A 55413-nucleotide genomic window follows, 5' to 3' on the forward strand; every position below is an offset into this window, starting at 1 on the left:
GTGAAGTGCGCACCCTGGCGCAGCGCTCCGCCGCCGCCGCCAAGGAGATCAAGACGCTGATCAACGACTCGGTGGACAAGGTCGAGAGCGGCAACAGCCTGGTCGCCCAGGCCGGCCAGACCATGAGCGACATCGTGGTGGCGATCAAGCGCGTCACCGACATCATGGCCGAGATCGCCGCCGCTTCCGCCGAGCAGAGCAGCGGCATCGAGGAAGTGAACGGCGCCGTGTCGCAGATGGACGAGATGACCCAGCAGAACGCCGCGCTGGTGGAAGAAGCCGCCGCCTCGGCCGAGGCCCTGCAGGAGCAGGCCGGCATGCTCAACCAGCAGGTCGGGGTGTTCAAGCTCGAATCCATCGCCGCCACCGTAGTGCCGCTGGCTTCCGCCCGCCCGACCCGCACCGAGCCAGCCGCGCACACCTCGCGCGCCGCCCGCGGCGTGGCCAAGGCGGTGCGCGCCAAGGGTAAAGAGGACGACTGGGAAGAGTTCTGATCGGGCGGGGCTGAGGGATGGCGGCGGCCGGAGCAATGGGAGGGTCGGCCGCCGCGCGCGGACCAGGGATGGTCTGGGATGGGCTCTGAGCCATGCAAAGCCCCTCTCCCTAACCCTCTCCCTGAAGGGAGAGGGGACTGTATGGCATCAAGCGGAGCACCGCAGATCCCGGCAACGCCGAACGGCTCCCTCTCCCTTCAGGGAGAGGGCGGGGGAGAGGGTAAAACCCCGCGCAGAAGGTTCCCGAACCACCCAATGATGTAGGGCGCATAACGCCACAGGCGTTATCCGCCAACGCGGCGGATAACCCGTGCCGGGTTATGCGCCCTACGCAACCTGCTCACCACCGAGACAACCCGATGTCGATCAACCTGCCCGCCCCCGAGCACGAATTCCACTACACCCGCCGGGACTTCCAGCAGGTGCGCGAGCGCCTCTACCGGCACGCCGGCATCAGCCTCTCGGAAAACAAGCAGCAGCTGGTCTACAGCCGCCTCTCGCGGCGCCTGCGCAGCCTTCGCCTGGGCAGCTTCGCCGAGTACTTTGCCTACCTGGAGAGCCACGAGGAAGAGTGGCAGCAGTTCGTCAACGCGCTGACCACCAACCTCACCGCCTTCTTCCGCGAGAAACACCACTTCGACCACCTCGGCCGCTTCGCCGCCGAGCAGTTGCAGGACCATCAGCCGCTGCGCTTCTGGTCCACCGCCTCGAGCACCGGCGAGGAGCCCTACTCCATGGCCATGACCCTGGTGGACGCGCTGGGCAGCTTCGCCCCGCCCATCGAGCTGATCGCCTCGGACATCGACACCGGGGTGCTCGGCCAGGCGCGCCAGGGCATCTACCCGCTGGAGCGCCTCGAGGCGCTGAGCCCGGCGCAGAAGAAGCGCTTCTTCCTCCGCGGCACCGGCGGCAACGCCGGCAAGGCAAGGGTGGTGCGCGAGCTGCGGCAGATGATCGACTACCGGCAGATCAACCTGCTCGACCGCGACTGGGGCATTGCCGGCGGCCTGGACGCGATCTTCTGCCGCAACGTGATGATCTATTTCGACAAGCCGACCCAGACCCGCCTGCTCGAACGCATGGTGCGCCTGCTGCGGCCCGGCGGGCTGTTCTTCGCCGGGCACTCGGAAAACTTCGTCCACGCCAGCCACCTGGTGCGCTCGGTGGGACGCACCACCTACCAGGCGGTGGGGAGCCAGTGATGGGCGCTGCCCTGGACCAACCCAACCGCTACTACGACCCGCGCTTCGGCATGGAGGCGGTGAAGCTGCTGCCCGGCGAGTGCTACGTCACCGCCGAACCGCTGATGCTGGTCACGGTGCTCGGCTCCTGCGTCTCGGTCTGCCTGCGCGACCGCAGCAGCGGGCTGGGCGGCATGAACCACTTCATGCTGCCCGGCGACACCGGCGTGCAGGGCCTGCTGTCCAATTCCGGGCGCTACGGCGTGCACGCCATGGACCTGCTGATCAACGGCCTGATGCGTCGCGGCGCCCAGCGCCGGCACTTCGAGGCCAAGGTATTCGGCGGCGGCTCGGTGCTGAAGAACCTTAGCGCCGACGTCGGCCAGCGCAACGTCGAGTTCGTCCTGCAGTATCTGGAGGACGAGGGCATCCCGCTGGCCGCCCAGGATCTGCTCGACGTGCACCCGCGCAAGGTCTATTTCTTCCCCGGCACAGGCCGGGTGCTGGTGCGCAAGCTGCGCACCCTGGCCAACGACACGGTATTGCAGCGCGAGCGGCAGTACTGCCAGCAACTGTCCCGCCGGGAGCGCGGCGGGAGCATCGACCTGTTCTGAACGGAGGGACGAGCGATGGCCGTCAAGGTCCTGATCGTCGACGACTCGGCGCTGATTCGCAGCCTGCTCAAGGACATCATCCACAACGACCCGGAGCTGCAGCTGGTGGGCGCGGCGCCCGACGCCTTCGTCGCCCGCGACCTGATCAAGCAGCACTCGCCGGACGTCATCACCCTCGACGTGGAAATGCCGCGCATGGACGGGCTGACCTTCCTCGACAAGCTGATGAAGGGCCGGCCGACCCCGGTGCTGATGATCTCCTCGCTCACCGAGAAGGGCTCCGAAGCCACCCTTCGCGCGCTGGAGCTGGGCGCCATCGACTTCATCGCCAAGCCGCGACTGGGCATCGCCGAAGGCATGCAGGCCTACGCCGAGGAAATCTGCGCCAAGCTCAAGGCCGCCGCCCGCGCGCGCCTGCCCCGCGCTCGTCCCGTCGCATCGTCCGACGCACCGGCAATGAGCAGCGCGCCGCTGCTGAGCACCGAGAAGATCTTCGCCATCGGCGCCTCCACCGGCGGTACCGAGGCGATCAAGGAAGTCCTGCTGGGCCTGCCGCCGGACTGCCCCGGCACCGTGGTCACGCTGCACATGCCGCCGGGCTTCACCAAGTCCTACGCTGACAGACTGGACCGTCAGACGCGCCTTTCAGTTCGCGAAGCCCGCGACGGCGACCGCATCCTCCCCGGCCACGTGCTGCTCGCCCCCGGCGACTTCCACATGGAAGTGCAGCGCAGCGGCGCCAACTATGTCGTGCGCCTGCACCGCGAGGCTGCGGTCAATGGCCACAGGCCGGCGGTGGACGTGATGTTCAACTCCCTCGCCCGCTGCGCCGGGCGCAACCTCATCGCCGCCCTGCTCACCGGCATGGGCAAGGATGGGGCCCGTGGCTTGCAGGCAATCCGCCAGGCCGGCGGCCACACCGTCGCCCAGGACGAGGCCACCTGCGTGGTCTACGGCATGCCCCGGGAGGCAGTGGAGCTGGGCGCGGCGAAGGAAATCCTGCCGCTGGAGCGCATAGCAGGCTCGCTCCTACAGCAGGCGCGCCAGAGCGGAAGTGGGAACCGCGTCTAGTTCTGCGGGAATCATCCCGCACCGCCGAGCGGCTTTTCACACAGGGTCTAGACTCAGGCCAATTGACCGGCGCCAATAATATGGCGATTCGATATCAATTTGGTTTGATTGTGCCCGTATACAAAATGCACAATTGAGCTTTCGCCAAAAGACCGGCACACGGCGGGCGACACGGGGAAACAAGATAGCCATGGCGGCAAGATGGGGGTTGCGCGGCAAATCGGTGGTGGCATTGCTCATCGCCTGTCTCCTGGCACTGGTACCGGCAGTCATGCTGGGCTGGAAAGCCATGGAGGACATCCGCACGCATTTCGGCCTCGCCTTCGCGAGAAACTTCACGCTGCTCAACCAGCAGAAGATCATCGCGCCGGTGATCCGCGAGCTGGCGCTCTCGCGGCGCCTGGCCGAGTCCGTGGTGACGCAGGACTGGCTGCTGTCCGAGAACGACCCCGCGCGCCGGGCACTGTTCTTCCGCGAAGCCGAAGGCTTCCGCGCGGACCAGCACAACTACTCCTACTTCGTCGTGGTGGACTCCTCGCGCCACTACTACTTCAACGACTCCAGCTCGCCGCTCTCCAATTCCCCGCGCTACACCCTCAGCGACACCGATCCGCAGGACCGCTGGTACTTCGATACCCTGGCCCGCGATGAGACCTACAACATCAACGTCAACTACGACGCCAAGCTGAAGGTCACCAAGGTCTGGTTCAACATGGTGGTGCGCGCCGGCAACGAGAAAGTCGGCCTGGCCGGCGGCGGCCTCGACCTCACCGAGTTCCTCGACCAGTTCATCTCGCGCCGCGAGGCCGGGGTGACACCGATGATCGTCGACCCCGAGGGCGCCATCCAGGCGCACCCGGACACCCGCCTGATCGCCTTTTCCTCCGGCTCCAGCGGCCAGGCCAAGCACCACGTCTACGACCTGCTGGCCAACGCCCAGGAGCGCACCGCGCTGCGCCAGACCCTGCGCCAGGCCGAGACCAACCCCGGCGAAGTGGAAACCATGTGGGGCACCATTGACGGCAAGGAACAGCTGATCGCCACTGCCTACATCCCGCAGCTGCGCTGGCACGTGCTCAGTGCCATCGACCTGCACGCCGCGCAAGTGCTCGACAGCCGCTGGATCTGGCCGCTGGTGGGCACCCTCGCCGGGTTGCTGGCGATCCTGCTGATCGGCTTCGCCTACACCGTCGACCTGCTGGTGCTGCGCCCGCTGCGCGGCCTCAAGCAGTCGGCCAAGGCGATCGCCGCCGGGCAGTACGACAGCCCGCTGCCGCGCACCCGCCCGGACGAGATCGGTGAGCTGTCCAGCGCCTTCGCCAGCATGGCCGACCAGGTCCGCCGGCACACCGAGGAGCTGGAAGACAAGGTCCAGCAGCGCACCCAGGCACTCGAAGCCGCCAACCGCGAGATGGCCGCCGCGCAGAAGAAGATCGGCGACTCCATCGACTACGCCAGCCTGATCCAGCGCGCCATCCTCCCCGATCGCCAGCTGCAGGCTTCCCTGGGCGAGCACCATTTCGTCCTGTGGAAACCCCGCGACGTGGTCGGCGGCGACTTCTACATCTACCGCGAAGGCCCGCAGGACAGCCTGATCGGCGTGGTCGACTGCGCCGGCCACGGCGTGCCCGGCGCGCTGATGACCATGCTCGCCCTGGCGGCCATCGACCACGCCATCGACAGCGTGAAGAGCCACGACCCGGCGGCCATCCTGCGCGAGACCGACCACGTGATGCGCGGCATGCTCGGCCAGGAAGAGTTCACCCACTCGCTGGCCACCAACATGGATGCCGGCCTGGTGCGCGTCGATCACCAGCGCAAGCAGCTGCACTTCTCCGGGGCGAAGATTTCCCTGTTCGCCAGCGACGGCAGCGAAGTGCGCGAATACAAGGGCGCGCGCCGCGCCATCGGCGACAAGCGCCAGGGCGACTATCAGGACGTGGAAATCCCGATGGAAACCGGCTGGACCTACTACCTATGCACCGACGGCTTCCTCGACCAGGCCGGCGGCGAGCACGGCTTCGGCTTCGGCAACAGCCGCTTCGCCGACCTGCTGCGCAACCACGCGCGCCGACCGTTGGCCGAGCAGGCCGATGTGTTCGCCGCTACCCTCGCCCAGTACCAGGGTGAGCAGCCGCAGCGCGACGACATCACCATTCTCTCTTTCCGCTTCGACTAGGGGTTAATCCATGGAATCGCTAGATCTGTTGGCCATGCGCGAGAGCTTTACCCGGCAACGCATATTGCTCTGCTTCAACGGCCCCATCTCGCGCAGCCTGATCGAGGAAATCGGCCACGCGCTGCGCAACTACCTGCAGGCCGAACAGGCGCACCCCAGCGAAGCGATGGACGTGTTCGCCGTCTACATCGAGATGACCCAGAACATCCGCCACTACGCCACCCAGCGCGGCTACAACGAGCAGGAGGCCTCGGCCACCGTGGCGATTGCCCGCGATGACGAAGGCCACTACGTGGTCTCCGCCGGCAACCTGGTGGAACTGGCCGACGGCCAGGGCCTGGTGCGCAGCATCGAAGCCATCGCCGGGCTCGACAAGGTCCAGCTCAAGGCAGCCTACAAGGAGCAGCTGCGCCGCCCGCGCGACGCCGAAGCCTCCACCGGCGCAGGTCTCGGCCTGCTGGACATCGCCCGCAAGTCCAGCGCGCCGCTCAAGACCTCCCTCACCGAACAACCCGACGGCCGCGCCTTCTTCAGCCTGCGCGCCGTGATCTGAACCGCGAAATTCAGGAAGACCCGACATGAGCGATCTCAACGTCACCGGAACCCAATCCACCCCACAGATCCACGGCGACTGGCAGGCCGGCATCCTCGCGATGCAAGGCGACTCCTACCCGGAGAACTCCTTCGAGCTGTTCGGCCAGGTCATCGAGTGGGTCGAACGCTTCCTCACCCAGGAGCAGCGCCCGCTGGAACTCGACCTGCGCCTGCTGTACCTCAACACCAGCTCGATCAAGGCCATGATGGACATCTTCGACCTGCTCGAAGAAGCCCACGGCCAGGGCCGCAGTACTCGCGTGGCGTGGCACTACGACCGACGCAACGAGCGCGTCGCCGAACTGGCCGAGGAATTCCGCGAGGACTGTACCTTCCCGTTCGTCATCCAAGCCTACGACGAGTAAGAGCCATGACTAGCGAGCGCGAGCTGGACCTGCTGATCGAAGAGCTGCTGGCCGACCCCCAGTACGAAGGGCACCCCCTGCGTGAGGCCCTGTACCAGAAGCACCAGCAATCCCTCGACCAGCTCGCGCGCCTGGAACGCATCGCGCGGATTTCCGACGGCTTCCAGTCCATGGCCCGGCAGCAGAACAGCACGCTATCCGAGCGCTACCACAAGCAGCTGCGCCAGCTGGAAAAGGTCGCGCGCATCTCCGACCGCTATCAGGACATGATGCGCGACCTGAACATAGCGCTGAAGGAAGCCTCGACCCACGACACCCTCACCGGCATCGCCAACCGCCGCCTGCTGATGGAGCGCCTGCGCGAAGAAAGCGAACGCGCCCAGCGCCACGGCGAGTCCTACGTGCTGGCCATGCTCGACGTCGACCGCTTCAAGCAGGTCAACGACACCTGGGGCCATGAAGTGGGCGACCGCGTGCTGGTGGAAATCGGCCGCGCCATGGAGTCAGCCCTGCGCCAGTACGACCTGTGCGGCCGCTGGGGCGGCGAGGAATTCCTGCTGATCCTCCCCGACACCCGCCTGGCCGACGCCGCCGCCATCATCGAGCGCGTGCGCAACGACATCCGCTGTCTGGCCGTGCGCGTGGGCACCAACGCCCTGTCCGTCACCGCCAGCTTCGGCGTCGCCGAGCACCATCCGGGCGAAAGCTACTCCCAGACCCTCAGCCGCGCCGACGCCGCATTGCTGGATGCCAAGCGCAGCGGGCGGGACAAGTGCGAGTTCGCCACCGCGTAACGGCGGCACCATGAAAAAAGCCCGGCCATGGCCGGGCTTTTTTTGTAGAGCGAGATCAGTTCTGCAGCGATACCTGACCGGCACCCAGCTTCAGGCCACCCAGGCGCTGCAGCAGGGTGTTGATGTTGGCGCGGGCCGAGCCTTCGTTGGCCAGGCGCAGGCGGGTCACGCCATAGAACGCATCACCTACTCCCGCGGTGAAGGGCTCCTTCACGGTCTCCTGCCAGACCACGCGGCCACCGGCGTTTTCCACCAGGCTGTACTCGACGGTCGAGGTCACGGTGAAACTGAAGCCGAATACCGGCTGGTCGAGGCTGACCAGCTTGGTGCGCAGCGAATAGGCCGCCTTGTTGCCCTGGCCGAGCAGGCCGGCCTTGCCCAGGGACTGCTCCAGCGCCGCGCGGAAATCAGCGCCGTCGATCTGCGAGGTCCACAGCGGGTTGGTCTTCTTGCCACCCTCGACATCGGTGACCTGGAGGTTGTCGCGCAGCACGGCGTCATAGCCCTGGGTGTGCGCCTGCTGGTCATTGACCTGCATGTTCTCGACCTTCGCCGAAGAGGCGCAGCCGGTCAGCAGGATCGCGAAAAGGGAAACGCAGAGAAAGCGAAACATGGTCATTCCTTCGATGGCAGATTGGGCGCCCAGGCAGTTCGCGATCGAATGATGACGCCACGTTCCTCCCTGAACGGTGGCGGAGGATATGCCTGCGCCAGTGATGGCGCAATGACTCTATTGGCTTGCCGGGTTGTCGCGACCGGCCACGGGCACTAAGGTCGTCGTAACCACCGCAAAGGATGCAGCATGGCCAACAAGTCTCCCTCCCCTCGCCAGCAGACCCATCTCGCCGTCCTGATCGACGCCGACAATGCCCCCGCCGCCATCGTCGAAGGGCTGTTCGAGGAGATAGCCAAGTACGGCGTCGCCAGCGTGAAGCGCATCTATGGCGACTGGACCAAGCCCAACCTGGGCAAGTGGAAACAGGTTCTGCTCGACCACTCCATCCAGCCCATGCAGCAGTTCGCCTACACCAGCGGCAAGAATGCCACCGACAGCGCGCTGATCATCGACGCCATGGACCTGCTCTACACTCGGCGCTTCGACGGCTTCTGCCTGGTTTCCAGCGACAGTGACTTCACCCGCCTGGCCGCGCGCCTGCGCGAAGAGGGCCTGACGGTCTACGGCTTCGGCGAAGAAAAGACGCCCAGGCCCTTCGTCTCCGCCTGCGACAAGTTCATCTACACCGAGATCCTGCGCGCCGTCGCCGAGCCCACACCGGCCACCGACAAGGCTGCCGCCCCGAGCGCCACCGAAGCGGCAAAACCCGCCAGCAAACCCAAGTCGCAGAAAGTCCCGCTGGACTTCATCGCCAAGGTGCTCGACGACATCGACGGCGACGACGATGACTGGGTGCAACTGGGCGCCCTGGGGCAGAACATCAGCAAGCTGCAGCCGGCGTTCGACCCACGCCTGTATGGCTTCAAGAAGCTCAGCGACCTGATCAAGGGCCACCCCAAGCGCTTCGAACTGCAGGCGCGGGGAATCGGCAATACCGGCGGCAAGGACTTGTACGTGCGCAATGCCGGCCCGGTGCGTTAAGCCTGCGTCAGCTCAATGCAGCGTCACTTTCCGGTCGTTAGGGTTGAACTTGAACCTGCAACGGAGCCGCCCCATGCGCCCCTGGCTGATAGCCCTGCTCCTGACCCTCGCTGCCGGCGCTGCCCACGCCGGCACGCTGCGCTGCGGCACCAGCCTGATCAACGAAGGCGACCCGATGGACGAAGTGCTCGCCAAGTGCGGGCAGCCGGACAAGCGCGACATCGTCCCGCCAACCCCGCCCCGGCGCGGGCAGGACGGCAAGATCATCCCCGGCGGCCCGCAACTGGAAACCTGGATGTACGGCCCCAGCAACGGCGCCTACCGCTACCTGCGCTTCCGCGACACCACGCTGGAGCTGATCCGGACTTCGCGCAAAGAGGAAATCTGATCGCAGGGCGCATAACCCGCTAAGGGATATGCGCCGCATCAACGGGGATTCGGGCGCATTCATGCACCGCCGTACCCGCCGCTACCAAAGGCGCCTACCCATCGCGGCAGCATCTCCCTAGACTGATCGCCTTCGCCAATCCGGAGGGCACCATGCAAAGCCAATTCGACTTCACCCTCGGCATCGACCCGCAAGCGCGCGACGTCGTGGTCAAGGGCCTGCTCGCCTACAACCTGGGCCAGATGGGCCGCAGCAACACCTACGACGACTTCGAACTCTATGCCCGCAGCGACGACGGCGAAGTGGTCGGCGGCATGTTCGGCCAATCCGGCATGGGCTGGCTCTACATCGACTACCTCTGGCTGCAGGACGACCAGCGCGGCAGCGGCCTGGGCAGCCAGCTCATCGCCCTCGCCGAAGACGAAGCCCGCCGTCGCGGCTGCGTCGGCCTGTTCCTCTACACCTACAGCTTCCAGGCCCCCGGCTTCTACGAGAAACAGGGCTTCGAGCGCATGGGCGTGCTCGAAGATTGCCCGCCGGGGCATCAGCGGATCTACCTGAAGAAGCAGCTGGGCTGATCGCCGCGCCTTTCCCCTGTAGGAGCGAGCTTGCTCGCGAACCCGCCCAACGCCGGCCCTGCCGGCGTGTCACCGACAACCTGCGCCGTGCAAACTCCGGTGCTCGGCCTCCCCTCACCCTAACCCTCTCCCGGAGGGAGAGGGGACCGTTCGGTGCGTAGCGAAACCACCGTGCCAGCCGGCACGATCTGCATCCGTAAGGCGGATAACGCCCTCGGCGTTATCCGCCGTTCTGGCGCATAACCCGTTCCGGGTTATGCGCCCTACGTCTGCGGCAATGGAGTTCTCCGTTGTGCATTTCGCGGACAAGGTCCGCTCCTACAGATGGGCAACGGTGCCGTGCGGTTCGCGAGCAAGCTCGCTCCTACGAAGAGCGCCGTCGCTCCGACGAACCGGCTCTGGCTCTGGCTCTAAAGGACTTCCAGAGAAATACCAGCGCACTCCGACTGCCCCGTTCAGGAGGCCTCGTTGAAGCGGAGTTTCTGGGGTTGAGCGGCATGGATGCCGCGAGAGCCGCGATGGGCCAGGGATGGCCCTTCGCGGCGTGCCCCTGAAACTGCGCTTCAACGAGGGTATTTTTCGCCTAAGCGAAAAACCGGATGTCCGGGGCAAGACCTTTGCCTCCTTTGGGGCGTTTGCCAAAGGAGGTCGCCCGAGGGGGCGAAACAAAAAGCCCACGCGCATGCCGAAGCGGCGCAGAACACCCGACCTGGAAGCATCGCGGACAGAGTCCGCTCCTACACAAGCGGGAACACCGGTACTGGGCGGTTCGCGAGGCCGAATCCGTTCCCTACGGATTTCGGCATTTCCCACGTCCCTGTGGGTCACAAGCTCGCTCCTACACGCAAGCCGGAAACCGCTGCTTGTTGGGCACACCTGCCATTCCTATCCTCGCCCAGTCACATCAGTGACATGGGTTTGGCGACCCGGAATTAGTGGCGCGAAAGCGCTTGAAGGCGCTTGCGAGAACAGCGAATGTTCTTGCAGGTCCCCGCACGTGCAGAATTTTCTGCAACGCTCAATGGCGGATCGCGCGGGGAGACTTCCGGGTCTGCCGGGCACCACTAACCGGTTCGCCAACCCCGCGCGGTCTGCCTCCCTTCGTTTGGCGACGTCGATGGCAGCTCTAAACTTTTAGTGGAGCTTCATCAATGCAAAACACCTACACCCCAACCTTCTTCACCCGCAAAAAACGCTTCCTGCGCGGCCTCATGCTCGACAACCAGGCCTGGTTCGTTTCCCGCGACATCGCCCGCCTGCTCTCCGTCCAGTATCCCGACAGCTTCCACCACCGCTTCTTCCCCCACGAAGTCCAGACCCTCCCTCTGACCTACCGCACCGGCACCACGGAAGACACCGTCCTGCTCAGCGAAGCCGCCATCTACAAGGCCTTCGTCCGCTTCGGCCACCCCGAACTCGAAGCACTGGACCGCTGGCTCTGCCACGACGTCATTCCCACCCTGCGCGACCAGCACACCCCTGAATCCGAAGCACCCCGCCGCGTCCTCCTCACCTGGGACGCCCGCCGCCTGATGCTGCTGAACTGGCAAGGCGGCCTGTGGATGCGCTGGGAAGAAGTCCCGCAAATGATCGATTGCCACTGAGTCGCCGCAGCATGGGTATCGCTGCGCTCCACCCATCCTACAAAGGTTTCAGCCGGCTCCCGCAGAGCCGCAGGTGACCTCGAACTTAGGATGGCGTGAAGCGCAGCGATACCTATCAACAAAGCCCAGCCGCCCCCACGGAGCCACAAGTGACCTCGAACGTAGGATGGCGTGGAGCGCAGCGATACCCATCAACAAAGCCCAGCCGGCCCCCGCAGCGCCACAAGCGACCTCGAACGTAGGATGGCGTGGAGCGCAGCGATACCCATCAATGCCCACAGGACGCGCCATGACCTCATACCGCCGCGACAGAACCGATGGCGCCACCTGGTTCTTCACCCTTGCCCTGGCCGACCGCCGCTCACGCCTGCTGGTAGAGAACATCGACCTGCTCTGCGCCGCCTTTGGCTACACGCAACAACGCCACCCCTGGCACATCGACGCCATCGTCATCCTGCCCGACCACCTGCACGCCATCTGCACCCTGCCAGTGGGCGACGCGAATTACGCGCTGCGCTGGCGGCTGATCAAGACAGAATTCTCACGGGCGCTCCCCAGGACGGAGGTCGTCTCTGGCAGCCGCCAGACAAAGGGCGAGCGCGGCATCTGGCAACGGCGTTACTGGGAGCACCGAATTCGCGACGACCTCGACTTCGTACGGCACGTGGACTACATCCACTTCAATCCGTGCAAGCACGGCCATGCTCCCCACGTGGTCGATTGGAGGTGGTCGTCATTTCATCGCTACGTGCGTAACGGGCTGCTGGTGAGGAATTGGGGCGGGGAGGCAGTGGAGGGAATCGAGGCGGGGGAATGATGGGTATCGCTTCGCTCCACGCCATCCTACGAATAGGTTCCCGAAAAGAACGGTGCACTTGGCAATAAAAAAGGCCGGTCATCTGACCGGCCTTTTTCTTACCGCTTATTCACCATCAGCCATTGCTGGGGAAGGCGAACTGCGCCGCTTCGTGCGACTTGCGCTGCGGCCAGCGCTGGGTGATGGCCTTGCGCTTGGTGTAGAAGCGCACGCCATCCGGGCCGTAGGCGTGCAGGTCGCCGAACAGCGAACGCTTCCAGCCGCCGAAGCTGTGGTAGGCCACCGGTACCGGCAGCGGTACGTTGACACCGACCATGCCGACTTCGATCTCGTCGCAGAACAGGCGGGCCGCTTCACCGTCGCGGGTGAAGATGCAGGTGCCGTTGCCGTATTCGTGGTCGTTGATCAGCTGCATGGCTTCTTCCAGGCTGTTCACGCGCACGATGCAGAGCACCGGGCCGAAGATTTCTTCCTGGTAGATGGTCATGTCCGGGGTCACCTTGTCGAACAGGGTGCCGCCGATGAAGAAGCCGTTCTCGTGACCGGCCACCTTGAAGTTGCGGCCGTCGACCAGCAGCTGGGCACCCTGCTCGACACCGGTGTCGATGTAGCCGGTGACCTTGGCCTGGGCAGCGCCGGTGACCAGCGGGCCCATGTCCAGGCCGCAGTTGGTGCCGGCGCCGATCTTCAGGGCCTTGATCTGCGGAACGATCTTCTCGACCAGCGCGTCGCCGATCTGGTCGCCCACGCAAACGGCCACGGAGATGGCCATGCAACGCTCGCCGCAGGAGCCGTAGGCCGCACCCATCAGGGCGCTGACGGCGTTGTCCAGGTCGCAGTCGGGCATCAGAACCGCGTGGTTCTTGGCGCCGCCCAGGGCCTGTACGCGCTTGCCGCGCTTGGTGCCTTCGGAATAGATGTACTCGGCGATCGGGGTCGAGCCCACGAAGCTCAGGGCTTTGACTTCCGGTGCTTCGATCAGCGCGTCCACGGCGGTCTTGTCGCCGTGCACCACGTTCAGCACGCCCTTGGGCAGGCCGGCTTCTTCGAAGAGTTCGGCGATCAGCAGGGTGGAGCTCGGGTCACGCTCGGACGGCTTGAGGATGAAGGTGTTGCCGCAGGCGATGGCCAGCGGGTACATCCACAGGGGCACCATGGCCGGGAAGTTGAACGGGGTGATACCGGCGACCACGCCGATCGGCTGGAAGTCGCTCCAGGCATCGATGTTCGGGCCGACGTTGCGGCTGTATTCGCCTTTGAGGATTTCCGGGGCGGCGCTGGCGTACTCGACGTTCTCGATGCCGCGCTTGAGTTCACCGGCGGCGTCTTCGATGGTCTTGCCGTGTTCTTCGCTGATCAGCTGGACGATGCGCTGCTCGTTGGCTTCGAGCAGTTGCTTGAAGCGGAACAGCACCTGGGCGCGCTTGGCCGGCGGGGTGTTGCGCCAGGCCGGGAAGGCGGCCTTGGCGGCGTCGATGGCCTGCTGGACGGTTTCACGGCTGGCCAGCGGGACCTTGCGGATGGCTGCGCCGGTGGACGGGTTGAAGACGTCGGCGGTGCGGCCGGTGTCGGCGATCATCTCGCCGCCGATCAGGTGCTTGACGGTGGTCATGGGCTGTCTCTTCTCGCTTGAATGGTTCGGGTGAAGGACTTCAAGAGCCCCTCTCCCCAACCCTCTCCCTGAAGGGAGAGGGGGCTTGTTCGGAGTGTGGGCAAAGCCGCGTGGCTCGCCGGGAACTGCACTTTAAAAGGAGTTTCCCGGCTACGCCTTCTCGCGTGCCCGCGCACTCAGTGGCTGTGCGGGTGCTCGTCGCTCTTGAGCTCGATCTCGATGAACGCCACTTCGTGATCGCAAGGATTGATCACGTTGTGCTCGGTTCCGATCTGACGGGTGTAGCTCGCACCCAGGACCAGCGGCGCGCGGCGCTCGCCCTCGGGGGTTTCCAGCAGCAGTTCGCCGTTGGTCACCGGGACCACGACGTATTCCATGCCGTGGCGGTGCCAGCCGGTCTCGGCACCGGGGGCGAAGCGCCACTCGGTGACCAGGACCTTGTCGTTGTCGATCTGTACCGTCGGGACGGCCTTCGGACGCTCGCTCACTTACGCTACCCCGTTGAGGGCATCGCCCACGGCGCTGAACAGGCGGTCCAGGTCCTCGGGCTTGGCGTTGAAGGTCGGGCCGAACTGCAGGGTGTCGCCGCCGAAGCGCACGTAAAAGCCTTCTTTCCACAGCTTCATGCTGGCTTCGAACGGACGCACGATGGCGTCGCCGTCGCGGGCGCCGATCTGGATGGCGCCGGCCAGGCCGCAGTTGCGGATGTCGATGACGTTCTTCGCGCCCTTCAGGCCGTGCAGGGCCTTCTCGAAGTAGGGAGCCAGTTCCAGCGACTGCTGGATCAGGTTCTCTTTCTCCAGCAGGTCCAGCGCGGCGATACCGGCGGCGCAGGCGACCGGGTGCGCGGAATAGGTGTAGCCATGGCCGAACTCGACGGCGTATTCCGGCAGGTTCTGGCCCATGAAGGTGTCGTAGATTTCGCTGCTGGCGATCACCGCGCCCATCGGGATGGCGCCGTTGGTGACCTGCTTGGCGACGTTCATGATGTCCGGCTTCACGCCGAAGAACTCGGCGCCGGTGGCCTTGCCCATGCGGCCGAAGGCGGTGATCACTTCGTCGAAGATCAGCAGGATGTTGTGCTGGTCGCAGATTTCGCGCAGGCGCTGCAGGTAGCCCTTCGGCGGAACCAGAACGCCGGCGGAGCCGGACATCGGCTCGACGATGACGGCGGCGATATTCGACGCGTCATGCAGTTCGATCAGTTTCAGCAGTTCGTTGGCCAGCTCGACACCGCCGGTTTCGGCCATGCCCTTGGTGAAGGCCATGCCCGGCTGCAGGGTGTGCGGCAGGTGGTCGACGTCCATCAGCTGGCCGAACATCTTGCGGTTGCCACCGATGCCGCCCAGGGCGGTGCCGGCGACGTTCACGCCGTGGTAGCCACGGGCGCGACCGATCAGCTTGGTCTTCTGCGCCTGGCCTTTCAGGCGCCAGTAGGCGCGGGCCATCTTGATCGAGGTGTCGGCGCACTCGGAGCCCGAGCCGGTGAAGAATACGTGGTCGAGGCCGGCCGGGGTCAGCTGGGTGATTTTTTCCGCCAGCTTGAAGGACAGCGGGTGGCCGTACTGGAAGGCCGGGGAGTAGTCGAGGGTGGTCAGCTGCTTGGCGACCGCGTCGGCGATTTCCTTGCGCGAGTGACCGGCGCCGCAGGTCCACAGGCCCGACAGGCTGTCATAGATCTTGCGGCCCTGGTCGTCCACCAGCCAGCTGCCTTCGGCGGCGACGATGATGCGCGGGTCTTTATGGAAGTTGCGGTTGGCGCTGAAGGGCATCCAGTGGGCCTTCAGGTTCAGTTCGCTGGCCACCGACGGGGTGACGTTCACTTGCTGGTTCATGGAGCATGTCCTCGACGACAGTCTTGTTGGGCGCGCAGGCCGCGTCGGGCCTGGTGCGATGGGAGTAGATTGGGCCTGACTAAACGTGAGTTAAAGCTTATTCTTCTTACGTTCAGTTTCGAATTGGTAAAACTAAGATGGCGAAACAACGGGCGCCTTCCCTGGGCCAGGTCAGCGATTTCGAGATCCGCCTGCTGCGCATCTTCAAAACCATAGTCGAGTGCGGCAGCTTCTCGGCCGCGGAAAGCACGCTGGGCATCAGCCGCTCGGCCATCAGCCTGCACATGGGCGACCTGGAAAAGCGCCTGGGCATGCGCCTGTGCCAGCGCGGCCGGGCGGGCTTCGCGCTCACCGACGAGGGCCGCGAGGTGTACCGCGCGACCCAGTCGCTGCTGGCGGCGCTGGAGGGTTTCCGCGCCGAGGTCAACGAGTTGCACCAGCACCTGCGCGGCGAGCTGAACATCGGCATCATCAACAACCTGGTGACCCTGCCGCAGATGCGCATCACCCATGCCCTGCGCGCGCTGAAGGCCAGCGGGCCGGGCGTGCGGATCAACATCGGCATGACCACGCCCAACGAGATCGAGCTGGGCGTTCTCGACGGACGGTTGCATGTGGGGGTGGTGCCGCTCATCAGCCCGCTTTCAGGGCTGGAGTATTCCGCTCTTTATGAAGAGCGCTCACTGCTGTTCTGCAGCCAGGAGCACCCGCTGTTCGAGCGCGACGACGCGAGCATCACGGTGGAGGAGATTCACGCCTGCGACGCGGTGGAGCCCAGCTACCGCATCCCCGCCGAAGCCCAGGAGCGCCACCAGGAACTGCGCGGCAGCGCCAACGCCTCGGACCGCGAGGGCATGGCCTTCCTTATTCTCACCGGCAGCTACATCGGCTACCTGCCCGACCACTATGCCGCCGACTGGGTCGCCCAGGGCCGCCTGCGCTCGCTGCGGCCGGAGCGCTTCCACTACGACATCCCGCTGACCGTGGTGACCCGCAAGGGCCGCCGGCCGAACCTGGTGCTGGAGCGGTTCATCGAGGCGGTGGCGGAAAGCCGCTGATCCGCCAGACGCTCAGGATGAATGCCTCCATAGGATGGCGTGGAGCGCAGCGATACCCATCCTACCTGGCGTCACGCCGGTGACGCTGGCGCGGAATCAAGCCCGAACAAGCCACATTCTGCCTATCCAATTTGTCGCCCCAGCCACCAAAAATCCTATACCCCCTCCCCTGCAGCCCGCGGGCCGCGGGGTTTGCGTGGGTGCAGCTTTTCCCTAGCCTGCGACTACAAAAAACATAATTTCGCTATTCACAGCCTCTGAACAGAATGCGGCCAACAGCTCACCGCAGCCGCAACAAGAACAAACGTGATCAGAGTCTGAGGAAGCAAGCCATGACCGACCTGAATCCAGGCGCCTTCGGCAAGAAGTCGCTTGATAACCTGGAAATCGACACGCTGGTCGTTGGCGCCGGACAAGCCGGCGTGGCCATGAGCGAGCACCTGACCCAGCAGGGCGTGCCGCACATCGTGCTGGAAAAGAGCCGCATCGCCGAAGCCTGGCGCACCGGCCGCTGGGACTCGCTGGTCGCCAACGGCCCGGCCTGGCATGACCGCTTCCCGAACATGGAATTCCCGGTCGGCCCGGATGACTTCCCGGCCAAGGAGCAGGTCGCCGAGTACTTCGTCGCCTACGCCAAGCAGTTCAATGCGCCGATCCGCACCGGTGTGGAAGTGAAGAAGGTCACCCGCAACGAAGGCCGCCCCGGCTTCACCGTGGAAACCTCCGAGGGCACTCTCCAAGCCCTGCGCATCGTCTCCGCCACCGGCCCGTTCCAGCGCCCGGTGATCCCGGCCATCGCGCCGAAGGACGAGAGCATCCAGCAGATCCACTCGGCCAAGTACTTCAACCCGCAGCAGTTGCCCGAAGGCGCCGTGCTGGTGATCGGTGCCGGCTCCTCCGGTGTGCAGATCGCCGACGAGCTGAACCGCGCCGGCAAGAAGGTCTTCCTCTCCGTGGGCGCCCATGACCGTCCGCCGCGCTCCTACCGCAACCGCGATTTCGTCTGGTGGCTGGGTGTGCTCGGCCTGTGGGACGCCGAGGAAGTGCAGCCGGGCCGCGAGCACGTGACCATCGCCGTGAGCGGTGCCCGTGGCGGCGAGACCATCGATTTCCGCCGTCTGGCCAACGAGGGCATCACCCTGACCGGCCTGACCAGGTCCTTCGCTGACGGCAAGGTGACCTTCCAGGACGACCTGGTGGCCAACCTGAAGGCCGGCGACGACAACTACCTCGGCCTGCTGGACGCCGCAGACGCCTATATCGAGCAAAACGGCCTCGACCTGCCGCTCGAGCCGGAAGCCCGCAAGGTCTACCCGGACGCCGAGTGCATCCGCAACCCGATCCAGCAGCTGGACCTGGCCGAAGCCGGCATCACCTCGATCATCTGGGCCACCGGCTACGCCGTGGACTTCAACTGGCTGCAGGTGAACGCCTTCGACGACAAGGGCAAGCCCAAGCACCAGCGCGGCGTTTCCCGCGAGCCGGGCGTGTACTTCGTCGGCCTGCCGTGGCTGTCGCGCCGTGGTTCCTCGTTCATCTGGGGCGTATGGCACGACGCCAAGCACGTGGCCGGCCACATCGCCACCCAACGCCGTTATGTCGAATATCAGGATGCCTCGCAGCGCGAAGGCTCCGTTCCGAAAGCCGCATCCTGGGAGTAAGAGATGCCTACCCACACTCGCATCCGCATGTTCAACACCAAGGACACCTACCCGAACCAGACCCTGGACAACGACCTCTGCCAGGCCGTGCGCGCCGGCAACACCGTGTACGTACGCGGCCAGGTCGGTACCGACTTCGAGGGCAACCTGGTGGGCCTCGGTGACCCGCGTGCCCAGGCCGAACAGGCGATGAAGAACGTCAAGCAACTGCTGGAAGAAGCCGGCAGCGACCTGTCGCACATCGTCAAGACCACCACCTACCTGATCGACCCGCGCTACCGCGAGCCGGTGTACCAGGAAGTCGGCAAGTGGCTGAAGGGCGTGTTCCCGATCTCCACCGGCCTGGTGGTGTCGGCCCTCGGCCAGCCGCAGTGGCTGATGGAGATCGACGTCATCGCGGTCATTCCGGACTGATCGATGAACTGAAATGCGATGCGGCGACGCGGGATTTCCTGCCTCGCCGCTTCGTCGTTTGTGCAGGTTTGCGCTGATAGAACAAGCAAAGGAGCCACCATGACCTTCTCCATCGTCGGCCGCTGCGCCGAAACCGGACAACTGGGTATCGCCATCAGCTCCTCGAGCATCGCCGTGGGCGCCCGCTGCCCCTGGGTACGCGCCGGCGTCGGCGCGGTGGCCACGCAGAACATCACCCTGCCGGCCCTCGGCCCGCAGATCCTCGACCAGCTCGAAGCCGGCCTGGAGCCGGGCGCGGCGCTGGACAAGGCGCTCTCCAGCAACGGCTACAGCCAGTACCGCCAGGTGACGGTGATCGACCAGCACGGCAAGGTCGCGCTGTTCACCGGCAGCGAAGCGCTGGGCGTGTACAACGCCGTGGCCGGGGAAAACTGCGTGGCGGCAGGCAACCTGCTGTCGTCCCCCGCAGTGATCCAAGCCATGACCCAGGCCTTCGAAGGCGCCAACGGCTGCCTGGCCGAGCGCCTGCTGGCTGCGATGCAGGCGGCGATGGCCGCCGGTGGCGAGGCCGGCCCGGTGCATTCGGCCGCCCTGAAAGTCGTCGGCGACCTGGTCTGGCCGATCGTCGACCTGCGCGTAGACTGGGCGGACGAAGCGCCCATCGATGAACTGGAAAAACTCTGGGTGGCCTACAAGCCGCAGCTGGAGGACTACCTGGTGCGCGCCCTCGACCCGACCAAGGCGCCGAGCTACGGCGTGCCGGGCGACGAGTAAGCGACCCTCCCGCAGGGGCGGGCCATGCCCGCTCCTGCAAAAGTTCTGAAGCAGGACCCGACCATGCCTTCCAGCCGCGAAATCCTCGCCGACCTGATCGCCTTCGACACCGTCAGCCGCAACTCCAACCTGGCGCTGATCCACTACATCCGCGACTACCTCGCAGGCTATGGCATCGCCTGCGAGCTGTTCCACGATGCTGAAGGCGGCAAGGCCAATCTCTACGCCACGCTCGGCCCGCAGGACCGCGGCGGCGTGTGCCTGTCCGGCCACACTGACGTAGTGCCGACCGATGGCCAGCCGTGGACGGTCCCGCCGTTCGAGCTGACCGAGCGCGACGGCCGCCTCTACGGGCGCGGCACCGCGGACATGAAGGGCTACATCGCCTGCGTGCTGGCGGCGGTGCCGGCGTTCCTCGCCCAGCCGTTGCGCCTGCCGGTGCACCTGGCCTTCTCCTACGACGAGGAAGTCGGCTGCCTCGGCGTGCGCTCGCTGCTCGCCGCGCTGGAGCACCGCGAACACAAGCCGATGCTGTGCATCATCGGCGAACCCACCGAACTCAAGCCGGTGCTCGGCCACAAGGGCAAGCTCGCCCTGCGCTGCCAGGTACACGGCGCACCGTGCCACTCGGCCTACGCGCCGCAGGGCGTGAACGCCATCGAGTACGCGGCGAAACTGATCGGTCGCCTCGGCGAGATCGGCACCCGCCTGGCTGCACCGGAGCGCCATGACCCGCGCTTCGACCCGCCCTATTCCACCGTGCAGACCGGAGTGATCAGCGGCGGTCGCGCGCTGAACATCGTGCCCGCCGAATGCCAGTTCGATTTCGAAGTACGCGCGCTGCCCAGTGACGATCCGCAACAGGTCGCCGATGACCTGCGCGCCTTCGCCGAAGCCGAGCTGCTGCCGAAGATGCGTGCGGTGAAGGCCGAGACGGACATCCGCTTCAGCGAAATTTCCGCCTACCCGGCGCTGGTCACCGACCAGCAGGCCCAGGCTGCGGAGCTGATAGCGCTGCTCAGCGGCTCGCGCGACTTCACGACCGTTGCGTATGGCACCGAAGGCGGGCTGTTCCACCAGGCCGGCATCCCCACCGTGGTCTGCGGCCCGGGCTGCATGGACCAGGGCCACAAGCCGGACGAGTTCGTCAGCCTGGAGCAGTTGGCCAGGTGCGATGAAATGATGGGGCGCCTGGCGGAGTGGTTGCGCGGTTGATTCGCCGCGCGATTTACCCGGTTTTGTAGGAGTGGACTCCGTCCGCGATGGGCATCCGGTTTGCCCGGAGCGGCCGGAAATCGATCGCGAAAGAATTAGCTGTAGGGCGCATAACCCGGGACGGGTTATCCGCCGAATCCCTCGCGGCGGATAACGCTGGCGCGTTATGCGCCCTACGATCCAGTCGGCCGGTCGCGGGCATGGCCCGCTCCTGCAGGTTCAGCGCTGCGCGGTCAGGCAAACGCCGCGCGCAGCTCGTCCATGCTCGCGAAATAGTGCGCCGGGCTTTCCGCCATCAGCTCTTCGCGGCTGCCGAAGCCATAGCCGACACCCGCGGCGGACAGGCCATTGCGGTGCGCCCCGATCAGGTCGTGCTTGCGGTCGCCGATCATCAGCGTCTGTTTCAGGTCCAGCTGCTCGATACCCAGCAGGTGCTCGATCAGCTCGACCTTGTTGGTGCGCGTGCCGTCCAGCTCGCTGCCGTAGATCACCTTGAAGTGCCGGGCGAAGTCGAAGTGGCGGGCGATTTCGGCGGCGAACACCGTTGGTTTGCTGGTGCAGATGTACAGCGTACGGCCCTGGCCACCGAGCAGTTGCAGCAGCTCGGCAACGCCGTCGAACACCTTGTTCTCGTACAGCCCGGTGTCCTTGAAGCGCACGCGGTAGTGGTTCACCGCTTCCCAGGCGCGCGCCTCGTCGAAGTCGTAGGTGCTCATGAAGCACTGCAGCAGCGGCGGGCCGATGAAGTGTTCGAGCTGACGCAGGTCGGGCTCGTCGATGCCCAGCTGGGCGAGGGCGTACTGGATCGAACGGGTGATGCCCTCGCGCGGGTCGGTAAGGGTGCCGTCGAGGTCGAAAAGGATGTTCTGGTAATGCATGGGATCAGCGTCCGGCCGCGAAAGTCGGGCCCGAAGGATACTGCGCATGGCCGCCTGCGCGAAGCGCGGATCGTCGAACGACACCTCAGGGCGCCGCGCCCTGCCCCTGCTTGAGCACGCGGAAGCCGCCACTGACGCTCACCGGCTCGGCCTCGCCGGCGCCGTAGGTCCGGGCGGCGGATGGCTCTTGCGCTTCATCCTCCGGCTGCGCCAGCCGGCCCGTCAGGCTCTGTTGCACGCGGGCGCCGAGGTGATCGACGCCGGACATCACTCCGCCGTCCGGATCGCGCATCAGCGCCAGCCACTGTTCGTCGAAGGCGGCGTTGATCTCCTTGCGCAGCTGGGTCTCCACCTCTGGCCGGTCGTGGTCGTTGCCGGCCATGCTGAACAGGGTGAAGGCCACCGAGATGACCGAGCCGGCGACCTTGCCCGCCGCGCTCGCCACCACCCCGGCGATGCTGCGGTTGCGCAACTCGTGCACCAGCTTGGCGCTGGTGCGCTGGGCCACCGGTGAGACGCCGCTGACCTTGGTGCCGGCACCGGCTTTGCCCGCCGCCGTGCGGATGTCCTGCATCAGCGCGGCGAAGGCCGGCACCTTGCCGATGTCCTTGGCGTACACCACGTCGTACAGCGAAGCATCGCGGCTGGAGGGCGGGCCAAGGGAGATCGCCGGGATGCCCATCAGGTGCTCGTCGAAGGCCTTCTGCGGGATGCCGCGGCGCTGGGGAATGTCCTTCACCGCCACCGTCAGCAGCTCGATGTAATGCCGGGTGGCCTTTTCCATCACCGCGTCCGGGTCGACCTGTTTGGCCACCGGTATCAGCACCTGCTTGCGGTACTGCTCCTGCAGATAGGCGGCCAGTTTGTCGACGGTGGGATCGAGGTCGCCGTGGGAGCCCATCTTGTACCAGGCGACTTTCATGCTCAGCCATTCCTGGGTCCAGTAGCTGGAGAACCAGGGGATGAATTTCTCGTCGGTGCGCTGGTAGACCAGGTCCATCCACTGCTGCATGGCCTCTTCGGCGTAGGCGCGGGCCTGGGAGGTGGCGGCCAGCGAAGCGGCGCCAATGTCGGCGTCGACCTGGTGCCAGGTGGCTTCGGTAATCGGGGCGGCAGGCTGGGCAGGGTGATGGGCGCAACCGGGCAAAACCAGCAGAAGCAGCGCCAGCAGGAGCAGGACGATGACACCGCCGCGCCGCCAGGGCGAAACGGTGGCGCTGGGGGAGCACAGACTGTTCATGGCCGCTCGCCGGCTCGGCGGCGCCGTGATGGCTGGCCGCCCGCTGCTGAACCCGGCCGGGCACGCGCTGGCGTCCGGTCACCTCGGGTCAGTATAGGGCGCGAGGTTCGGCACGGCAGGCCGTCCGGCGGGACGGCCTTGATGTAGGGCGCATAACGCCTCGGGCGTTATCCGCCATCGGAGCATCGGCGGATAAAGCGTTCCGCTTTATGCGCCCAACGGAGGCTCCGCCGTCAGCCCGCGTAACCCTCGGCAATATGCTGATCCTTCAACTTCACATAGTTCCCGGCCGTATAGCTGAAGAACGCCCGCTCCTTGTCCGTCAGCGGCCGGGCCTTCTTCACCGGGCTGCCGACATAGAGGAAGCCGCTCTCCAGTGTCTTGCCCGGCGGCACCAGGCTGCCGGCGCCGAGGATCACCTCGTCCTCGATCACCGCGCCGTCCATGACGATGGAGCCCATGCCCACCAGGATGCGGCTGCCAATAGTGCAGCCATGCAGCAGCACCTTGTGGCCGATGGTCACTTCGTCACCGATGGTCAGCGGGAAGCCGTCCGGGTTGAAGGGGCCGGCGTGGGTGATGTGCAGCACGCTGCCGTCCTGCACGCTGGTGCGCGCGCCGATGCGGATGCGGTGCATGTCGCCGCGAATGGTGACCAGCGGCCAGACCGAGCTGTCCGCGCCGATCTCCACGTCGCCGATGACCACGGCGCTGGCATCGACGAAGACGCGCTCGCCGAGGGATGGCGTTTTGCCCTGATAGGTTCGAATCGTCACGATAGCTTTCCTGTGGCTGCGGTTACGGTCGATTGTATTTAAGATGGCCGGGTGTTTCTTCAGCCAAGGTGCCACCGTGAGCGCGAATCCCCTTCTGCAGAGCTACGACCTGCCGCCCTTCTCCTCCATTCGCCCCGAGCACGTGAAGCCGGCCATCGAGCAGATCCTCGCCGACAACCGCGCCGCCATCGCGCGCATCCTCGCCCAGCAGAACGGCACCCCGACCTGGGCCGGCCTGGTGCTGAGCATGGACGAACTGCATGACCGCCTGGGCAAGGCCTGGAGCCCGGTCAGCCACCTCAACGCGGTGTGCAACAGCGCCGAACTGCGCGAGGCCTACGAAGGCTGCCTGCCGCTGCTGTCCGCCTACTGGACCGAACTGGGCCAGAACCGCGAACTGTTCAAGGCCTACGAGTCGCTGGCTGCCGGTGCCGAGTCGAAGACCTTCGACGTCGCCCAGAAGACCATCCTCGAACACGCCCTGCGCGACTTCCGCCTGTCGGGTATCGACCTGCCGGCCGAACAACAGCAGCGCTACGCCGAAATCCAGACGCGCCTGTCCGAGCTGGGCAGCCGCTTCTCCAATCAGCTGCTGGACGCCACCCAGGCCTGGACCAAGCACGTCACCGACGAAGCCGCGCTGGACGGCCTGACCGACTCGGCCAAGGCGCAGATGCAGCAGGCCGCCCAGGCCAAGGAGCTGGACGGCTGGCTGATCAGCCTGGAATTCCCCAGCTACTACGCGGTGATGACCTACGCCGAAGACCGCGCCCTGCGCGAAGAGGTCTATGCCGCGTACTGCACCCGCGCCTCCGACCAGGGCCCGAACGCCGGGCAGAACGATAACGGCCCGGTGATGCAGGAAATCCTCGACCTGCGCCAGGAACTGTCACGCCTGCTGGGCTTCAAGAACTTCGCCGAGCTGTCCCTGGCCACGAAAATGGCAGAGACCCCAGAGCAGGTCCTGCACTTCCTCCGTGACCTGGCCGTGCGCAGCAAGCCCTTCGCCGCCCAGGATCTGACGCAGCTCAAGGCGTACGCCGCCGAGCAGGGTTGCCCGAACCTCTCCAGCTGGGATGCCAGCTACTTCGGCGAAAAGCTGCGCGAGGCGCGCTACAGCGTGTCCCAGGAAGCCCTGCGCGCCTACTTCCCGGTGGACAAGGTGCTCTCCGGCCTGTTCGCCATCGTGCAGAAGCTCTACGGCATCCAGATCCGCGAGTTGAGCGATTTCGAGCGCTGGCACCCGGACGTGCGCCTGTTCGAGATCGAGGAAAACGGCCAGCACGTCGGCCGCTTCTACTTCGATCTCTACGCCCGCGCCAACAAGCGTGGCGGCGCCTGGATGGACGGCGCCCGCGACCGTCGCCGCACCGCCGAAGGCGAGCTGCAATCGCCGGTGGCCTACCTGGTGTGCAACTTCACCCCCGCGGTCGGCGGCAAGCCAGCGCTGCTGACCCACGATGAAGTCACCACCCTGTTCCACGAATTCGGCCACGGCCTGCACCACCTGCTGACCCGCGTCGAACACGCCGGGGCCTCGGGCATCAACGGCGTGGCCTGGGACGCAGTCGAGCTGCCGAGCCAGTTCATGGAGAACTGGTGCTGGGAGCCCGAAGGCCTGGCGTTGATCTCCGGTCATTACGAAACCGGCGCACCGCTACCCCAGGACCTGCTGGAGAAGATGCTCGCCGCGAAGAACTTCCAGTCCGGCCTGATGATGGTCCGCCAGCTGGAGTTCTCCCTGTTCGACTTCGAGCTGCACGCCACCCACGGCGACGGCCGCAGCGTCCTCGACGTGATCGAGGCGATCCGCGATGAAGTCGCGGTGATGCGCCCGCCGGCGTACAACCGCTTCGCCAACAGCTTCGCGCACATCTTCGCCGGCGGTTACGCGGCCGGTTACTACAGCTACAAGTGGGCCGAAGTGCTGTCCGCCGACGCGTTCTCCCGCTTCGAGGAAGAAGGCGTGCTCAACCCGGCGACCGGCGCAGCCTTCCGCGAGGCGATCCTGGCCAAGGGCGGCTCCCAGGAGCCGATGGCGCTGTTCGTGGCCTTCCGTGGCCGCGAGCCGTCCATCGACGCCCTGCTGCGCCACTCGGGCCTGTCCGAGGAGGCGGCGTGATGAGCGAGGTGAAGAAACGCTTCATCGCCGGGGCCGTCTGCCCGGCCTGCAGCGAGCAGGACAAGATCGTCATGTGGGACGTTGACGGCGTGCCGCATCGCGAATGCGTGGCCTGCGGCTACGCCGACACGCTCAACGCCCAGGGCCAGTCGGTGCCCAAGGAGCTGTCCACCCGCGTCAACACCAGCGCGCTGGAAAAGCCCAAGGACCCGAAGGTGCAGGGGGTGCAGTTCTTCCCCAATCCGAAGCTGAAAAAGCCGCAGGAATAGCGCCCGCGTGACGCTCAGCGAATGCCCCGGCTTGCCGGGGCATTTCTTTTTGGGGCACCGAAATGTCGCACATCACCACCAACATCAAGGAATGTCGAAGCAGCCTTGCCCTAGCATGGCCCTCCGCCCCGCTCGCCCGGCCCGCCCATGATCGCCATGGCCGGCTAGTCTGTAGGGCATCGTCGCAAGGAATCCGCCAGATGCCGCCACCGACCCGAAGGAAGCGCCCCCGTGCTTGACCGCTTTGGCATGCTCGAGGTGATGCGCGCCTCGCGCCTGACGCAGTTCCCCATCAGCCCGGTGCTGCGCGAGACCCACGGATTCAAGGGGCGACTGACCTTCTTCCTGCTGCTGGCCGCCGCGCTGGTATTCACCTTCGCCGCACTCGGGCACGACATCCACGCCAGCGGCACGCAGCTGGAGCCGGGCTGGTCGGTGCTGGTGCTGGTGGTCGCCTTGCTGATCGCCCTGGGTTTCGAGTTCATCAACGGCTTCCATGACACCGCCAATGCGGTGGCCACGGTCATCTACACCAACGCCCTGCCGCCGCGCTTCGCGGTGGCCTGGTCAGGGCTGTGGAATTTCCTCGGCGTGCTCTTCTCCAGCGGTGCGGTGGCCTTCGCCATCGTCTCGCTGCTGCCGCTGGACCTGCTCCTCAAGGTGGACAGCAGCGCCGGGCTGGCGATGATCTTCGCCCTGCTGATCGCCTCGATCCTGTGGAACCTCGGCACCTGGTGGCTGGGCTTGCCGGTGTCCTCGTCGCACACGCTGATCGGCTCCATCGTCGGCATCGGCCTGGCCCACGGCGCCATGGCCGGGCACCTCGGCCTGTCCGGCAACGCCTGGTCGCAATTGCTGACGGTCGGCTATGCGCTGTTTCTCTCACCGGTGGTGGGCTTCTTTGCCGCCTTCGTGCTGCTGCGGGTGGCCAGTTCGACCATCCGCAACCGCGCGCTGTTTCACGCGCCGGAAGGCCGCACGCCACCTCCCAGATGGATTCGGGCGATCCTCATCCTGACCTGCACCGGCGTATCCTTCGCCCACGGCTCCAACGACGGGCAGAAAGGCATCGGTCTGATCATGCTCATCCTGATCGCCACCGTACCCCTGGCGTTCGCCGTGGATCGCGCGCACTCGCCGGAACAGACCCGCCAATTGCTCGCCCTGACCCAGGCCAGCCAGGAACAGCTGCACCGCTCCGGCGGCAGCCCGGCGGCGGACCCGCGCCAGGCGCTGTTGAGCTATCAGGAAGATGAGGTGGTCAGACCTGAACTGCTGCCCTCGCTGGGTAGCGTGATCGGCGATGTCAGTGCGCGCCTGGAGCGCTATGGACAGCTGGACAAGGTGCCGGCCGAGGAGGTGCAGGACCTGCGCAACGACCTCTACCTGAGCCTGGAGACCATCCGCCTGCTGGACCGCAGCGACCAGCACTTCGAACTGGAAACCTGGAGCAGCCTGCAGGCGCTGCGCCAGGGCGGCGAGCAGGCGATCCGCTTCATTCCGGTGTGGGTGAAGGTCGCGGTCGCCCTGGCGCTGGGCCTGGGCACGCTGGTGGGCTGGCGGCGCATCGTCACCACGGTCGGCGAGGGCATCGGCAAGACGCCGCTGACTTATGCACAGGGTGCTTCGGCGCAACTGGTGGCCATGCTAACCATTGGCGCGGCGGACGGCTTCGGCCTGCCGGTGTCGACGACCCAGGTGCTCTCCTCCGGCGTGGCCGGCACCATGGCGGCCAACGGCAGCGGGCTGCAGTGGCCGACCATCCGCAACATGCTGCTGGCCTGGGTGCTGACGCTGCCGGCGGCCATCGGGCTCGCGGCGGGGCTGTACTGGCTGTTCACCCGGCTGCTCTGACGGGTAGTAGGGCGAATGATCTGGAACAGGTTATCCGCCGATGTGCCGTCGGCGGATAATGCTGGCGCGTTATCCGCCCTACGCACCCTGCAGCTGGGGCTTGTAGGAACAACCCGACAGTTGGAAATCAGACCGCCGAGCAGTTAGTGCTGGCTGTGGAAAACTCAGTGAATTACTGTATTTATATACAGCACTCCTTCAGAGCTTTCCCACATGAGCACTTCCCTTCCACCCCGCGGCCGGGGTACCGCCAGCAATCCGCACAACCGCTTCGCGCCAACCACGTCGGTGCCTGTGGATAACGACTGGTACGATGAAGTGCCCAAGCCCCAGGTGACGGAAATCCGCAGCGAACGGGCGAAGTCGGTGATCTCGCGCAACCAGTCGCCGGACCTGCCCTTCGACCGCTCGATCAACCCCTATCGCGGCTGCGAACACGGCTGCATCTACTGCTACGCGCGGCCGAGCCACGCTTACTGGGACCTGTCGCCGGGGCTGGATTTCGAGACGAAACTGATCGCCAAGACCAACGCCGCCGAAGTGCTGGAAGAAGAGCTGAGTCGCAAGGGCTATGTCTGCGCGCCGATCAATCTGGGCGCCAATACCGACCCGTACCAGCCCATCGAGCGCCAGCAGCGCCTGACCCGGCAGATCCTCGAGGTGCTGCTGCGTTACCGCCATCCGCTGACCATCGTCACCAAGGGGTCGCTGATCCTGCGCGACCTCGACCTGCTGGCCGAACTGGCGCAGCACAAACTGGTGGGCGTGATGATCAGCCTGACCACCCTGGACGACGAGCTCAAGCGCATCCTCGAGCCCCGCGCCGCCGCGCCCTCCGCGCGCCTGCGGGCGATCCGCGTACTGCGCGAACACGGCATTCCGGTGGGCGTGCTGTGTTCGCCGATGATCCCGATGATCAATGACCGCGAACTGGAAGCGCTGCTCGAAGCTGCCCACGACGCCGGCGCCCAGAGCGCCAGCTACATGATGCTGCGCCTACCGCGCGAAGTCGGTCCGCTGTTCGAGGAGTGGCTGGAGGTGCACTACCCGCAGCGCGCCAATCATGTGATGAGCCTGATTCGTCAGCTGCGTGGCGGGGAAATCTACGACAGCCGCTTCGGCCATCGCTTCCGTGGTGACGGTCCGTTCGCCGACCTGCTGGCCAAGCGCTTCGAGGTCGCCATGCGCCGCCTGGGCCTGAACCGGCGCGGCAGCTTCGGCCTGGACTGCACGGCGTTCGCTCCACCGCGCAGCCAGATGAGCCTGTTCTGAATCAGCGGTCGGGAGCCACCAGGTCCGCCATCATCTGGGCGAGCTGCAGCGGCGAGTTGAGCAGCTTCTCGATGACCACCAGCACGTTCTTCTCCTCCTTGCTGACCTTGCTGCCGAAGCCGAGGAAGCCGCCGCCGGAGGATTCCGCCACCGCCTTGCCCAGCGCCAGCAGGTCGGCCTTGAAGGCTGCCGCGTCAGTGTCGCTGGCCTGCTGTCCGAGCAGTCGGTTGACGTCGACCAGGTACTGCAGGCGGTTGAACGCGGGGTCGGAGAAGCGCTGCAGAAAGTCCATCAGCACCGCGCGGCCGCTGGGCGTATCCGGGCTGAGTTCGGTCATCACGCGCTGCATCAGCACGCTGGGGTACTTGCCGGACTCCTTGAACAGCTTGCCGAAGGCCGCAGCCTCCTTGGCATCGATCTCACCGTCGGCGCTGGCGACCATGCAGAAGATCGCCACGGGTGCCTCGCGCAGATGCTTCCAGTCCTCGCCGGAGAAGCCGGCGAAGCCGGTCATGCCGGTGATCTGGTCTTGCTGGTGCTCCTTCCAGATCACACGACCCTCGGCGTTTTCATCGCGACCCTGGTAGAAAGCGTCGATCAGCGGTTGCAGCTCGTCCTGGGCAATGCCGGTGACGCCCAGCAGCTTGGGCTTGAACACGGCGAAGCCTTCATGGCTGTGGGCATGGCGGTAAGGGACGGCCAGCTGCATCTCACGACGCGGCTCGGCGTAGGAAACGACGTTCAGAATCAGCGCATCGACCTTGCCGACCTCCTTGTGGGTCACGAAGCCGTCGACAATCAATACCGCGCCGATCGCCTGCTGGGTGTTCTCCTGGTACATCCGCTGGCCCGCCTGCATGGCCTCCTCGCCGGTGTCCGCCATCAGCACCACCATCTTGAGCCGGCCATCGGGCTCCAGGCAGTGGAACATCGGCATCAGCAACTCGCCGCCGCTCACCGTTTGCACCGCGCTCGCGGCCGCGTTGCCGGCCATCCTATAGATGTCTTGCATGGTCACATCCTTGTTTTCGGGGGGGAACTGGGGAAGGATCCGGCGCCGTGCGCCACGCTCGTCATCCTGACCAAGCGGTAGGTCCGGTGGTCCGGGTCTTACAGTAATCGCCACGAATAATGTCACATTGCCTGCAGCGAAAATATTGGCGTCGTCACAGTAGCACTGTGACATTTCATCGCCATGATAGCTTGTCGATATCATCTTGAAATGTCGGCGAAACATCATGCAAAAGCTCATTCCAGAGCGGTTTTTTAATTTTGGTTTAATCTTCTTCGCCTAGGGTTTGAGCACAAGGTGACTAACCGGTCACGACAGATTTTTTCCCACGGCTGTGCCTTTTCTCCCCAGGGAGAGCGTCGGCTGACGTGGGAAAATTCTTCGTCATTCTTCGAGGCTGATACATGAACGATAAAACGCACGGTGAGGATCACGCCCACGAAACGGCTGACGAGGCGCTTCGCCATATCGTCGAGGGCTTTCGCCAGTTCCGTCATGAGGTCTTCCCGCAGCAGGAAGAACTGTTCAAGAAGCTGGCCCACGCGCAGAACCCGCGCGCCATGTTCATCACCTGTGCCGACTCGCGCATCGTCCCCGAGCTGATCACCCAGAGCTCGCCGGGCGACCTGTTCGTCACCCGCAACGTCGGCAACGTGGTGCCGCCGTACGGCCAGATGAACGGCGGCGTGTCCACCGCGATCGAGTTCGCGGTGATGGCCCTGGGCGTGCAGCACATCATCGTCTGCGGCCACTCCGACTGCGGCGCGATGAAAGCGGTGCTGAATCCGCAGAGCCTGGAAAGCATGCCGACGGTGAAGGTGTGGCTACGCCATGCCGAAGTCGCTCGTACCGTGGTCGCGCAGACCTGCGGCTGCGCCACCCAGGAGCACCTGGGCGTGCTCACCGAAGAGAACGTGGTAGCCCAGCTGGACCACCTGAAGACCCACCCGTCCGTGGCCGCCCGCCTGGCTTCCGGCCAGCTGTTCATCCATGGCTGGGTGTATGACATCGAGACCAGCGCCATCAAGGCCTACGACGCCCAGGAAGGTCGTTTCCGCCCCCTCGACGGCGAAGGCCCGACGCCGAGTGCGACCCCGCGCCCGCGCTACTCCCCCCAGTAAACGGCTGATACCGGTACGCTCCCGGGGCGCGGCGGCCCAGCAGAACAAACGCCGCGCCCCTCTTCTGACTTGATCCCTGCCTGAGGCGCGCGCTGCCACCGCGCTCGCCACCCCCCTGAATTGCGCGTGTCGATGCGGTCGAGACCGGCGTCGTGGGCTTTCGCGCGCCCGAAAAATGCTTGAAGGAGAACAGCGCCATGTCGGCCTCCCACTCTGTTCCATCCGGAATTTCCCAGCTACGCCAGGTACTGCCGCGCGATCTGCTCGCGTCGGTGGTGGTGTTCCTCGTCGCCCTGCCGCTGTGCATGGGCATCGCCATCGCTTCGGGCATGCCGCCAGCCAAGGGCCTGGTAACCGGCGTCATCGGTGGCCTGGTGGTCGGTTTTCTAGCCGGTTCGCCCTTGCAGGTCAGCGGTCCGGCGGCGGGCCTTGCGGTGCTGGTCTTTGAGCTGGTCCGTACCCACGGCATGGCCATGCTCGGGCCGATCCTGCTGCTGGCCGGCGCGCTGCAACTGCTGGCGGGCAGGCTGCGCCTGGGCTGCTGGTTCCGCGTGACCTCGCCGGCCGTGGTCTACGGCATGCTCGCGGGCATCGGGATTCTTATCGTGCTGTCGCAGGTCCACGTGATGCTCGACCTCAAGCCGCAGGCGTCCGGGCTGGATAACCTGCTGGCTTTCCCGGCGGCGCTGCTGTCCGGGACCAGCGGCTTCGATGCGGCGCTGCTCGGGCTCGGCACCATGGCCTGCATGGCACTGTGGGACCGCTTCAAGCCCGGCCGGCTGCGCATGCTGCCCGGTGCGCTGATCGGGGTGAGCCTGGCGACGCTGGTGAGCATCGCGCTGCCACTGGATGTGCTGCGGGTGAGCGTGCCGGAGAACCTCGGCGACGCCATCGACTGGGTCCGTCCGAATGACCTCGCGGCGCTGCTCGACCCGACACTCTTGCTGGCCGCCGTGGTGGTGGCCTTCATCGCCAGCGCCGAAACTTTGCTCTCGGCCGCCGCCGTGGACCGCATGCACACTGGCCCTCGCTCGGACATGGACCGCGAGCTGAGCGCCCAGGGCGTGGGCAACATGCTCTGCGGGCTGGTCGGCGCGCTGCCGATGACCGGGGTGATAGTGCGCAGCTCGGCCAACGTGCAGGCCGGCGCGCGCAGCCGAGCCTCGGCGATCTTCCATGGGCTGTGGCTGCTGGGCTTCGTCGTGCTGCTGGGCGGGCTGCTGCGGCAGATCCCCATCGCCAGCCTGGCCGGTGTGCTGGTCTACACCGGGATCAAGCTGGTGGACCTGAAGGCGCTGCGTTCGCTGGGCCGCTATGGACGCATGCCGGTGCTGGTGCATGCGGCGACCGCCCTGGCTATCGTCGCCACCGACCTACTGACCGGTGTGCTGCTGGGCTTCGCGCTGACGGTGCTGAAGCTGGTGTTCAAGGCCGCTCGGCTGAAGATCAACCTGCGCTACGACGACGAGGGCCGCGGTGCCGAGCTGCGTCTGGTCGGCGCGGCGACCTTCCTCAAGGTGCCGGCGCTGTCCCAGGCCCTGCAGTCGGTGAAGCCCGGCACGCACCTGCGTGTGCCGCTGCAGCACCTGAGCTACATCGACCACGCGTGCATGGAATTGCTGGAGGACTGGGGCCGCAGCGCCGCGGCCAGCGGCTGCCGGTTGTCCATTGAAGGCAACGGCCTGCGTCGCCGCGTGGAGGGCCGGCTGCGTGCGCTGCAGAGTGCAGGCTGAGCCTCAGTCGCGACCCAGCTCCAGTTCGACGCCGAACTGCCGCGACAGGCACGGCCACTGCTGCCAGGCCATGACCACCTGCGGGTCATTGAGACTGGCACGGTAGCTGACGGCGGATTCGGCGCTGAAGGTGCTGTCGTCGAGCATGCCGTTGACCGCGTGGTGCACCGCTTCATCCAGCTGGTTGGCGAAGGGTTCGCCGATCAGCTGGTGCGCCACCAGGTTGGCCACGGTGGTGTCCAGCGGGATCAGCGGCTGGTTGAAGTGGGCGATGTAGCGGTCGTTCACCTCTTCCACCAGGCGGTGGGCGAGGTAGGCCTCGTCCAGCAGTGCATCGAGGCCGTCGTGGCCGTCGAGCAGCGCAGGCGGGGTGAGGAAGAACTGTTCGGCAAGCTTGAGCACCGGCTTGATGCGGTCCTCAATGCCGGCCGCGCGGGCCACCGAGTTGGCGGCGTCGAGGAAGTCCGGCACCTGTTCGATGTAGGCGTGGACGAAGCGCGTCAGCGTACCGCTGGGGTCCTCTCCCGTCAGGGCGATGCTCTTGTGCAGGCTTTGCAGTTGGCTCTGGATCAGGCGGGCGAGATGGCCATGGCGGGATTCGAGCAGGTGGGCATTCCGGATCAGCTCACGCAGTGCAGCGGTGTTCATGACAGCTCCAAGACAGCGGGTTTGGAAAGTGAAGAAACACCTTAGCCGCACCCCGGGCGTAGCTAAGACGCGATTGTCATATTCATGAACTGTTTATGCCGACGCGGCATATCAGACGGCCAGCATGGTACTCCAAAGCCGCGCCGTCCGTGGCTTTGAGATCGCACTTCGGTCTTTCAAACACAGTTTTTACTCTGCGTTGTTATGTCGCAACCCGTGGCTATACTCCGCTTCGACACACCGAAAACCTGATGGACCCGGCCTGCCCTGCGTGCTGCCGAGGTACGACGTCAAAGTAAGTTGTCTTGGCGGTCACTCCCTTGGCCGTTGGCTTGTTCAGGCTCGATCCCTCTGGAATGGGGATCGCAGCCAGGGCGCTATGCCGGCGGGATAAAAACAACGATAAGGGGAACCCGAATGCTGCGACATCCACGAGTCTGGATGGGCTTCCTTTTGCTCTTGGCTTTCAGTCAGGCAAACGCCGCCTGGACGGTCAACATGACCCCCGGTGCGACAGAAGTCAGCCGTAACGTTTTCGATCTGCACATGACGATCTTCTGGATCTGCGTGGTCATCGGCATCGTCGTCTTTGGCGCGATGTTCTGGTCGATGATCGTCCACCGCCGGTCCACCGGGCAGCAGCCCGCGCATTTCCACGAGAGCACCACGGTGGAAATCCTCTGGACCGTCATTCCCTTCCTGATCCTGGTGGTGATGGCCGTTCCGGCCACCAAGACGCTGATCCACATGTACGACACCTCGGAGCCCGAGCTGGACGTGCAGGTCACCGGCTACCAGTGGAAGTGGCAGTACAAGTACCTGGGCCAGGACGTGGAGTTCTTCTCCAACCTCGCCACGCCCCAGGACCAGATCCACAACAAGGCCGACAAGGACGAGCACTACCTCCTCGAGGTGGATAACCCGCTGGTGCTGCCGGCCGGGGTCAAGGTGCGCTTCCTGGTCACTTCCAGCGACGTGATCCACTCCTGGTGGGTGCCGGCCTTCGCGGTCAAGCGCGACGCCATTCCCGGCTTCGTCAACGAAGCCTGGACCAAGGTCGACCAGCCCGGCGTCTACCGCGGCCAGTGCGCCGAGCTGTGCGGCAAGGACCACGGCTTCATGCCCATCGTGGTGGACGTGAAGTCCAAGCCTGACTTCGACAAGTGGCTGGCCGAGCGCAAGGAAGAGGCGGTCAAGCTCAAGGAGCTGACCAGCAAGGAATGGACGAAGGAAGAGCTGGTCGCCCGCGGCGACAAGGTCTACCACACCATCTGCGCCGCCTGTCACCAGCCTGAAGGCCAGGGCATGCCGCCGATGTTCCCGGCGCTCAAGGGTTCGAAGATCGTCACCGGGCCCAAGGAGCACCACCTGGAGACCGTGTTCAACGGCGTCCCGGGCACGGCCATGGCGGCCTTCGGCAAGCAGCTCTCGGAAGTCGACATCGCCGCGGTGATCACCTTCGAGCGCAACGCCTGGGGCAACAACGACGGCGACATGGTGACCCCGCAGGACGTGGTCGCCTACAAGCAGAAACAACAATAAGGAGGCCGCGATGAGTACAGTGATCGATCACCCCGACCATTCTCACGCCGGCGACCACCACCACGGCCCTGCCAAGGGCCTGATGCGCTGGGTACTGACCACCAACCACAAGGACATCGGCACGCTGTACCTGTGGTTCAGCTTCTGCGCCTTCCTGCTCGGCGGCTCCTTCGCCATGGTGATCCGCGCCGAACTGTTCCAGCCGGGCCTGCAGATCGTCGAGCCGGCGTTCTTCAACCAGATGACCACCATGCACGGCCTGGTGATGGTCTTCGGTGCGGTGATGCCGGCCTTCGTCGGCCTGGCCAACTGGATGGTTCCGCTGATGATCGGCGCGCCGGACATGGCCCTGCCGCGCATGAACAACTTCAGCTTCTGGCTGCTGCCGGCGGCCTTCGGCCTGCTGGTGAGCACCCTGTTCATGCCCGGTGGCGGCCCGAACTTCGGCTGGACCTTCTACGCGCCGTTGTCGACGACCTTCGCGCCGCACAGCGTGACCTTCTTCATCTTCGCCATCCACCTGATGGGCATGAGTTCGATCATGGGCGCGATCAACGTGATCGCCACCATCCTCAACCTGCGCGCCCCGGGCATGACGCTGATGAAGATGCCGCTGTTCGTCTGGACCTGGCTGATCACCGCCTTCCTGCTGATCGCGGTGATGCCGGTATTGGCGGGTTGCGTGACGATGATGCTGATGGACATCCACTTCGGCACCAGCTTCTTCAGCGCGGCCGGCGGCGGCGACCCGGTGCTGTTCCAGCACGTGTTCTGGTTCTTCGGCCACCCCGAGGTGTACATCATGATCCTGCCGGCGTTCGGCGCCGTCAGCTCGATCATCCCGGCCTTCAGCCGCAAGCCGCTGTTCGGCTACACCTCGATGGTCTACGCCACCGCCTCGATCGCCTTCCTGTCCTTCGTCGTGTGGGCGCACCACATGTTCGTGGTGGGCATCCCGCTGGTGGGCGAGCTGTTCTTCATGTACGCGACCATGCTGATCGCCGTGCCCACCGGGGTGAAGGTGTTCAACTGGGCGTCGACCATGTGGCAGGGCTCGCTGACCTTCGAGACGCCGATGCTGTTCGCCGTGGCCTTCGTCATCCTGTTCACCATCGGTGGCTTCTCCGGGCTGATGCTGGCCATCGCCCCGGCGGACTTCCAGTACCAGGACACCTACTTCGTGGTGGCGCACTTCCACTACGTGCTGGTGCCCGGCGCGATCTTCGGCATCTTCGCCTCGGCCTACTACTGGCTGCCGAAGTGGACCGGCCACATGTACGACGAGACCCTGGGCAAGCTGCACTTCTGGATGAGCTTCATCGGCATGAACCTGGCGTTCTTCCCGATGCACTTCGTCGGGCTTGCCGGCATGCCGCGGCGGATTCCGGACTACAACCTGCAGTTCGCCGACTTCAACATGGTCTCCTCCATCGGCGCCTTCATGTTCGGCACCACGCAGTTGCTGTTCCTGTTCATCGTCATCAAGTGCATCAAGGGCGGCAAGCCGGCACCGGCGAAGCCGTGGGATGGCGCGGAAGGCCTGGAGTGGACCATTCCCTCGCCGGCGCCGTACCACACCTTCAGCACGCCTCCGGAAGTGAAGTGAACCCACAGCGGCGGGAGCGACATCGGCCGTTCCCGCGGTGGAGGAGCAAGCCATGAGCGACGGCAACATCGAAACACGCAAGCTGGTGACCCGGCTGGTCATAGCCGTGGTCGCCATGTTCGCCTTCGGCTTCGCCCTGGTGCCGCTGTACGACGTGATGTGCAAGGCACTGGGCATCAACGGCAAGACCTCCGGCAGCGCCTACCAGGGCGACGGCCAGGTGGTCGATCAGTCGCGCGAGGTGAAGATCCAGTTCGTCGCCAACAACAACATCGACATGGTCTGGGAGTTCCACCCCGAGGCCGAGCAGCTGGTGGTGCATCCCGGCGCGGTGAACCAGATGCTGTTCGTCGCCTACAACCCCACTGACAAGCCGATGACTGCCCAGGCGATCCCGAGCATCGCGCCGTCGGTAGCAGCCACCTACTTCCACAAGACCGAATGCTTCTGCTTCACCCAGCAGGTCCTGCAGCCGGGCGAGCGCATCGAAATGCCGGTGCGCTTCATCGTCGACCGCGACCTGCCCAAGGATGTGCGTCACCTGACGCTTGCTTACACGCTGTTCGACATCACTGCCCGCAAGCCACCCGTGGCCAGTAACGAGCGCTGAAGGGCAAAGGAGAACAAGAGAGATGGCAACCCACGATCCCTATTACGTCCCCGCGCAGAGCAAGTGGCCGATCATCGCCACCATCGGCATGCTGGTGACGATGTTTGGCGTCGGCACCTGGATGAACGACATGAGCGCCGGCAAGGAGCACTCCCACGGCCCGTGGATCTTCTTCGCCGGCGGGCTGATCCTGGCGTACATGCTGTTCGGCTGGTTCGGCAACGTCATCAAGGAAAGCCGCGGCGGGCTCTATAGCCCGCAGATGGACCGCTCGTTCCGCTGGGGCATGAGCTGGTTCATCTTTTCGGAGGTGATGTTCTTCGCCGCCTTCTTCGGCGCGCTGTTCTACGTGCGCCACTTCGTCAACCCATGGCTGGGCGGCGAAGGTCACCATGGCATCTCGCACATGCTCTGGCCGCAGTTCGAAACCGGCTGGCCGCAGCTCAACAACCCGGACAACAAGCTGTTCCCGCCGCCCAAGGAAGTGATCGATCCGTGGAAGCTGCCGCTGATCAACACCCTGCTGCTGGTCACCTCCAGCTTCACCGTGACCTTCGCCCACCATGCACTGAAGAAGAACCATCGCGGCCCGCTGAAGATGTGGCTGGCGGCGACCGTGGCGCTAGGGGCCTGCTTCATCGTGCTGCAGGCCTACGAGTACCACGAGGCCTATAGCGAGCTGGGCCTGACCCTGGGCTCGGGCATCTACGGCGCGACCTTCTTCATGCTCACCGGCTTCCACGGTGCCCACGTGACCATCGGCGCGATCATGCTGAGCATCATGCTGATCCGCATCATTCGGGGGCACTTCGACGCCGACAAACACTTTGGCTTCGAGGCGGCCAGCTGGTACTGGCACTTCGTCGACGTGGTGTGGATCGGGCTGTTCATCTTCGTTTACGTGCTGTGAAGCGCGGTGGCGCGGGCCTTGGCCCGCGCCTTTTTGAGATCAGAAGTGCCAGGGGGCGGAGCTGCCGAGTTGGCCGCTGAAGAAACCCCAGGCGATGAGAGCGACGGTCAGGGCAGTCAGGGTGACACGCACGGTCAGCGCGCTCACCACCCGAGAACCATGGCCCTCGTCCTTGACCAGAAAGAACAGGCCACTGAACAGACTGACGACGGTCGCCAGCAACAACAGAACGATCGCAGCTTTGAGCACTACCGGCCTCCTGTCCGCAGGGGACTGGGGTTGAGGGGGATGTCTTGCAGTATAGCCAGCACGCATCTGAGCACCGGCCCGATCCGGCACAGGAAGGCCGCGCCACACGCGCCTTCCGGCCCGGTATCGCGCCGACCCTGGTGGTCCTCGCACTGCTGCCGGTGCTGATCGGCCTGGGCTTCTGGCAACTGTCGCGCGCCGCCGAAAAACGCACCCTCCTCGCCGCCTCCGAAGTGCAGCGCCAGCAGGACCCGATCAGCATCGCCGAGCTCGAGCGCCAACCGCCGCGCAGCTATGTTCGAGTACGCCTGCAAGGCCAGCTCGACGCCGAGCACACCGCCCTGCTCGACAACCGCACCCGCAACGGCCAGGCCGGCGTCGAGGTGCTGCAGCCCTTCTTCGACCGCGTCGGCCACCAGTGGCTGCTGGTCAATCGCGGCTGGGTGCCCTGGCCCGACCGCCGCGTGCCGCCGAAGATCGATACGCCCAGCCACGACCTGCTGCTGGACGCTTGGACCTACACCCCATTGGCCGCCGGCCAGAGCGCCCCGCTCGCCGGCTGGCCACGCCTGATCACCCAGGTGGACGCCCCGTTCCTGTGGGACCAGCTCGGCCGCGAAGGCAGCCCGCTGGAAATCCGCCTGGAGCCGGGCGACGCCGCCTTCGACACCGACTGGCCGATCGTCGCCATGCCGCCGGAGCGCCACGTCGGCTATGCCGTGCAGTGGTTCGCCCTGGCCATCGCGCTTTCCGCCCTTTACCTCTACCTCGGCATCCGTCGCGCACGGGAGACCTTCGACCATGACCGCCATGACTCTGCCTGACTCCACTGCCCGCCGCCGCGGGCGTGTGCAACTGCTGCTGATCCTCGGCATGGTGCTGGGGCCGATGCTGCTCGCCACCGCCATGTACAAGCTGCAGTTCTGGGTGCCGGACGGCCGCAGCTACCACGGCGACCTGATCGCCACCGGTCAGACCCCGGCCGATCTCGGCGTGCAGGACGACAAGGCCAGCGACCAGTGGCAACTGCTGGTGACCGCACCGGAAACCTGCGCCAGCGACTGTCAGCAACTGGTCTACCTGGCGCGCCAGATCAACATCGGCCTGGGCCGCGAAGCCAGTCGCGCCGAACACGCGCTGGCCTTCGCCAAGCCGCTGCCGGTCGAGTTCACCGGCCTGCTCGACAAGGACTACCCGCGCCTGCAGCGACTGGGCCTGACACCCAACCAGCACACCGGCGCCCAGCCGCAACTGTGGATCGTCGACCCCCATGGCAACCTGGTGCTGCGCTACGACGCCAAGGCCAACGGCAAGTCGATCCTCAAGGACCTGCAGCTGCTGCTGAAGCTTTCGAACATCGGTTAAGCCGGTCGAGACATCGCCAGCCCCACGACAAAAACAAGATCGGGAGCGACGCATGATCCAGGCAAGACGCAAACCCGCCTTCTACCTCGCCGTGCTGGCCACGGCGCTGGCTTTCGTAGTCATCCTGCTGGGCGCCTATACCCGCCTGACCCATGCCGGTCTTGGCTGCCCGGACTGGCCCGGCTGCTATGGCTTCGTCCACGTACCACTGAACGAGGCGCAACTGGCTCACGCCGAAATGCATTTCCCCGACTCGCCGGTGGAGGCACAGAAGGGCTGGAACGAGATGATCCACCGCTATTTCGCCGGGAGCCTCGGCCTGCTGATTCTCGGGCTGGCGGTGCACGCACTGCTGCGTCGGGGCCGTGACGGCCAACCGATGCGCCTGCCGCTGCTGCTGCTCGCGGTAGTGATCGCCCAGGCGGCATTCGGCATGTGGACCGTCACCCTCAAGCTCTGGCCACAGGTGGTCACCGCACACCTGCTGGGCGGCTTCACCACGCTGTCGCTGCTGTTCCTGCTCAGTCTGCGCCTGTCCGGCGCCTTCGCCCCGCTGCAGTTGCCGTCGAAGCTACGCGCGCTGGCAGCCCTGGCCCTGCTGATGGTGATCGGGCAGATCGCCCTCGGCGGCTGGGTCAGCAGCAACTACGCAGCAGTGGCCTGCATCGACCTGCCGATGTGCCACGGCGAGTGGTGGCCGAACATGGACTTCGCCAACGGCTTCCACCTCACCCAGCACATCGGCCCGAACTACCTCGGCGGCCAGCTCGACAGCGACGCCCGCACGGCCATCCACATGACCCACCGCATGGGCGCTCTGTGCGTGACCGCGGTGATCCTGCTGCTGGCCTGGAACCTCCAGCGCCACGGCCTGATCGGCATTACCGCACTGATGCTGCTGGGGCTGTCCCTGCAGATCGGCCTGGGCATCAGCAACGTGCTGCTGCACCTGCCGCTGCCGGTAGCGGTGGCGCACAACGGCGGCGGCGCGTTCCTGCTGCTGATGCTGGTACTGGTGAATTACCGGGTGCGCGCGCCCGCAGCGAAAAACGTCGAGCTGCCTGCCAGCAGCCCGATCACCCTGGACGCCCTGGAGCGCCCGGTGGCGTATCCCTCGCAGGGGTGACCTTGCACGGTTGAGCACGAAGGCCGGCGCCACGGCGTGCCGGCCCCCTATGAAGAAGTCAGGAGAAATGCCCATGGCCAGCGTCATCAGCACTTCCAGCCAAGCCAGCTGGCGCGACCTGCTCGAACTGACCAAGCCCAAGGTGGTCCTGCTCATGCTGATCACCTCGCTGATCGGCATGCTGCTCGCCACCAAGGCCGGCGTGCCCTGGCAGGTGCTGGTCTTCGGCAACCTCGGTATCGGCCTGTGCGCCGGCGGCGCGGCAGCAGTGAACCACGTGGTGGACCGGCGCATCGACTCGATCATGGCGCGCACCCACAAGCGCCCGCTGGCCGAAGGACGCGTCTCGCCGCCCATCGCGCTGGGCTTCGCCATGTTGCTGTCGGTAGCCGGGATGGCGGTGCTGCTGGTGTTCACCAATGAATTGACGGCCTGGCTGACGCTGGCTTCGCTGCTGGGCTACGCGGCGCTCTACACCGGCTTTCTCAAGCGCGCCACGCCGCAGAACATCGTCATCGGCGGTCTCGCCGGCGCTGCCCCGCCACTGCTGGGCTGGGTCGCGGTGACCGGGCAGATTTCCGCCGAACCGCTGCTGCTGGTGCTGATCATCTTCGCCTGGACCCCGCCGCACTTCTGGGCCCTGTGCCTGCACCGCAAGGACGAATACGCCAAGGCCGACATCCCGATGCTGCCGGTGACCCACGGCGAGCACTACACCAAGCTGCACATCCTGCTCTACACCCTGGTGCTGTTCGCCGTGACGCTGATGCCCTTCGCCATCCACATGGCCGGGCTGGTCTACCTGCTCGCCGCGCTGGCCCTGGGCGCGCGCTTCCTCGACTGGGCCTGGGCGCTCTACTGCGGCAGCCGACCCCATGCGGCGATCAAGACCTTCAAGTACTCTATCGCCTACCTGTTCCTGCTGTTCATCGCGCTGCTGGTGGACCACTACCTGCCGCTGCACCTGAACTACTGAGGCCGGTTCGCGGGCTCGCTCCAAAGGGGCGGCCCCGCGAACCCGGCACTCACCCAGACGTCCCGACCCACGAGAACCCCATGTCCCGAGTCAACAAGACCGTCTTCATCCTCGTCGCCATCGTCGCCCTGATCCTCGGCCTCACCGTCCAGAAGGTGCTCAACCAGCGCCACCAGCTCGACCCGACCGTGCTTCTCGACGCCGGCATCGTGATCCTGCCGCAGACCCGCAGCGTCCCCGACCTCGCCTTCACCGACCAGGACGGCCAGCCGTTCCAGACCGCCAGCCTGAAGGGCAAGTGGTCCCTGCTGTTTTTCGGCTACACCTTCTGCCCGGACGTCTGCCCCACCACCCTGGCACAACTGCGCGAGCTGCAGAGCAAGCTGCCGCCGGAAGTGGCGAAGAACCTGCAGGTGGTGTTCGTCAGCGTCGACCCGCACCGCGATACCGCGCCGCGCATCAAGGAATACCTCGGCTTCTTCAATGCCGGCTTCAAGGGCATCACCGGCTCGGAAGAGAACGTGCAGAAGCTGGCCAACGCCATGAGCATCCCCTACATCCCGGCCGACACCAGCAAGCCCAACTACACCGTCGACCACAGCGGCAACCTGGTCATCATCGGCCCGGACAACACCCAGCACGGCTTCATCCGCGCCCCGCTGCACAACGACAAGCTGGTCGCCCAGCTTCCCGGCATAGTCGGCGCCAGCCACTGACCCGCGACACCGTGTCTCACCCCCAGCGGCCACCCTATAAGGGTGGCCGTTGTTTTTTCCGTGTCATTCCCGCTTTCCGCGGACAAATCCGGACTTTCTGCTAAACCTCTTCTCAGGGCTCTGGCGCGGTGTAACACGCGGCCTTGAAGCTTCCTGGCGAAATTCCTGACCCCGTAGTCAATGTAAAAAATCTGCTACAGGAAATCAGGCATCAGGAATGACTCATACTCCATATTAGAAACATTAATTAACACCTATGCCTGAGCCTGTTGCAGGATTACCGGGCCTTTCGGTGGGCATGGGAAGCCTCTGATGGGGGGGCATTCACGGCGAGGATGACATTTCCGTCCGGTCACAATAGGCAATTAGGCTAAACACCAGGGCCCACGCGGCCTCGGTGGCGACCGGAAAACTATGGGTCCAAACGTGACTTGTAGTTATCGCTTCGTACCACTCCAGAACTTCTTGATGCCCTCCAGGTTCGATTGCACAATGCCGCGGCCACCGGGTCACAGCCCGGTCACAGAACAAGAATTAGACCGTTGCCAGTTAGATAACCCGGGTCGCCAACGTAGTAGCCCGGACAATCCCAGGATCACGCAGGAGATTTGCAAGTGCAGATCGGTGTACCCCTCGAGACCCAAGCCGGTGAGACGCGGGTCGCAGCAACGCCGGAGACGGTCAAGAAACTGATCGGGCAGGGCCATCAGGTCGTCATTCAGAGCGGTGCAGGCGTCAGCGCCAGCCAGCCGGATGCCGCCTATGAAGCCGTTGGCGCGAAGATCGGCACTGCCGCCGATGCCTACGGCTCGGAGCTTGTGCTGAAGGTTGTCGCGCCCAGCGAAAGCGAGCTGGCGCAGATGAAGCCGGGTACCGTGCTGATCGGCATGCTCAACCCGTTCAACAACGAGAACATCGCCCGCATGGCCGAACGCGGTGTCACCGCCTTCGCCCTCGAGGCCGCGCCGCGTACTTCCCGCGCGCAGAGCCTGGACGTGCTCTCTTCCCAGGCCAACATCGCCGGCTATAAGGCCGTGTTGCTCGCTGCCCACCACTACCCGCGCTTCATGCCCATGCTGATGACCGCCGCCGGCACCGTTAAGGCCGCCCGCGTGCTGATCCTCGGCGCCGGCGTTGCCGGCCTTCAGGCCATCGCCACGGCCAAACGCCTGGGTGCGGTGATCGAAGCGTCGGACGTGCGCCCGGCGGTGAAGGAGCAGATCGAGTCCCTGGGCGCCAAGTTCGTCGACGTGCCTTACGAGACCGATGAAGAGCGCGAGTGCGCCGAAGGCGTCGGCGGTTACGCCCGCCCGATGCCAGCCTCGTGGATGGAGCGCCAGGCCAAGGCCGTGCACGAGCGCGCCAAGCAGTCGGACATCGTCATCACCACCGCACTGATTCCGGGCCGCAAGGCACCGACCCTGCTGCATGAAGCGACCGTCGCCGAAATGAAGCCGGGCTCGGTGGTCATCGACCTCGCGGCATCCCAGGGCGGCAACTGCCCGCTGACCGAGGCCGACCAGGTCGTGGTCAAGCACGGCGTGACCATCGTTGGCCTGAGCAACCTGGCCGCGCTGGTGCCGGCAGACGCCTCCGCACTCTATGCACGCAACCTGCTCGACTTCCTCAAGCTCACCCTGACTGCCGAAGGCTTCACGGTGAACATGGAAGACGACATCGTCGCCGCGTGCCTGATGTGCCGTGATGGCCAGATCGTGCGCAAGAACGGCTGAAGCCCTTCTTATATAAGAACGCGCCGGACCCCGCGTCCGGCCCTGAAGACCGGTGAGAAACTATGGAAGACATGCTGATCTCCCACGGCATCTACAACCTGATCATCTTCGTGCTGGCGATCTACGTCGGCTACCACGTGGTCTGGAACGTCACCCCTGCCCTGCACACCCCGCTGATGGCAGTGACCAACGCCATCTCGGCCATCGTGATCGTCGGCGCCATGCTGGCCGCCGCCCTGACCGTCACCCCGCTGGGCAAAGCCATGGGCACCCTGGCCGTGGCCCTGGCTGCAGTGAATGTGTTCGGTGGCTTCCTGGTCACCCGCCGCATGCTGGAAATGTTCAAGAAGAAAGCGCCGAAGGCGGAGAAGCACTGACATGAGCATGAACCTCGTCACCCTGCTCTACCTCATCGCCTCGGTCTGCTTCATCCAGGCCCTGAAAGGCCTGTCGCACCCGACCACGTCGCGCCGCGGCAACCTGTTCGGCATGATCGGCATGGCCATCGCCGCGCTGACCACCGTAGCCCTGGTGTTCAAGATCAGCAGCGAGATCGCCACTACCGGCATCGTCTACGTGATCATCGGCCTGCTGGTCGGCGGCACCGCCGGTTCGATCATGGCCAAGCGCGTCGAGATGACCAAGATGCCGGAACTGGTCGCCTTCATGCACAGCATGATCGGCCTGGCCGCCGTGTTCATCGCCATCGCCGCCGTGGTCGAGCCGCAGTCGCTGGGCATCGTGCAGAACCTGGGCGACACCATCCCGACCGGTAACCGCCTGGAGCTGTTCCTCGGCGCGGCCATCGGCGCCATCACCTTCTCCGGTTCGGTGATCGCCTTCGGCAAGCTGTCGGGCAAGTACAAGTTCCGCCTGTTCCAGGGCGCCCCGGTGCAGTTCACCGGCCAGCACATGCTCAACCTGGCGCTGGGCCTGACCACCCTGGGTCTCGGCCTGCTGTTCATGTTCACCGGTAACCTCACCGCCTTCGTCGTGATGCTGGCCCTGGCCTTCATCCTCGGCGTGCTGATCATCATCCCGATCGGCGGCGCCGACATGCCGGTCGTCGTGTCGATGCTGAACTCCTACTCCGGCTGGGCCGCGGCAGGTATCGGCTTCTCGCTGAACAACTCGATGCTGATCATCGCCGGTTCCCTGGTGGGCTCCTCGGGCGCGATCCTCTCCTACATCATGTGCAAGGCGATGAACCGCTCGTTCTTCAACGTCATCCTCGGTGGCTTCGGCGCCGAAGCGGACGCTGGCGGTCCGGCAGGTGCGAAAGAAGCCCGCCCGGTGAAATCCGGCTCGGCCGACGACGCCTCCTTCCTGCTGACCAACGCCGACAGCGTGATCATCGTCCCCGGCTATGGCCTGGCGGTGGCCCGTGCCCAGCACGCGCTGATGGAACTGGCCGAGAAGCTGACCCATCGCGGCGTCAACGTGAAGTTCGCCATCCACCCGGTTGCCGGCCGTATGCCGGGCCACATGAACGTCCTGCTGGCCGAGGCCGAAGTGCCTTACGAGCAGGTGTTCGAGATGGAAGACATCAACTCCGAGTTCGGCCAGACCGACGTGGTGCTGGTACTGGGCGCCAACGACGTGGTGAACCCGGCCGCGAAGAACGATCCGAAGTCGCCGATCGCCGGCATGCCGATCCTCGAGGCCTACAAAGCCAAGACCGTGATCGTCAACAAGCGCTCGATGGCCAGCGGCTACGCCGGCCTGGACAACGAACTGTTCTACCTGGACAAGACCATGATGGTCTTCGGCGACGCCAAGAAAGTCATCGAAGACATGGTCAAGGCCGTCGAGTAAGACGACCATCGATCCACAAGACACCGGCCTCGCGCCGGTGTCTTGCTTTCCGGCAAAGGGAAATGTCCTGAACTTTGGTAGTAAGAAGGCAACCGGCCGGGCGATTTTTCGACCTTGGTATAAGAGCCAAAAATCGCCGAGTCCCTAGACTGGCGGCCTCGCACTTCCTACTGCCCGAGGTTTTCCCATGTTCCGTGATCGCGTGCGTATGTCCTCCCTGTTGGACAAGGTGATGACTGCCGACCAGGCCGCGGCCCTTATCAAGGACGGCATGACCGTCGGCATGAGCGGTTTCACCCGCGCCGGCGAAGCCAAAGCCGTACCCAAGGCCCTCGCCGAGCGCGCCAAGCAGGAGCCGCTGCGCATCAGCCTGATGACCGGCGCCAGCCTGGGCAACGACCTCGACAAGCAGCTCACCGAAGCCGGCGTGCTGGCCCGTCGCATGCCCTTCCAGGTGGACAGCACCCTGCGCAAGGCGATCAACGCCGGCGACGTGATGTTCATCGACCAGCACCTCTCCGAAACCGTTGAGCAGCTGCGCAACCACCAGCTCAAGCTGCCGGACATCGCTGTCATCGAAGCCGTCGCCATCACCGAGGAAGGCCACATCGTGCCGACTACCTCGGTGGGCAACTCGGCCAGCTTCGCGATCTTCGCCAAGCAAGTGATCGTCGAGATCAACGTCGCGCACAACACCAACCTGGAAGGCCTGCACGACATCTATATCCCAACCTACCGCCCGACCCGCACACCGATCCCGCTGACCAAGGTCGACGACCGCATCGGCAGCACCGCCATCCCGATCCCGGCGGAAAAGATTGTCGCCATCGTCGTCAACGACCAGGCGGACTCGCCGTCCACCGTGCTGCCGCCGGACGACGAAACCCAGGGTATCGCCAACCACCTGATCGACTTCTTCAAGCGTGAAGTGGACGCTGGCCGCATGAGCAACAGCCTCGGCCCGCTGCAGGCCGGCATCGGCAGCATCGCCAACGCGGTGATGTGCGGCCTGATCGAGTCGCCCTTCGAGAACCTGACCATGTACTCCGAAGTACTGCAGGACTCGACCTTCGACCTGATCGACGCCGGCAAGCTGCGCTTCGCCTCGGGCAGCTCCATCACCCTGTCGACCCGCCGCAACGCCGACGTGTTCGGCAACCTGGAGCGCTACAAGGACAAGCTGGTGCTGCGCCCGCAGGAAATCTCCAACCACCCCGAAGTGGTTCGTCGCTTAGGCATCATCGGCATCAACACCGCGCTGGAATTCGACATCTACGGCAACGTGAACTCCACCCACGTGGGCGGCACGAAGATGATGAACGGCATCGGCGGCTCGGGTGACTTCGCCCGCAACGCGCACCTGGCCATCTTCGTCACCAAGTCCATCGCCAAGGGCGGCAACATCTCCAGCGTGGTGCCGATGGTCAGCCACGTCGACCACACCGAGCACGACGTGGACATCCTCGTCACCGAAGTCGGCCTGGCCGACCTGCGTGGCCTGGCACCGCGCGAGCGTGCGCGGGTGATCATCGACAACTGTGTGCACCCGTCCTACCGAGACGCCCTGAACAGTTACTTCGATACCGCCTGCGAGCGCGGCGGCCATACCCCGCACATCCTGCGCGAGGCCCTGGAGTGGCATATCAATCTGGAAGAACGCGGCCACATGCTGGCGGCGAGCTGATTCCAGACGCTTTGCGGGTCATTCAGCAATGAATGGCCCGCAAGGGTTTACAGCCGGAAAAAAACCACGTAAAAACACTCCTGAACAGATTTTTATCCCGCACCAACTGTTCAGCTTCCCCCGCCGCCAACCTGGCCGGCACCTGCAAAAAGCCTCAGACGCCCACCAATTGCGCACCAGAATGGAGCGCAACGGTACAGTTCGCCCCGAAAAAGACCATTACAGTTCAAAATTACAATCGGCTGACCAGCCACAATACAGTTGAACTGTACCTGTCATCTCTGACTGAAAAGTCAGATCATATGCTCAATCCATTCAGCAACTGACTACTCGCCACAAGCGAGAAGGATGACCACCATGGAACGTACCCTCGGTTCCGCAGCTCTGAGCACTACCCGTAGCACCTCCAGCGCCCATCGTGGCTTCGTCGGCACCGTTCGCCTGTGGCAGCGCCGCATGGAAAGCCGCCGTCAGCTGGCTCGCCTGGACTCCCGCCTGCTGGCCGACGCCGGTATCAGCGAAGCCCAGCGTTACGCCGAACTGAACAAGCCGTTCTGGCGCTGATTCAACAGTACAACTGAGCCACACTCTCCAGGCTCGCCGCAACTGTACTGGTAGTTTGCCTGAGGCCGCTCATCTGGAGCGGCCCGTGGCATTCTGGAAGCCGCTTTTTCCGCACCACCTCCCCTCGCTGATCACAGAACAGCCAGCTTCAGCCACGGCGGTACAGTTCTGAATTTCCCCTCGCTGTACTCCTGCAATAACCCCTCGCTGCCTCTGATGCGCCATCTCGACCAGTGCGAGCCTGTATTGACCAACCATCACGGTTACGAGGAGGTCTGCCATGGAACGCGCACTGTCATCCGAACTGCCCACTCCGCCGCCCGCGCTGCTGCTGCGTCGTCTACCAGCCTTGCTTGGTGAATGGCTGCGCAATGCGCGAACCCGCCGCCAGCTCGCCGAACTCACCAGCCTCCAGTTGGCGGATATCGGCATCAGCCCCAGCGAACGTGTGCGAGAAATCTCGAAACCATTCTGGCGCTGAATGCTGGTGACGCCGGTCAGTCTTGGCTAGTCTGAGCACAGTTAGAGTGGCCGCCCCGGCCACCTTTGCTTGGTCTTATCCGGAGCCACTCCATGAAGAACAGCCTTCGCCTGATCGCCGCTGCCGCCCTGATCGGCTGCGCCACCGGCGCCTACGCCACCAGCTTCGTCTACACCACCGACCTGTCGGTGCGTGCCACCGGCGCCACCTCTGATGGCACCTCGGACCTGAGCAACTCCTTCAAGGACGACAAGATCGTCCTCGAAGCCCGTGACGACGCGGCCACCTTTGTCGCCAGCCAGGGGCAGATCCGCGGCGCGCACCTGGAAGCCGCCCTCGCCCACATCCGCAGCAAGCTGCCGACCCTGGCCGCCAATGACCAGCAACTGGCCCAGGCCATCCTGACCATCTGATCGGCTGAACCCTCCGCGCCGGGCGCTCCGCCCGGCGCTCTGCGCTGGCTCTCCCACGCGCATTCCGTTAGCCTTGGCGGCCGTGCTTTCCCGATCGCCCAAGCCCATGCGTACCCTGCTGTTCCTGCTGCCACTACTGACCTGTTCCCTGCCCGCCCAGGCGTTCGACCAGACGACTCAGTTCCCGGTGGGGACCAGCTACATCACCAGCCAGGTCACCAGCGCGCCGTTCGACAACAAGCTGCTGCGCGGTGCCCGTGATGACGCGGCCCAGTTCGTTGCCACGGATGGCGCTGTCAGAGGCGCACGCCTGGAAGCTGCGCTGCACTGGCTGCGGCAGAAATACCCGGCGCTGGCGGCAAACGATCGGGAACTGGCCGAAGCCATTCTTGCCAAATAAGTCGTGAGCAGCTCCCGCTGCCCTTTCGGAGACATCCATGCGCCTCAGCTCGCTTTCCAAGAGCCCCCTGATCCTCGGCCTCCTGCTTGCCGCCTGCGCCTCCACCGCCCAGGCCCAATCGGTGATCCGCGTGTTCAACATCACCACCAACGCCTTCGCCCGCAGCATCGACTTCACCTCGGACACCACCACCTCCGTGCGTGACATGAAAGTCGTCCGCGAAGCCCGTGACGATGCCGCCAGCTACGTTGGCAGCGACGGCGCGATCCGTGGTGCGCAACTGGAAGCCGCGTTCAAGGTACTGCGTGAGCAGGTGCCGCAGGCTCGCGAAGCCTCCGACCAGGACCTGGCCGAAGCCATCCTCGCTCTGTGAGACTCCGGGCTGGCCGCTGGCTGGCGGCCCTGGCACTGATCGTCGCCGCCAGCAGCCACGCCTCGCTCCGCCTGGAGCTGGACGCCGACGGCCTGAATGCCGCCCAGCGCCAGGCCAGCCAGCAACTGCTGGACGAAGCTCTGCACACCCTGCCGGACAGCTTCGTGCAGCGCCTGGACCGCAGCGTCCAGGTGCAGTGGCGCGACGACCTGCCCAGCAATGGCATGGGCCGCACCCTGCGCCCCGGCGCCATCGCCCTGAATACCCACTATCTGGGCCCGCTCACCGACGGCAGCGCGGCCACCAAGCAGACCGGCCGCACCCACGGCACCCTGCGCCGCGAACTACTGGCCACCCTGCTCCATGAGCTGACCCACCTCTACGACCGCGCGCGCCTCTGGGATGCCGACGAAGGCCGGGTGATCCGCCGCTGCACGATGCGCGACAAAAGCCTCGGCCGCGTCGGCGCACCGGACGACTGCCGTGGCCAGACCGGCCGCCGCTTCAGCCTCTCGGACGACCCGCGCCTGCTCGACCTCGCCGGCTGGCCGCAATACGCCGGCAAGCATGGCGAGCGCGAACAGCACAACCGCTTCCTGCTGCGCAGTCCGGACCGCTACGAGCTGACCAACCCGCGCGAGTACGTCGCGGTGAACATGGAGTACTTCCTCCTCGACCGCAGCTTCGCCTGCCGCCGACCGGCGCTGTACCGCTACTACGCGGAACGCTTCGGCGAGCGCCCGCACGACGAATGCTCGACCCGGTATGCCTACCTCAACGCCGGCCGCGACTTCGGCCGCCAGCCGCTGGGGTATCTCGATCCGGAGCGCGTCTACGAGGTCGACTACCTGATCGCCGAGGCCAATACCGAGATCGCCAGCCGCTGGGGCCACACTATGCTGCGCCTGGTGGTCTGCGCACCGGGGCGCCCGCGCGGCCCGGCCTGCCGTCTGGATCTGGACCAGCACCTGGTGCTGTCCTACCGCGCCTTCGTCGGCGACCTGCAGCTCTCCAGCTGGGATGGGCTGACCGGCGCCTACCCCTCGCGCCTGTTCGTGCTGCCGCTGTCTCAGGTGATCGAGGAATACACCAAGGTCGAACTGCGCAGCCTCGCCTCGATTCCGCTCAAGCTCAACCGCGACGAGGTCGCCAGCCTGGTGGAGCGATCGGCGCAGAGCCACTGGAGCTACGATGGCAACTACTACTTCCTGTCCAACAACTGCGCGGTGGAGACGCTCAAGCTGCTGCGCAGCGGCATCCAGCGCCAGAGCCTGCAGACCATGGACAGCATCACGCCCTACGGCGTGCTCGGCCTGCTGGAGAACAAGGGCATCGCCGACGCCAGCGTGCTGGACGATCCCAAGGAAGCGCTGCGCCTGGGCTACCGATTCGACTCCTTCCGCGACCGCTACCAGGCCATGTTCGATGTGCTGAAGCAGCGCATGAACGTCCCGCAGGACAAGGTCGAGGACTGGCTCGCCCTGCCCGCCGTCGAGCGCCGCCCATGGTTCGACAAGGCCGACCTGCGCTCCAGCGCCGCCCTGCTGCTGCTCGAACAGGCCTCGCTGCGCCGCCAGCTGCTGCTGGCCCAGGACGAGCTCAAGCGCCTGTACCTGAGCAACCCGGACGCCATGCAGAGCAAGCCGGACCTCGCCGCGGCCGGCAAGACACTGCAGCAGATCCTCGACGACAGCGGCTTCCTCAGCCGCCCGGCCGAGCTGCTCGACGGCGGCTACGGCCTGCCCCAGGCGCCGGAGACGGCAACCCTGGAGAAACAGACGCAGCAGCGCCAGCAGCGCCTGCGCCAGCTCAGCGACAACCTCGACCGTGAAGTGCGCGCCCTGCTCACCCCGGAGCGCCGCGACGAGCTGGCGGCGCTGGAAGCCAACACCAAGCAGATCGGCGCGCACCTGCGCGAGCTGCACAAGGCATCGGGCGGACTGGAGCTGCCCTGATACTCCGTTACTGACCTCGCAGGATGGCGTGGAGCGCAGTGATACCCATCGTTTGCGGCTCAGGGGCAGCATGGGTATCGCTGCGCTCCACCCATCCTACGAATCCCCACCTTGGCTCCTTCACGGAGCGCTAAAGCTTCTCTTCCCACTCCTCTTCCAGCTGCTCGTCCAGGTGTATCCAGGGCAGCCGGCTCTTCACCCAGATATGCCGGTCCGGCACCACTGTCGTCACTTCATCCAGCGTCGCCGTCGTCAGGTCGAGAGTCTCCGGCGCCTGATCGGTGAACAACGCCAGCTGCGCGCCGCAACGGCTGCAGAAGTAGCGGATGCAGGACGCCGAGGAGCGATACTCGGCCGGCGTCCCGAGGGTCCAGCGGAAGCTGCCCAGAGGCACCGTGGCCCAGGTGGTGACGATACCGCCGGTGGTGCGCCGGCAGATCGAGCAATGGCAATGGGCGACGTCCGTCAACGCGGCATCGCACTCATAGCGCAGCTGGCCGCAATGGCAGCCGCCGGCATGTACAGCCTTCATCAGTGAGTCTCCCATTCAGTCGTACTCGGCCTCTTCGTGATCGCCCAACAGCCGCCGTTGTCGCGGCGTGCAGGCGGCGAGCACCTCGGGGTTGAAGGTCCAGTCCAGGTAGGGCGAGAACTTCTGCGCGACCATCCTGCGCCCATAGTGCACCTGCAGCAGGTAGCGCGTGCGCTCGCTCAGGTTGCGGCTGCCGGCGTGCCACAAGTCGCTACGAAACAGCAGGCAATCGCCCGCGCGGCAGAGCACCGGCTCGGCCGTCCTGCCCGCCCATTCGCGCTCGTCCGGTGCCGGCGCGCGGCCGGCGCGATGGCTGCCGGGGATCACCCAGGTGGGGCACAGCGCTTCGTCGATGTCATCGAGATAGATCTGCGCCGTGCAGATGAACATTGGCAGTTCCAGGTCAGCCCCCGGCAGCGCAACAGGCAGGTAGTCCTGGTGCATGTCCGCGCCGATGAAGCCGGGATGGCAGCGCCAGGCGGTCTGGCCGATCACGTGGCAGTCGGCGCCCAGCGCGGCTTCCGCCAGATCGATCAACCCCGGTGGGTCGAGAAAGGGCAGCCAGCTCGGAGAGCGGTTGAATACGCACTTGTAATGATCCACCAACCCTTCGTAGTCCCAGTGCAGCGGCCGCAGATCGTCGATCAGCGAACGCGCTTCGGCCACCTGTCCGGCGTCCAGCAGGCCGCGCAGCAGGACGAAACCGTCCTCGCGCAATGTCTGCAGGCAGCTCACGCCGGCGCCCCGCTACCCAGTTCGGCCTGAGCGCGCTCCAGGGCGTCGAGGAAGGCTGCCAGCACGTCGCCCGGTTCGGCGCCCTGGCGTGTCACGCAATGGAACTCCGAGACGTAGGCCAGCTGCGCCGGGCGAATCGCCCGCAGGCGATCCTGTGCGACCCATTGCGCCGCGTAGTGCGTGGGCAGGTAGCCAATGAAGGTACCGCTGAATACCAGGTTGGCGATGGCCTCCATGCTGTAGGCGTTGGTGGCGCGACCGAAGACCAGCCCGTGGGGCCGGCGACTTTCGGTCATGTAGCCACGGCCGACGTACTCGGCCGCGCAGATCTGCTCCAGGGAAGGCTCGTCCTGCGCACGCGCGAAGAACGGGTGCCCCTGGGCGCAATAGAGGTTCTGCTCTTCGCGGAACAGGAGCTGGTAGCGCAGCCCCGACAAACGATGATGGAAGGCGCCGATGGCCAATTGCAGGCGCTCCTCCAGCACGGCGTTTTCCAGCTCGTCCGGGCGCTGAGTATGCAGGTTCAGACGCACCCTCGGGTTACCCTCGCGGAACAGCCGGAGCGCCAGCGGCAGCGGCCAGCAGTGCTGGCCGAGCACACCATCGACGCAGCCCAGGTGCAGCACCTCGCGGTCGCGGCCGCCGAGGCCGGTCACCTGCTCGCGGAAACGCTCGATATCGACGAACAACCCGAGCGCCGCCTCGTACAGCTGCTGCCCTTCCTCGGTGAGCTGGAAGCCGCTACTGCCGCGTCGGCACAGCGAATAGCCCAGGCGCAGTTCAAGGTCGCGCACCAGCACGCTCAGCCGCGACAGGCTGGTGTTCAGGCGCACTTGGGCGGCGGTAAAGCCGCCCGCCTCGACGATGGTGCAGAAGGTGCGCAGCAGGCGCAGGTCGATATCGGAAAGATTGCCCAGCATGGGAGTTCTCGTGACGGCGGGCGCGGGCCTTTCGTTATAGCGCCGAGCGCGCCGCCCCGTGAACCCCCAGGGTAATCAACGGCGTGCGGCGACCGAATCAGCGAGCACGCAGAGCAGCTCGAACATCATGGTGGCGCCCACCAGCGCGGTCGCCCCGCCCTGGTCGAATGGCGGCGAAACTTCCACCACATCGGCGCCGATCAGGTTCAGGCCCTGCAGCCCGCGGATCATGTGCTGCGCCTCCAGCGTGGTCATGCCACCAATCTCCGGCGTGCCGGTGCCGGGCGCGTAGGCCGGGTCGAGCACGTCGACGTCGAAGGTCACGTAGGTCGGCCCCTGCCCCACCACCCGGCGCACTTCGGCCAGCGTGGCGGCAACGCCCAGGTCGGCGAACTCTTCCATGTGGATCACGCGAATGCCTTGCTCAAGGGCGAACGCTTCGTCGTCGGCGTCGTAGATCGAACCGCGAATGCCGATCTGCACCGTGCGTTTGGGGTCCAGCAAGCCTTCCTCGATGGCACGGCGGAACGGCGTGCCGTGGGTGTAGGGGTTGTCGCCGAAGTAGCGGTCATTGGTGTCGGAGTGGGCGTCGAAGTGCACCATGCCGATGGGTCGGTCGGCGGCCAGCGCGCGGAAGATCGGCAGGGTCACCAGGTGATCACCGCCCACCGACAGCGGGACGGTGCCGGCAGCGTGGATGCGCCGGTAGAAGCCTTCGATCTGCTTGAGCGAATCCAGCAGGTCGATGGGGTTCACCGGGGCATCACCGATGTCGCCGATGCGCAGCAGGTCATAGGGCGCGATGTGGCTGACGTGGTGCACCTTGCGCATCAGGCTCGACTGGTTGCGCACCTCTCGCGGGCCGTGGCGGGCGCCGGCGCGGTTGGTGGTGCCGCCGTCCCAGGGCACGCCGAGCAGGGCGATATCCACCTGCGCCG

The 55413-nt window shown here is 65.4% G+C and carries 58 protein-coding genes (2 of these 58 only partly in view); 44 read left to right on the forward strand and 14 right to left on the reverse strand.

What is annotated here, in order from left to right; all coding sequences use genetic code 11:
- From IB256_RS16575 to siaD, 8 genes are all read left to right on the forward strand, one after another.
- Nucleotides 1-494, forward strand: partial view of a methyl-accepting chemotaxis protein gene (locus IB256_RS16575; protein ID WP_192403318.1) — the final stretch only. It extends 1531 nt beyond the left edge of the window; the window shows 494 of its 2025 coding nt (coding positions 1532-2025); the start codon falls outside the window, past its left edge; the stop codon is at nucleotides 492-494.
- Nucleotides 495-853: 359 nt separating this feature from the next.
- A complete protein-coding gene (locus IB256_RS16580) occupies nucleotides 854-1696 on the forward strand; it encodes a CheR family methyltransferase (RefSeq protein WP_192294213.1) in 843 nt (280 codons plus the stop codon).
- Nucleotides 1696-2289, forward strand: a complete 594-nt coding sequence (gene cheD / locus IB256_RS16585; RefSeq protein ID WP_081518860.1) for a chemoreceptor glutamine deamidase CheD — start codon at nucleotides 1696-1698, stop codon at nucleotides 2287-2289. Before IB256_RS16580 ends, cheD begins: the two co-directional genes overlap by 1 nt.
- A 15-nt stretch (nucleotides 2290-2304) precedes the next feature.
- Nucleotides 2305-3360, forward strand: a complete 1056-nt coding sequence (locus tag IB256_RS16590) for a protein-glutamate methylesterase/protein-glutamine glutaminase (protein WP_192294214.1) — start codon at nucleotides 2305-2307, stop codon at nucleotides 3358-3360.
- Nucleotides 3361-3550: 190 nt separating this feature from the next.
- Nucleotides 3551-5539, forward strand: a complete 1989-nt coding sequence (gene siaA, locus IB256_RS16595) for a biofilm regulation protein phosphatase SiaA (RefSeq protein WP_192294216.1) — start codon at nucleotides 3551-3553, stop codon at nucleotides 5537-5539.
- A 10-nt stretch (nucleotides 5540-5549) separates the two neighbouring features.
- Nucleotides 5550-6092 (forward strand): biofilm regulation protein kinase SiaB, encoded by a 543-nt coding sequence (siaB, locus tag IB256_RS16600; RefSeq protein ID WP_081518863.1) that lies wholly within the window; start codon nucleotides 5550-5552, stop codon nucleotides 6090-6092.
- 25 nt (nucleotides 6093-6117) lie between these two features.
- Nucleotides 6118-6498 carry a biofilm regulation phosphoprotein SiaC gene (siaC, locus tag IB256_RS16605; RefSeq protein WP_081518864.1) on the forward strand — a complete coding sequence of 127 codons (381 nt, stop codon included), beginning with the start codon at nucleotides 6118-6120 and terminating at the stop codon, nucleotides 6496-6498.
- Nucleotides 6499-6503: 5 nt separating this feature from the next.
- Nucleotides 6504-7292, forward strand: coding sequence for a biofilm regulation diguanylate cyclase SiaD (siaD, locus tag IB256_RS16610; RefSeq protein WP_045213489.1), 789 nt, complete (start codon nucleotides 6504-6506; stop codon nucleotides 7290-7292).
- Between the two features lie 55 nt (nucleotides 7293-7347).
- Here the strand turns inward: siaD and IB256_RS16615 are convergent, their stop codons facing one another.
- Nucleotides 7348-7905 carry a hypothetical protein gene (locus tag IB256_RS16615; RefSeq protein ID WP_192403320.1) on the reverse strand — a complete coding sequence of 186 codons (558 nt, stop codon included), beginning with the start codon at nucleotides 7903-7905 and terminating at the stop codon, nucleotides 7348-7350.
- 189 nt (nucleotides 7906-8094) lie between these two features.
- On the opposite strand from IB256_RS16615, the gene IB256_RS16620 reads away from it, so the two are divergent.
- From IB256_RS16620 to IB256_RS16640, 5 genes are all read left to right on the forward strand, one after another.
- Entirely contained in the window at nucleotides 8095-8889 is a 795-nt protein-coding gene (locus IB256_RS16620; protein WP_192294221.1) for an NYN domain-containing protein, read from the forward strand.
- A 73-nt stretch (nucleotides 8890-8962) separates the two neighbouring features.
- Nucleotides 8963-9277: a DUF2845 domain-containing protein gene (locus IB256_RS16625; RefSeq protein ID WP_192294223.1), complete on the forward strand. Its 315-nt coding sequence runs from the start codon at nucleotides 8963-8965 to the stop codon at nucleotides 9275-9277.
- Nucleotides 9278-9429: 152 nt separating this feature from the next.
- Nucleotides 9430-9855: a GNAT family N-acetyltransferase gene (locus IB256_RS16630; protein WP_192294224.1), complete on the forward strand. Its 426-nt coding sequence runs from the start codon at nucleotides 9430-9432 to the stop codon at nucleotides 9853-9855.
- 1151 nt (nucleotides 9856-11006) lie between these two features.
- Nucleotides 11007-11459 carry a Bro-N domain-containing protein gene (locus tag IB256_RS16635; RefSeq protein ID WP_192403322.1) on the forward strand — a complete coding sequence of 151 codons (453 nt, stop codon included), beginning with the start codon at nucleotides 11007-11009 and terminating at the stop codon, nucleotides 11457-11459.
- Between the two features lie 289 nt (nucleotides 11460-11748).
- Nucleotides 11749-12276: an REP-associated tyrosine transposase gene (locus tag IB256_RS16640; RefSeq protein WP_192403324.1), complete on the forward strand. Its 528-nt coding sequence runs from the start codon at nucleotides 11749-11751 to the stop codon at nucleotides 12274-12276.
- A 115-nt stretch (nucleotides 12277-12391) separates the two neighbouring features.
- On the opposite strand, the gene IB256_RS16645 is transcribed toward IB256_RS16640, so the two are convergent.
- From IB256_RS16645 to IB256_RS16655, 3 genes are all read right to left on the reverse strand, one after another.
- On the reverse strand, nucleotides 12392-13888 hold the full coding sequence (locus IB256_RS16645) for a CoA-acylating methylmalonate-semialdehyde dehydrogenase (RefSeq protein WP_192294228.1): 1497 nt from the start codon (nucleotides 13886-13888) through the stop codon (nucleotides 12392-12394).
- A 176-nt stretch (nucleotides 13889-14064) separates the two neighbouring features.
- A complete protein-coding gene (locus tag IB256_RS16650; protein WP_138519935.1) occupies nucleotides 14065-14376 on the reverse strand; it encodes a cupin domain-containing protein in 312 nt (103 codons plus the stop codon).
- A complete protein-coding gene (locus IB256_RS16655) occupies nucleotides 14377-15723 on the reverse strand; it encodes an aspartate aminotransferase family protein (RefSeq protein WP_081518871.1) in 1347 nt (448 codons plus the stop codon).
- A 137-nt stretch (nucleotides 15724-15860) separates the two neighbouring features.
- On the opposite strand from IB256_RS16655, the gene IB256_RS16660 reads away from it, so the two are divergent.
- The 5 genes from IB256_RS16660 to argE all read left to right on the forward strand — a co-directional run bounded on the left by IB256_RS16660 (nucleotide 15861) and on the right by argE (nucleotide 20845).
- Entirely contained in the window at nucleotides 15861-16781 is a 921-nt protein-coding gene (locus tag IB256_RS16660) for a LysR family transcriptional regulator (protein ID WP_192403326.1), read from the forward strand.
- Nucleotides 16782-17113: 332 nt separating this feature from the next.
- Complete coding sequence (locus IB256_RS16665) at nucleotides 17114-18442, forward strand: flavin-containing monooxygenase (RefSeq protein ID WP_192294230.1); 1329 nt, start codon at nucleotides 17114-17116, stop codon at nucleotides 18440-18442.
- 3 nt (nucleotides 18443-18445) lie between these two features.
- Nucleotides 18446-18856: a RidA family protein gene (locus IB256_RS16670; protein ID WP_015474916.1), complete on the forward strand. Its 411-nt coding sequence runs from the start codon at nucleotides 18446-18448 to the stop codon at nucleotides 18854-18856.
- 99 nt (nucleotides 18857-18955) lie between these two features.
- Nucleotides 18956-19630, forward strand: coding sequence for a DUF1028 domain-containing protein (locus IB256_RS16675; RefSeq protein ID WP_192294232.1), 675 nt, complete (start codon nucleotides 18956-18958; stop codon nucleotides 19628-19630).
- Nucleotides 19631-19693: 63 nt separating this feature from the next.
- Complete coding sequence (argE, locus tag IB256_RS16680; protein ID WP_192403558.1) at nucleotides 19694-20845, forward strand: acetylornithine deacetylase; 1152 nt, start codon at nucleotides 19694-19696, stop codon at nucleotides 20843-20845.
- A gap of 233 nt (nucleotides 20846-21078) precedes the next feature.
- Here the strand turns inward: argE and IB256_RS16685 are convergent, their stop codons facing one another.
- The 3 genes from IB256_RS16685 to IB256_RS16695 all read right to left on the reverse strand — a co-directional run bounded on the left by IB256_RS16685 (nucleotide 21079) and on the right by IB256_RS16695 (nucleotide 23739).
- On the reverse strand, nucleotides 21079-21723 hold the full coding sequence (locus IB256_RS16685; protein WP_192294234.1) for an HAD family hydrolase: 645 nt from the start codon (nucleotides 21721-21723) through the stop codon (nucleotides 21079-21081).
- Between the two features lie 85 nt (nucleotides 21724-21808).
- A complete protein-coding gene (locus IB256_RS16690; RefSeq protein WP_192403328.1) occupies nucleotides 21809-22963 on the reverse strand; it encodes a hypothetical protein in 1155 nt (384 codons plus the stop codon).
- Between the two features lie 233 nt (nucleotides 22964-23196).
- Complete coding sequence (locus tag IB256_RS16695; RefSeq protein WP_151188917.1) at nucleotides 23197-23739, reverse strand: gamma carbonic anhydrase family protein; 543 nt, start codon at nucleotides 23737-23739, stop codon at nucleotides 23197-23199.
- Nucleotides 23740-23815: 76 nt separating this feature from the next.
- Between IB256_RS16695 and prlC the strand changes: the two genes are divergently transcribed.
- The 4 genes from prlC to IB256_RS16715 all read left to right on the forward strand — a co-directional run bounded on the left by prlC (nucleotide 23816) and on the right by IB256_RS16715 (nucleotide 29256).
- Entirely contained in the window at nucleotides 23816-25861 is a 2046-nt protein-coding gene (gene prlC, locus IB256_RS16700) for an oligopeptidase A (RefSeq protein WP_192294238.1), read from the forward strand.
- On the forward strand, nucleotides 25861-26130 hold the full coding sequence (locus IB256_RS16705; RefSeq protein WP_024763727.1) for a YheV family putative zinc ribbon protein: 270 nt from the start codon (nucleotides 25861-25863) through the stop codon (nucleotides 26128-26130). The genes prlC and IB256_RS16705 overlap by 1 nt, the downstream gene beginning before the upstream one ends.
- Nucleotides 26131-26379: 249 nt before the next feature.
- Entirely contained in the window at nucleotides 26380-27984 is a 1605-nt protein-coding gene (locus tag IB256_RS16710) for an inorganic phosphate transporter (protein ID WP_192294690.1), read from the forward strand.
- A gap of 213 nt (nucleotides 27985-28197) precedes the next feature.
- On the forward strand, nucleotides 28198-29256 hold the full coding sequence (locus IB256_RS16715) for a PA0069 family radical SAM protein (protein WP_192403330.1): 1059 nt from the start codon (nucleotides 28198-28200) through the stop codon (nucleotides 29254-29256).
- 1 nt (nucleotide 29257) lies between these two features.
- Here the strand turns inward: IB256_RS16715 and IB256_RS16720 are convergent, their stop codons facing one another.
- Nucleotides 29258-30268: a hypothetical protein gene (locus tag IB256_RS16720; RefSeq protein ID WP_192403332.1), complete on the reverse strand. Its 1011-nt coding sequence runs from the start codon at nucleotides 30266-30268 to the stop codon at nucleotides 29258-29260.
- Nucleotides 30269-30672: 404 nt separating this feature from the next.
- On the opposite strand from IB256_RS16720, the gene IB256_RS16725 reads away from it, so the two are divergent.
- Both IB256_RS16725 and IB256_RS16730 read left to right on the forward strand, forming a co-directional pair.
- Entirely contained in the window at nucleotides 30673-31389 is a 717-nt protein-coding gene (locus tag IB256_RS16725) for a carbonic anhydrase (protein WP_081518886.1), read from the forward strand.
- A gap of 197 nt (nucleotides 31390-31586) precedes the next feature.
- A complete protein-coding gene (locus IB256_RS16730) occupies nucleotides 31587-33122 on the forward strand; it encodes a SulP family inorganic anion transporter (RefSeq protein ID WP_192403334.1) in 1536 nt (511 codons plus the stop codon).
- Nucleotides 33123-33125: 3 nt separating this feature from the next.
- Here IB256_RS16730 and IB256_RS16735 read toward each other — a convergent pair whose 3' ends face one another.
- Entirely contained in the window at nucleotides 33126-33770 is a 645-nt protein-coding gene (locus tag IB256_RS16735; protein WP_081518888.1) for a hypothetical protein, read from the reverse strand.
- A gap of 417 nt (nucleotides 33771-34187) precedes the next feature.
- On the opposite strand from IB256_RS16735, the gene coxB reads away from it, so the two are divergent.
- The 4 genes from coxB to IB256_RS16755 are packed head-to-tail and all read left to right on the forward strand — an operon-like array spanning nucleotide 34188 to nucleotide 38438.
- Nucleotides 34188-35312 (forward strand): cytochrome c oxidase subunit II, encoded by a 1125-nt coding sequence (gene coxB / locus IB256_RS16740; protein ID WP_192294246.1) that lies wholly within the window; start codon nucleotides 34188-34190, stop codon nucleotides 35310-35312.
- A 10-nt stretch (nucleotides 35313-35322) separates the two neighbouring features.
- Nucleotides 35323-36918, forward strand: coding sequence for a cytochrome c oxidase subunit I (ctaD, locus tag IB256_RS16745; protein ID WP_081518890.1), 1596 nt, complete (start codon nucleotides 35323-35325; stop codon nucleotides 36916-36918).
- A gap of 52 nt (nucleotides 36919-36970) precedes the next feature.
- Complete coding sequence (locus IB256_RS16750) at nucleotides 36971-37528, forward strand: cytochrome c oxidase assembly protein (RefSeq protein WP_081518891.1); 558 nt, start codon at nucleotides 36971-36973, stop codon at nucleotides 37526-37528.
- A 22-nt stretch (nucleotides 37529-37550) separates the two neighbouring features.
- Nucleotides 37551-38438: a cytochrome c oxidase subunit 3 gene (locus tag IB256_RS16755; RefSeq protein ID WP_138213360.1), complete on the forward strand. Its 888-nt coding sequence runs from the start codon at nucleotides 37551-37553 to the stop codon at nucleotides 38436-38438.
- Between the two features lie 39 nt (nucleotides 38439-38477).
- Here the strand turns inward: IB256_RS16755 and IB256_RS16760 are convergent, their stop codons facing one another.
- A complete protein-coding gene (locus IB256_RS16760) occupies nucleotides 38478-38687 on the reverse strand; it encodes a twin transmembrane helix small protein (RefSeq protein ID WP_192403336.1) in 210 nt (69 codons plus the stop codon).
- 44 nt (nucleotides 38688-38731) lie between these two features.
- On the opposite strand from IB256_RS16760, the gene IB256_RS16765 reads away from it, so the two are divergent.
- From IB256_RS16765 to IB256_RS16840, 16 genes are all read left to right on the forward strand, one after another.
- Nucleotides 38732-39511: an SURF1 family protein gene (locus IB256_RS16765; RefSeq protein ID WP_192294248.1), complete on the forward strand. Its 780-nt coding sequence runs from the start codon at nucleotides 38732-38734 to the stop codon at nucleotides 39509-39511.
- Nucleotides 39489-40052 (forward strand): hypothetical protein, encoded by a 564-nt coding sequence (locus IB256_RS16770; protein WP_192403338.1) that lies wholly within the window; start codon nucleotides 39489-39491, stop codon nucleotides 40050-40052. Before IB256_RS16765 ends, IB256_RS16770 begins: the two co-directional genes overlap by 23 nt.
- Before the next feature lie 52 nt (nucleotides 40053-40104).
- A complete protein-coding gene (locus IB256_RS16775; RefSeq protein WP_192403340.1) occupies nucleotides 40105-41178 on the forward strand; it encodes a COX15/CtaA family protein in 1074 nt (357 codons plus the stop codon).
- A gap of 73 nt (nucleotides 41179-41251) precedes the next feature.
- Nucleotides 41252-42154 carry a heme o synthase gene (cyoE, locus tag IB256_RS16780; protein WP_081518896.1) on the forward strand — a complete coding sequence of 301 codons (903 nt, stop codon included), beginning with the start codon at nucleotides 41252-41254 and terminating at the stop codon, nucleotides 42152-42154.
- Nucleotides 42155-42234: 80 nt separating this feature from the next.
- Nucleotides 42235-42870 (forward strand): SCO family protein, encoded by a 636-nt coding sequence (locus tag IB256_RS16785; RefSeq protein WP_192403342.1) that lies wholly within the window; start codon nucleotides 42235-42237, stop codon nucleotides 42868-42870.
- A 614-nt stretch (nucleotides 42871-43484) separates the two neighbouring features.
- A complete protein-coding gene (locus IB256_RS16790) occupies nucleotides 43485-44603 on the forward strand; it encodes a Re/Si-specific NAD(P)(+) transhydrogenase subunit alpha (protein ID WP_192403344.1) in 1119 nt (372 codons plus the stop codon).
- A gap of 62 nt (nucleotides 44604-44665) precedes the next feature.
- Nucleotides 44666-44980, forward strand: coding sequence for an NAD(P) transhydrogenase subunit alpha (locus IB256_RS16795; protein WP_015474896.1), 315 nt, complete (start codon nucleotides 44666-44668; stop codon nucleotides 44978-44980).
- 1 nt (nucleotide 44981) lies between these two features.
- Nucleotides 44982-46418: an NAD(P)(+) transhydrogenase (Re/Si-specific) subunit beta gene (locus IB256_RS16800; protein WP_192403345.1), complete on the forward strand. Its 1437-nt coding sequence runs from the start codon at nucleotides 44982-44984 to the stop codon at nucleotides 46416-46418.
- Nucleotides 46419-46605: 187 nt separating this feature from the next.
- Nucleotides 46606-48102, forward strand: coding sequence for an acetyl-CoA hydrolase/transferase family protein (locus IB256_RS16805; protein ID WP_192403347.1), 1497 nt, complete (start codon nucleotides 46606-46608; stop codon nucleotides 48100-48102).
- Nucleotides 48103-48134: 32 nt separating this feature from the next.
- Nucleotides 48135-48428: a hypothetical protein gene (locus IB256_RS16810; RefSeq protein WP_192403349.1), complete on the forward strand. Its 294-nt coding sequence runs from the start codon at nucleotides 48135-48137 to the stop codon at nucleotides 48426-48428.
- A gap of 31 nt (nucleotides 48429-48459) precedes the next feature.
- Nucleotides 48460-48666: a DUF1127 domain-containing protein gene (locus tag IB256_RS16815; protein WP_138213368.1), complete on the forward strand. Its 207-nt coding sequence runs from the start codon at nucleotides 48460-48462 to the stop codon at nucleotides 48664-48666.
- Nucleotides 48667-48946: 280 nt separating this feature from the next.
- The gene (locus IB256_RS16820; RefSeq protein WP_192294262.1) at nucleotides 48947-49147 is read left to right on the forward strand and encodes a DUF1127 domain-containing protein; all 201 of its coding nucleotides are present in this window, start codon (nucleotides 48947-48949) and stop codon (nucleotides 49145-49147) included.
- Nucleotides 49148-49239: 92 nt separating this feature from the next.
- The gene (locus IB256_RS16825) at nucleotides 49240-49560 is read left to right on the forward strand and encodes a DUF2388 domain-containing protein (protein WP_081518914.1); all 321 of its coding nucleotides are present in this window, start codon (nucleotides 49240-49242) and stop codon (nucleotides 49558-49560) included.
- Between the two features lie 106 nt (nucleotides 49561-49666).
- Nucleotides 49667-49960: a DUF2388 domain-containing protein gene (locus IB256_RS16830; RefSeq protein WP_192403351.1), complete on the forward strand. Its 294-nt coding sequence runs from the start codon at nucleotides 49667-49669 to the stop codon at nucleotides 49958-49960.
- Between the two features lie 37 nt (nucleotides 49961-49997).
- On the forward strand, nucleotides 49998-50333 hold the full coding sequence (locus IB256_RS16835; RefSeq protein ID WP_192294266.1) for a DUF2388 domain-containing protein: 336 nt from the start codon (nucleotides 49998-50000) through the stop codon (nucleotides 50331-50333).
- On the forward strand, nucleotides 50330-52288 hold the full coding sequence (locus IB256_RS16840; RefSeq protein WP_192403353.1) for a DUF4105 domain-containing protein: 1959 nt from the start codon (nucleotides 50330-50332) through the stop codon (nucleotides 52286-52288). Before IB256_RS16835 ends, IB256_RS16840 begins: the two co-directional genes overlap by 4 nt.
- Nucleotides 52289-52418: 130 nt before the next feature.
- Here IB256_RS16840 and IB256_RS16845 read toward each other — a convergent pair whose 3' ends face one another.
- The 4 genes from IB256_RS16845 to speB form a co-directional block, all read right to left on the reverse strand.
- Nucleotides 52419-52820 carry a GFA family protein gene (locus tag IB256_RS16845; protein ID WP_192403354.1) on the reverse strand — a complete coding sequence of 134 codons (402 nt, stop codon included), beginning with the start codon at nucleotides 52818-52820 and terminating at the stop codon, nucleotides 52419-52421.
- Between the two features lie 15 nt (nucleotides 52821-52835).
- Nucleotides 52836-53555: a phytanoyl-CoA dioxygenase family protein gene (locus IB256_RS16850; RefSeq protein WP_192403357.1), complete on the reverse strand. Its 720-nt coding sequence runs from the start codon at nucleotides 53553-53555 to the stop codon at nucleotides 52836-52838.
- Nucleotides 53552-54475, reverse strand: a complete 924-nt coding sequence (locus tag IB256_RS16855; protein ID WP_192403359.1) for a LysR family transcriptional regulator — start codon at nucleotides 54473-54475, stop codon at nucleotides 53552-53554. Before IB256_RS16855 ends, IB256_RS16850 begins: the two co-directional genes overlap by 4 nt.
- Before the next feature lie 75 nt (nucleotides 54476-54550).
- Nucleotides 54551-55413, reverse strand: partial view of an agmatinase gene (gene speB, locus IB256_RS16860; RefSeq protein WP_192403361.1) — the 3' portion only. Its footprint extends 94 nt past the window's final position; only the last 863 of its 957 coding nucleotides appear in the window; its start codon lies beyond the right edge, outside the window; it ends in the stop codon at nucleotides 54551-54553.

The sequence above is a fragment of the Pseudomonas sp. PDM17 genome (assembly GCF_014851985.1).
Taxonomy (GTDB): domain Bacteria; phylum Pseudomonadota; class Gammaproteobacteria; order Pseudomonadales; family Pseudomonadaceae; genus Pseudomonas.

Bases quoted from the DNA above. Each gene is read 5' to 3' on its own strand.
- IB256_RS16655 (WP_081518871.1), bottom strand. From the start codon at position 15,723: ATGAACCAGCAAGTGAACGTCACCCCGTCGGTGGCCAGCGAACTGAAC.
- coxB (WP_192294246.1), top strand. From the start codon at position 34,188: ATGCTGCGACATCCACGAGTCTGGATGGGCTTCCTTTTGCTCTTGGCT.
- IB256_RS16820 (WP_192294262.1), top strand. From the start codon at position 48,947: ATGGAACGCGCACTGTCATCCGAACTGCCCACTCCGCCGCCCGCGCTG.
- IB256_RS16705 (WP_024763727.1), top strand. From the start codon at position 25,861: ATGAGCGAGGTGAAGAAACGCTTCATCGCCGGGGCCGTCTGCCCGGCC.
- IB256_RS16805 (WP_192403347.1), top strand. From the start codon at position 46,606: ATGTTCCGTGATCGCGTGCGTATGTCCTCCCTGTTGGACAAGGTGATG.
- IB256_RS16715 (WP_192403330.1), top strand. From the start codon at position 28,198: ATGAGCACTTCCCTTCCACCCCGCGGCCGGGGTACCGCCAGCAATCCG.
- IB256_RS16735 (WP_081518888.1), bottom strand. From the start codon at position 33,770: ATGAACACCGCTGCACTGCGTGAGCTGATCCGGAATGCCCACCTGCTC.
- IB256_RS16625 (WP_192294223.1), top strand. From the start codon at position 8,963: ATGCGCCCCTGGCTGATAGCCCTGCTCCTGACCCTCGCTGCCGGCGCT.
- cyoE (WP_081518896.1), top strand. From the start codon at position 41,252: ATGGCCAGCGTCATCAGCACTTCCAGCCAAGCCAGCTGGCGCGACCTG.
- IB256_RS16825 (WP_081518914.1), top strand. From the start codon at position 49,240: ATGAAGAACAGCCTTCGCCTGATCGCCGCTGCCGCCCTGATCGGCTGC.
- IB256_RS16620 (WP_192294221.1), top strand. From the start codon at position 8,095: ATGGCCAACAAGTCTCCCTCCCCTCGCCAGCAGACCCATCTCGCCGTC.
- IB256_RS16660 (WP_192403326.1), top strand. From the start codon at position 15,861: ATGGCGAAACAACGGGCGCCTTCCCTGGGCCAGGTCAGCGATTTCGAG.
- cheD (WP_081518860.1), top strand. From the start codon at position 1,696: ATGGGCGCTGCCCTGGACCAACCCAACCGCTACTACGACCCGCGCTTC.
- IB256_RS16810 (WP_192403349.1), top strand. From the start codon at position 48,135: ATGGCCCGCAAGGGTTTACAGCCGGAAAAAAACCACGTAAAAACACTC.
- IB256_RS16665 (WP_192294230.1), top strand. From the start codon at position 17,114: ATGACCGACCTGAATCCAGGCGCCTTCGGCAAGAAGTCGCTTGATAAC.
- IB256_RS16730 (WP_192403334.1), top strand. From the start codon at position 31,587: ATGTCGGCCTCCCACTCTGTTCCATCCGGAATTTCCCAGCTACGCCAG.
- siaA (WP_192294216.1), top strand. From the start codon at position 3,551: ATGGCGGCAAGATGGGGGTTGCGCGGCAAATCGGTGGTGGCATTGCTC.
- IB256_RS16690 (WP_192403328.1), bottom strand. From the start codon at position 22,963: ATGAACAGTCTGTGCTCCCCCAGCGCCACCGTTTCGCCCTGGCGGCGC.
- IB256_RS16750 (WP_081518891.1), top strand. From the start codon at position 36,971: ATGAGCGACGGCAACATCGAAACACGCAAGCTGGTGACCCGGCTGGTC.
- ctaD (WP_081518890.1), top strand. From the start codon at position 35,323: ATGAGTACAGTGATCGATCACCCCGACCATTCTCACGCCGGCGACCAC.
- IB256_RS16855 (WP_192403359.1), bottom strand. From the start codon at position 54,475: ATGCTGGGCAATCTTTCCGATATCGACCTGCGCCTGCTGCGCACCTTC.
- argE (WP_192403558.1), top strand. From the start codon at position 19,694: ATGCCTTCCAGCCGCGAAATCCTCGCCGACCTGATCGCCTTCGACACC.
- IB256_RS16685 (WP_192294234.1), bottom strand. From the start codon at position 21,723: ATGCATTACCAGAACATCCTTTTCGACCTCGACGGCACCCTTACCGAC.
- IB256_RS16775 (WP_192403340.1), top strand. From the start codon at position 40,105: ATGATCCAGGCAAGACGCAAACCCGCCTTCTACCTCGCCGTGCTGGCC.
- IB256_RS16590 (WP_192294214.1), top strand. From the start codon at position 2,305: ATGGCCGTCAAGGTCCTGATCGTCGACGACTCGGCGCTGATTCGCAGC.
- IB256_RS16615 (WP_192403320.1), bottom strand. From the start codon at position 7,905: ATGTTTCGCTTTCTCTGCGTTTCCCTTTTCGCGATCCTGCTGACCGGC.
- IB256_RS16640 (WP_192403324.1), top strand. From the start codon at position 11,749: ATGACCTCATACCGCCGCGACAGAACCGATGGCGCCACCTGGTTCTTC.
- siaD (WP_045213489.1), top strand. From the start codon at position 6,504: ATGACTAGCGAGCGCGAGCTGGACCTGCTGATCGAAGAGCTGCTGGCC.
- IB256_RS16630 (WP_192294224.1), top strand. From the start codon at position 9,430: ATGCAAAGCCAATTCGACTTCACCCTCGGCATCGACCCGCAAGCGCGC.
- IB256_RS16580 (WP_192294213.1), top strand. From the start codon at position 854: ATGTCGATCAACCTGCCCGCCCCCGAGCACGAATTCCACTACACCCGC.
- IB256_RS16800 (WP_192403345.1), top strand. From the start codon at position 44,982: ATGAGCATGAACCTCGTCACCCTGCTCTACCTCATCGCCTCGGTCTGC.
- IB256_RS16720 (WP_192403332.1), bottom strand. From the start codon at position 30,268: ATGCAAGACATCTATAGGATGGCCGGCAACGCGGCCGCGAGCGCGGTG.
- IB256_RS16835 (WP_192294266.1), top strand. From the start codon at position 49,998: ATGCGCCTCAGCTCGCTTTCCAAGAGCCCCCTGATCCTCGGCCTCCTG.
- IB256_RS16670 (WP_015474916.1), top strand. From the start codon at position 18,446: ATGCCTACCCACACTCGCATCCGCATGTTCAACACCAAGGACACCTAC.
- IB256_RS16675 (WP_192294232.1), top strand. From the start codon at position 18,956: ATGACCTTCTCCATCGTCGGCCGCTGCGCCGAAACCGGACAACTGGGT.
- IB256_RS16785 (WP_192403342.1), top strand. From the start codon at position 42,235: ATGTCCCGAGTCAACAAGACCGTCTTCATCCTCGTCGCCATCGTCGCC.
- IB256_RS16645 (WP_192294228.1), bottom strand. From the start codon at position 13,888: ATGACCACCGTCAAGCACCTGATCGGCGGCGAGATGATCGCCGACACC.
- IB256_RS16755 (WP_138213360.1), top strand. From the start codon at position 37,551: ATGGCAACCCACGATCCCTATTACGTCCCCGCGCAGAGCAAGTGGCCG.
- IB256_RS16770 (WP_192403338.1), top strand. From the start codon at position 39,489: ATGACCGCCATGACTCTGCCTGACTCCACTGCCCGCCGCCGCGGGCGT.
- IB256_RS16815 (WP_138213368.1), top strand. From the start codon at position 48,460: ATGGAACGTACCCTCGGTTCCGCAGCTCTGAGCACTACCCGTAGCACC.
- IB256_RS16795 (WP_015474896.1), top strand. From the start codon at position 44,666: ATGGAAGACATGCTGATCTCCCACGGCATCTACAACCTGATCATCTTC.
- IB256_RS16830 (WP_192403351.1), top strand. From the start codon at position 49,667: ATGCGTACCCTGCTGTTCCTGCTGCCACTACTGACCTGTTCCCTGCCC.
- IB256_RS16635 (WP_192403322.1), top strand. From the start codon at position 11,007: ATGCAAAACACCTACACCCCAACCTTCTTCACCCGCAAAAAACGCTTC.
- IB256_RS16845 (WP_192403354.1), bottom strand. From the start codon at position 52,820: ATGAAGGCTGTACATGCCGGCGGCTGCCATTGCGGCCAGCTGCGCTAT.
- siaC (WP_081518864.1), top strand. From the start codon at position 6,118: ATGAGCGATCTCAACGTCACCGGAACCCAATCCACCCCACAGATCCAC.
- siaB (WP_081518863.1), top strand. From the start codon at position 5,550: ATGGAATCGCTAGATCTGTTGGCCATGCGCGAGAGCTTTACCCGGCAA.
- IB256_RS16710 (WP_192294690.1), top strand. From the start codon at position 26,380: ATGCTCGAGGTGATGCGCGCCTCGCGCCTGACGCAGTTCCCCATCAGC.
- IB256_RS16725 (WP_081518886.1), top strand. From the start codon at position 30,673: ATGAACGATAAAACGCACGGTGAGGATCACGCCCACGAAACGGCTGAC.